Here is a 54500-nt window from a genome sequence, read left to right on the forward strand (position 1 = left end):
CGTTCCTTCATGCCGTTGGGATGGGTGACCGTGATGCCGGTGGCGTCGACCTCGACCTGGTCGCCGGTTGCAGAATTCACATGGCTGGCCTTGCCGGCGCCGGCAACAGTGGCGGCAACGGCAACAGCAGTGGAAACGGTAACAGCAACAGCGGCGGTAACGGCAAGGGCAATTCCGGCGCCGGCAAGGCCAGCCATGTGAATTCTGCAACCGGCGACCAGGTCGAGGTCGACGCCACCGGCATCACGGTCACCCATCCCAACGGCATGAAGGAACGGATCCAAAATGGTTGGTTCACGATGAAGGATGCACTCGACCGCACCATTATCGAGCGGGCGGCGACCCCCGCCGATGTGGCACGTTTGAAAAGTTTGTGAGGCTAGAGCAATTCCAGGAAAAGTGTGAGCGGTTTTCCCTAGGGAATTGCGTAAAAACAAAGAGATAGAGCGGTTCGCCGTTTCCGTGAAACGGTGAAGCGCTCTAGCCGCTTTCGCGCGGATGTGTTTTGCCTCAGTGCCTGGCGCGGATGGGCGTCGTCCGTGCGCCGCGCGTCAACCCGCGCGCTCCCGCGCCTCGCGCATCAGCAGCGCCGCCTCGGTGCGGTTGCGGACATTGAGCTTGGCCAGAACCCGCGTCATGTGATGCTTGACCGTCTTCTCCTGCAGCGAAAGCCGTGCGGCGACTTCCTTGTTGCTCAAGCCTTCCGCCACCAGGCGCAGAATATCGGTCTCGCGGCCGGTGAGCTGCTGGAGGGGTTCGGCCTTGCGGTTCGCCGGCTGCAACAGGTCCGACAGAAGCCGGGCCGACAGTGTCGGCGAGACATAGCTTTCGCCAGCCGCGACATTGCTGAGGATTTCAGCCAGCGCCTTCGAACCGACGCCTTTCAGCACATAGCCGCGCGCGCCGGCATTGAGCGCCTGGGCAACGTCGGCATTGGCTTCCGACACGGTCAGCATGACGATTTTCTGGCCGGGGTGCCCGCTCATGATGCTTGCCGCGGCGGCGAGCCCGCCGCCCGGCATGCTGATGTCGAGCAGCACGATGTCGGGCCGCATGGTCGCGACCAGCCTTTCGGCATCCTCGGCGCTGGCGCCTTCGCCGACCACTTCGAAACCACCGATCTCGCCGAGGCTGCGCGCTACGCCCTCGCGAAACAACGGATGGTCGTCGACAATGGCAATGCGGATGGCTTGGGTCACGATTGCTCCTCAATGGACAATGTTATCACCAGTCGTGTGCCTTGTGGGCCAGATACCGTTTCAAACTGGCCGCCGATGCTCTCGATACGCTCCCTGAGACCGGCAAGCCCAAGGCCCTCGCTTCTTGCCGGGTCGAATCCGGGACCGCCGTCGAGGACCTCGACGAACAGCTTGTCGCCTTTCATTGCCGCTTTCACCGCCTGATCCCTGCCTTTTCCGTGGCGATAGGCGTTGTTCAAGCCTTCCTGGACAAAACGATAGATGCTGATCTTCTCGGAAGGGCCGGGTTCGCGCAAGCGCTTTGGCAGCGTCAGCGAAACCGAGGTTCCGGTCCGCCGTTGGTGTTCGGCGACCGCCAGCCGCAATATGTCGAGCACCGCCGCCGTCTCGATCTGCGGCAGGACGAGACCGTTGCAGATGCCGCGTATCTCGTGGATCGCTTCATCAAGCGTTTTGTGAATGTCGGCGATCTCGGCTTCGCGCAGCGCGGTGGGGGCGCCGGGATCAAGCAAGATCGGGCTGTCCATCCTGAGTGCCGCCAGCGCCACGAGCTGGGCCGGCCCGTCGTGAAGATCGGCGCCGATGCGCCTGAGATAGCGTTCGTTGAGCGCGGTGGCGCGGCGCGAGGCGTGCTGCACGCGCTCGCGCAGCAATGAGTTCTGCGACAGCAGCGCCCGCAATTCGGCGATCTTGGCCTCGAGTGCCTCCCGCTGGGTTTGGATCGTGCGGCTGCCGCGAAAGACGATGCCCGACAGCAGCGCCAGTGCTGCCGCGGTGGCGCCGGCCACGACCAGCCAGCTTTGCCACAAAGCGACGGTCAGCGTCGACTCGAAGCCGTCGGCAACCTCGTAGAACTCCGAAACGGCGACGACTTCGCCCGACCAGGGTTCGCGTACCGGATTGTAGATTTCCAGCAACGGTCCAGCCTCAGTCTTTTTCTCGTGTTGGCTCTCGGCATCATCGTCGAGGTCGTTGTACTCGGCCACGACATTGCCGCTGAAGGCGGCGACCAGGTTGGCGTTGGGCTCGAACACCTTGCCGATCAGCGTCGTATCCTTGGCGTAGAGGATCGTGCCGTCGCGCCGCCACAGCTTGAACGACGCCAGCCGCTTGCCGAGTGCACCCTGGTCGAGCGTCTCGTCGAGCGCCCGCTTGACGGTATCGTCGAGCTCGCGGCTTTTGCGCATGTCTGGCAATAGCGGCGCGATCACGCTGTCGACATAGAGCGCCGTGGTCGCGGCGGAATTGCGCATGACGCCTTGCCGGATTTGCGAGGTCACCCACAGGCCGACCACCAGCATCACCACCAGCAGCCCGATACCGCCGGCAATGAGGAACTGCAGGGCCAGCGACAATCTGCCCCAACGCTGCAAGAACTCTCCCAGGAAAACCCCCCGCAATCGCACGATCCACCCTTCCCGCCCGTGCCCTGTTATAGAGGCCCCGCAGCGTTTGCGACATTGCCTGTGCCAGATTTTGGCCTGTGCGAGATTCTGGCCGCTGCGGTTCGGCATCGGCAGCACCGCAGCACCGGGGATCTTACAGGGCCGGCGAAGCCGGACAGGCAGGCTGTCGCACACATCTGAACGAGTTTCATTGCCGGGTTGTCGGGGCGTCGTGCGAGATTTGACCGGCCACCAGCTGAAAAAGCTCGCCTCGCGAGGAGACCTGCAATTTGCGGTAGATATTGTTCATGTGGATTTTCAGCGTGCCTTTCGAAATGCGGAGATCGAGCGCGATCTGCCCGTTCGGCCTGTTGGCGGCGGCGAGCCGGGCGATTTCCATCTCGCGGATGGTCAGCAGCGACGAAAGCTTCTGCCACCTGATCCGCCGGGAAGCCTCGCTTTCGAAAGCGTCACCGACGATCTCGGCGGGAAACCAGCGTTCGCCCGCGGCCACCTGATGGATACATTTGGCCAGCGTCTCGACCGTGGCTTCCTTGAACACGACACCGGCGACGCCCGCCATCACGGCGTCATAAAGCTCGGCGTTGGAAGCCGTTGCTGTCAGAAGCACGCAGCGCGTGGCGAGCCCCAGCCTGGCGAGTTCCGCGGCGATTTCGGGCCCGCTCAGCCCCGGCATGCGCAAGTCGAGCACCGCGACGTCCGGCAGCTCCTGCCGGATCATCGCCAGCGCGCTCTTGCCGTCGAGCGCCGATCCGACGACCAGGAAGTCGGCATCGCGGGCAATCAGGTCGGCCAACCCGTGCAGCAGCAGCGGATGGTCATCGGCGATGAACACCGTGGTGACCATATTCAGCCTGCCGAAAGCTGCCACGCGTGTCGAGTCATGACGTCTCCTCCCTGCGCTCCCAAACGCCGGAAGCGGATATGGCAACCGCGCTTGGTATGGAACGGAGCCATACTGACAGAGGCAGCGCGATTGTGCAAAACATTACCAGCTAAATAGTTAACCGCAGCGCGGGGATCATAGCAAGGTTGGTAGCGGCGGACTGAAAAAAGGCGTTAGACAGACGCATCAATTCTGCCTTTCATCTTCATGAAAGGGGCGGAATGACCAAACGAAATTCGTTGTGTTTGGAAAATTTATCAATTCAAGAAAACAATTCGATCCGGATCACAATGCTATATTTTAACTAAGAGGATTTTTGCTGTCGTTAATTTTACGAAAGCGCCTATAACCAAGGTTATATGGACAGGTTCATCACGGAAATGCAAGAATTCGTTAACAAAGGGTGAAGGGCGGCAACATTCCTTTGTGGGCAGAAAATTGGGGCGCGCCTCAGGGCGCAAAGGGCGCGTTTGTGTGTAAGCGCGCCATGTTGGGGAGTGAAAAAAATGGCAACCTATGAGTGGGATTTCGGCAGCGTGGCCGAAGGGCTACAATTCAAAGTCGTCTATGACTCGGTCGCGGGAACATTTACGACCACGGTTCTTTTCGGGTCGATGAATGTGAACGCGCTCTATTGGTCGGACGGCAATACCGTCGATTCTGCGTTGACCGGTTTGACTGGCTTTACCGGCGCCAAGTCGGAGAGCAGCTTGAATATGAACGGCACCGGCGAGGTCTGGGACGGTGGACTGAAGATCTCGGATGCAGGGCTGGGCAAGGTACCACCGAGCAGCTACATCACCGCCGATCCCAACGATCTTTATGGTTCGTCTTTCTCGATCGCCGCGCCGAGTGACTTCGATCCGACGACATTCGGCACTCTTGGTGTCCGCGCCACAAGCACGACGAGTGCCGGTGGCAGCATCAAATGGATTGACGAAACACCGGATACCCCGCCCACCAATCATCCGCCGGTTGCCGTCGACGACGATCCGGCGTGCGGCACCGAGCACACGCCTGTCACCGGCAACGTCCTTGCCAACGACAGCGATCTTGACGGCGACGCCCTGGCCGTTACGGCTGTGAATGGCGTGGCTCTTTCCACGCTGATCCCGGACGGGGACGGCTGGTACACGATCGTCCTCGCGCACGGCACGCTGATGATACAGACCGACGGCGACTTCCAGTATCAATACACTGGCGCCGATATTCCCGTGGGCGGACATGCCGATCCTGTCGATACGTTCAGCTACGCTATCTCCGACGGCAAGGGTGGCACTGATAGCGCCGATGTCGATCTCTGCATCTACGCCGATGCCGGTTCGCCCGGATATTGGTCGCAGCACGACGGAAGCGGTCCGCAAGCCAATGACTGGGACATTGCCCAGGATACGTCGTTCGAAACCTACTTCACCGTCAATGGCCCGTATGCGGGGGGGCAATGGGACGTTAGTCCTCCTGTCAACGGCAGCGGTGCTTTGGTCAATGACTTTACGTTCCACGACGCTCTTTCGCTCCCCAACGGCGACGGCGGCCAGAACCTGCTGGCGAAGGAGGCGGTCAACGCGGTTCTCAATCTTCTCGACGAAGATACAAACCCCGGCTTCATGGCGGCGTACATCTATCAACGTGAGCATCACGCGTCGGCTGACCCCGACGCTGCGAACAACCTGACCGGGCTCACGGCCGACCAAATCAAGGCCGATCTGATAGCGCAGGTGCAGGATGCGTACAGCGGGGCTCCGGACGCCTATTCCATAGCCGAGCTTACCGACCTTCTCATCCACACGCACGAATAACATAGCAAACTCAAGGGCCGTGCTTTGCGCGGCCCTTGACTGCAGCAAATATGTTCAAACCAATGCGCATTATGGTCAAGTTGCTTGGCATGGGTCTCGCGGCCTGCGCCTTCTTGTTCGCCGGTGCGATTCCGGTTCCAGCCAATTTGACGGGTTCGGTCGGGATGCTTATCGCATCGGCCGCGATCCTTCTCGGCATCGTGTTCCGGTTTGTCGATAGCAACCACCTCCGCACCGCGAAAAACCCAGCCCCTGCTGCCGTTGCGGGTCGCGCCTCTCGCAAGCGAGCAGGTGCTTCGCCCCCGCGTGCGGAGCTTGCCGTGGCGCTACGCTCCTGCCGTTCGGCCTTTGTTGCCATCGCGCTTTTCAGCGGCGTGATCAACATCCTGATGCTCTCAGGCTCAATCTACATGCTGGAAGTTTACGATCGGGTGTTGCCGAGCCGCAGCCTGCCGACCCTATTGGGCCTAAGCGTCCTCCTCGTCATTCTTTACGGCGGCCAGGGCCTGCTCGATTTCATTCGCGGTCGCATCCTCGTGCGGATCGGCGGCGCTCTCGACGAGTCCCTTGGCCCCCGCATCTATGCCAGCGTTCTCAGGCTGCCGTTGAAGATCGGTCATGCAGGTGACGGCAATCAGCCGCTCCGCGATCTCGATAACGTTCGCGGATTCCTCTCCGGCGCTGGCCCGACAGCCCTGTTCGATCTGCCGTGGATACCGCTTTACTTGATCGTCATCTTTGCCTTCCACGTCGTTCTCGGCGCGGTCGCCCTGCTGGGCGCCACGGTCTTGGTGTTGCTGACCATCGTTGCCGGACGCCTGACACGCGATCCGGTCCGCTCTGCAACCAGGATCGGCGTGGCCCGCAACGGCCTTGCCGATGCGGGCTACCGCAATGCAGAGGTCATCGCGGCCATGGGCATGGAGCGCGCACTTGCGGAAAAATGGCAGGATGCCAACCTCGATTATCTCGCAGAGCAGCGCAGGGTGAGCGACATTGCCGGCGGCTTTGGCGCGATGTCCAAGGTGCTGCGCATGCTCCTGCAGTCGGCAATGCTCGGCATCGGTGCCTGGCTGGTGATCGAGCAGCAGGCGACGGCCGGCATCATGATCACGGCCTCGATCCTCAGCGGCAGGGCGCTGGCCCCGGTCGATCTGGCCATCGGCAACTGGAAGGGTTTCGTATCGGCGCGCCAGGGCTGGCAACGCCTGAACAAGATCCTGATGCTGTTGCCCGCCCAGGCCGAGCGCATGCCACTGCCGCAACCCAACGCCCATGTCACGATGTTGAATGTCAGTGTTGCCGCACCCGGCACGCAGCGGCTCCTGGTGCAGGAGGCGAGCTTTGGCCTCGAAGCGGGCCACGCCGTCGGCATCATTGGATCGAGCGGCTCGGGCAAGTCCTCGCTGGTTCGTGCACTCGCGGGCGTTTGGCAACCTGTTGTTGGACGCGTCAAGCTCGATGGCGCCGACCTCGACCAGTGGTCTCCGCAGGATCGCGGCCGCTTCATCGGTTATCTGCCGCAGGATGTGGAGCTGTTTGCCGGCACGGTCGCCGAGAACATCGCGCGTTTCGAGCCCGATGCCGATCCCGCATCGATCATTGCCGCGGCCAATGCCGCCGGCGCGCATGATCTCATCGTCGGTTTCCGTGACGGTTACGAAACCCAGATCGGCGAGCTCGGCGAAGCCGTGTCGGCCGGCCAGCGCCAGCGCATCGCGCTGGCCCGCGCGCTCTATCGCGATCCTTTCCTGGTGGTGCTCGATGAGCCGAATTCAAACCTCGATGCCGAGGGTGAGAAGGCGCTGCTACAGGCGATCATGGGGGTGCGGGAGCGCGGCGGCATCGTCGTGCTGGTGGCGCACCGGCCGAGCGCGCTCGCCACGGTCGATTTCATCCTCGCCATGAACCAGGGCCGCGTCCAGGCTTTCGGCCTCAAGGAAGACGTTTTGGCCAAGCTGTTCCCGCGGCCGCAGCCAACGGTGGTCGCCGTGCCGCGTCTCAGGCTCGCCACCGAAGAGCCGACGCCCGGAACGGTGGCCGCAGGCGAATGAAGGCAGGTACGATGCTGAGCTCCTCCCACCAATCCATTCGACGCTATATGCGTTTCGGCGTCGTCGCGGTCGCGCTGCTGGTGGGCGGTGTCGGCGGCTGGGCATCGCTGACCCGCATTTCCGGAGCGGTCATCGCCACCGGGGTCCTCGTCGTCGATTCCCACGTCAAGGACGTGCAGCATTCGACCGGAGGCATCGTCGGCGAGATCGCCGTGCGCGACGGCGACCGCGTCAAGCGCGGTGCGCTGCTCGTGCGCCTCGATCCCACCATGCCGGCAGCCAACCTTGCCGTGGTGACCAAGGCGCTCGACCAGTTGTCGGCACGCGAGGCGCGCCTCGAAGCCGAGCGCCAGGGCGTCGACGCCATCGCCTTTCCAAAGGACCTGCTCGATCGCCGCGATGATCCGGCGATCGCCGAGATCATGGCCGGCGAGCTACAGGTTTTCGAGACAAGGCGTGCGGGCCGTTCCGGCCAGAAGAGCCAGTTGCAGGAGCGCATCCTCCAGCTGCAGAAGGAGATCGTGGGGAACACGGGCCAGGCAGAGGCCAAGTCGAAAGAAATCACGCTCGTCGAGGAGGAATTGGCCAGCATACGGGAGCTGTGGAAAAAGCGGCTGATTTCCATCGACCGCCTGACGGCCCTGGAGCGCGAGTCGGCACGGCTCGACGGCGAGCGCAGCCAGCTGATCGCGGCTCAGGCGCAGGCCCAGGGCAAGATTGCCGAGATCAATTTGCAGATCCTCCAGATCGATCTCGAACTCGGCACCGAGGTCAACAAGGATTTGCGCGAGATCGACGCCAAAGTCGGCGAACTGACGGAGCGCAAGATCGCCGCCGAGGACCAGCTCAGACGCATCGACATCCGAGCGCCGCAGGACGGCGTCGTGCAGCAGTCCATCGCCCACACGATCGGCGGCGTCATCACCCCTGGCCAGACGATCATGCAGATCGTGCCCGACAGCGACAGCCTGACCGTCGAGGCCAGAATCGCGCCAAGCGACATCGACCAGCTATGGATCGGCCAGCCGGCCGCACTGCGCTTCTCGGCCTTCAACCAGCGCACCACGCCGCAGATCAACGGCACGGTCGAGCGCACCTCGCCGGACACGACCACCGACCAGCGCACCGGCATCAGCTACTACACCGTGCGCATCGCGACCACGAGCGCGGAAGTGGCTCGCCTTGGCGAGATCAAGCTGGTTCCGGGCATGCCGGTCGAATCCTTCATCAAGACCGCCGACCGGACCGTGATTTCCTACCTCGTCAAGCCGCTGCAAGACCAGATCAACCGCGCCTTCAGGGAGTGAGGCCAAAGGGCGTGCCAAGGATGATGCTCCTGCCGTTCCTGCGTTGGCCAATGCATCGCCGCCACGGCAGGTCGGGCAGGTTGAGATGGCTGGCCATGCTGGCCCCGTTCATCCTATTGTTCGGCTACATCGTTTCCGGCTTCCTGGGCGTTCGGTTCGACTCGCCCTGGGCCGTGCTCAGGCACCTTGCGGCATTTCCGAACTGTAGCGTTGCCCGTGCCGTCGGCCTGGCCCCTGCGCATTTGGGAGAACCGGGCTACTGGCCGACGCACGACGCCGACCATGACGGCATAGGTTGCGAGCCCTGGAATGGGAGAAATGCAAGCGGCGTCATGGTGCATCGCTATTGGCGCACCGGCCGATAGTTTTCACAGCTCCTTTTCCGCCAGTTCGCGGAAGGCGTCGGGGACCGAGCGCCGGGCTTCCAGCGCCACCGCGCCATAGCCGACCGCCTCTCTGCCAAAGCGCTGGCGGATCTTGTCGATGGCACGGTCGGCGCCAAAGCGCGCCAGGCCCTTTTTGCTGCCGGGCCGCTGCTTCTCGTCATCGAGGCCGAGCGGCAGCTCGAGCTGCAGCTCGGCATTTTCTTCCAACTGCGACACCGAAATCGCCAGCAGCGAGATGGTCTTTTCCCGAGGGTTGGCGGCCAGCACGCCGCGCACCAGCTCCTCGGCGATTTCGGCCAGCATCGCGGTCGCCGAAATCGGCTGATCGAGCGTCACCGAGCGCGTGACCGCGTGCAGATCGGCGAAACGCACCCGCACCGTCACCGTGCGGCCGGGCCGCGATTTTGCCCTGAGCCGGCTGGCGACCCGGTCTGCCAGATGCAGAAGAACAGGTCCGAACACATGGGCCTCGGCCGGCCGCTTGCCGAGCGCCGATTGCGCGCCGGCCGAATGCGCCCGCCGGTGCGTCTCGAGTTTTCGCGGATCTCGGTTCCACGCCAGCGATGCCAGCTTCTCGCCGGCGGCGGGGCCGAGCAGCCGGCGCAACGCGCCGCTGTGGGTCTTGGCCAACTGGCCGATGGTCTCGATGCCGATCTCGGCCAGCCGCGCTTTGGTCGCCGGGCCGACGCCCCACATCAACCCGACCGGCAGGTCGTGCAGGAAGGCGAGCTCCGTTGCCGGTTCGACCACCACCACCCCGTCGGGTTTCGCCACTTGCGAGGCGATCTTGGCCAGGTGCTTGGTGCGCGCCACGCCGATCGATATCGGCAGGCCGAGTTCGGCCAATACACGCCGCCGCACCCTGGCGGCGATCTCGGCCGGCGACCCGAACAGATGCGTGCAGCCGGCGACATCGGCAAAGGCCTCGTCGATCGAGATGCGCTCGACCAGCGGCGTGAAATCGTCGAGCACTTTGATCGCGGCGTCGCCCAGCCTCTGGTACTCGCCGAAATTTCCGCCGACAAAGATCAACTGCGGGCAAAGCTCCCGCGCGCGCCGTCCCGGCATCCCGCCGCGGACGCCAAAAACCCTGGCCTCGTAGGATGCGGCCAGCACCACACCACCGCCAACGGCAATCGGCTTGCCCCTGAGCGACGGGTCAAGCAGCTGCTCGACCGAGGCATAGAAGGCATCGAGATCCGCATGCAGGATGGTGGGTTCCATCCCGGCCGTTCCTTTGGGCGTTGCAGCATTAGCCGCGTCTGTTGCTAGGGTGGTTTTGACGAACAAATAGAGAACAAACGGGGTCCGCTGTCAAGCGAGGCGCTTACCTCCGGTGAATTCGCTGGAGAACCGGCCGTCGATGGAGCCGCCTTGTCAGGGGCCGGGGGAACATTGTGTCTCGCCGCCGCGTTCATGGTCTCGTTGGGACATTGTTTCGTGGAGGCTGGTATGGGCCAGTTCGAGATGATCGACCTCGTCAGCGTCGTTGACGCCTGCACGAGCGATCGCGTTGCCGGACACTGCGTGTCGATGGCCAAGGCGGTGGAAGAATTGCGGGTGCTGACTGGCGATTTCGTGTCGCCGGACGAGGCGGTGGCCAATGCCCTGTCTGCGGTGGCGCTGAGGCGCGGCTGCGCCGTGCTGTTCCGATGAACAACCGGGCGCCGATATCCTGCTGATGCCATAGGGCCCAATGCCGCAAGCGCCTGAAAGGCGATGCCTTCGGGGCGACAATCGACCATCACCGATGCTCCGAACGCGTGGGTGCCGGCCCTCAATCCATCCGCGTCGAAAGCAGGCTCTGCAGGTGCTCGCTCATGTCGAATCCGTATTCGACACCTGTTCGGCAAATCACGCGACGGTCTTGGTTGCGACCTAAGTATCGCAGCAATTAGGCCTAAGGTCTGATCAGTATAGGGCGTCAGTCGCGCAAAGGGCCGATCCGCTCGGCGGTGTTCATATTTATCTTTATATATCAATTATTTACAAGATCTTGTCCAACCTTTTGCCGGTCGATTATCGCGTATCGCAACCACATTTATCTAAAGTTTACTCCATCGAATTAGCAAATTCTCATATGGCGCTGCTATAGCGAGTCGGCGGAGGTGGGCTATTCCCCCGAGGAGGTATTATGACATCCCGAAAAACCCTTTTGGCGGCGCTTGCCGCGTTTGCGCTCCTGGCCTCTCCGGCCCTGGCTGGTGCTGGTGGTAACGGTGGTGGCCACGGCCATGGTGGTGGCAACGGCGGCGGTAACGGCAATGGCGGCGGCAACGGCAATAGCGGCAGCGGCAAATCCGGCAACAGCGCTTCGCATGGCAAATCGGCATCGGCTCATGCCGGCAAGAAGGCCTCGACCGACGACCAGGCTGTCGATGACGTCGAAGTCGCCGCGACGCCCAAGGAAAAGAACATCCACGCCAAGCTTGGCCGGCTGAACTCGCTGCAACGCAACATCAACGCCTATATGAACTCCAAGAGCAAGAAGTTCGCCGGCGTGCAGGCTTATGTGACGGCGTCGGCAGTTGCCAAGAACGCCCAAGCCGCGGTTGACGAGGCAAATGCTGCGGTGACGGAAGCCCAGAACGCGGTGGCCGCCCAGCAGGCGGCCTTCGATGCGGCGCATGTGGATACGCCTCCAACGCCCGAGGAGCAGGCGGCCCAGGACGCAACGATGGCGGATCTGGAGGCCGCGGTCACGGATGCTGAAGCGGCGGCTGCCGCGGCGCAGACGGCTGCCGATACGGCTACCGCCAACATCCCATCGCTCGATGACGCACTCGCCGATATGGCCAACAAGCCGGTCGACCCCGAGGTCACCGACTGGGCCAACGGCGTGCTTGCCGACAAGATCGACCAGATGGCCGCCAAGCTGGCTCCGGCAACGCCGTAAGCCGATCGCGGCTGAAACGGCCCAATAGAACGACCATGCCGCCGGGTTCGCCCCGGCGGCTTTTTGACGGGCCGAGGGAACTGCCGGTCCCTGGGGGAAAAGCGTTACTAATCCAAAGGACGGTATGGAAAATCTTCACTCCTAAGTGTAGCCTTCGCGATGCTGGGGTAAACGGCATCGGGGGAGAACGACATGCCTAAGGTTTCAGAGCTCTTTTTCAAAACCGCCATCGTGTTCCTCATATTGGGAATTGCGGCCGGCCTGCAGATGGCCATCTCAGGCGATCACAGCGCCTTCCCGGCGCATGCGCATATCAACCTGCTGGGCTGGGTGACGAGCGCCATCTTCGGCGGTTATTACGCGCTCAATCCGCAAAAGGCGGCGCGCCGCATCGCCATGATCCACTACTGGCTCTATACGGCTGGCGTGGTGATCATGCTGCCGGCGCTCTACGTGATGTTGCAGGGAAACCCGGCGATTGAGCCTGTCGTTGCCGGCGGCTCGCTCATCGTCGCCGCTGCCGTTCTGATCTTTGCTTTCGTGGTTTTCTCACCCGAAACGGCACGTTCGGCCGTAGCCGTACCGTCGGCTTCTCGCTGACTGTCCGCGCAAGGTGATTGAAGTCTGACCCGCGTTGCGAATAGCGAGGCGGGTTGATTTGGCCTAATGGCCGCAGTCAGCGGTTGCGGCGCGTGCCGCCGCTTCGGCTGCCGGCCCCTCCCGTATTATTTAGTGACCATTTGGCGCTGGAACCTTCCCTGGTACCGCGCGTTGCCGCGACTGTATTCGTGCTGCCTTATAAATAGGCAGCACGAATACAGCTAAGCGGGCAAGGGGCAAAACAGGGTTGGGGGAGGAGCACGACCACCATGTCGAAAAGAGAAATCGGAACGTCCGCCTCACTGGGCCGACGCGTTGCCGATCTGAAGGCCAGGATGCGAAACGCCAGGATTACCGAATACGAGATGCAGGCCTTCCAGAAGGTCGCTGCCATCATGGGGGGTAGCGAAGGGTCCCTACGCATCGATGCCGACGACCTGATCGCGGCGTCCTTCGTCACCGAGGCGCTGGGCGATTCCGCATCGAATTGAAGGGTCCGGTCGGGCAACCGTCGGCACTCAAGCGGGATCGATCTCAATGGCGCTTGAAATACTGGACTTCGCGTTCGTGTTTTTCGGCCGCCTCGCGGCTGTCGAAGGTGCCGAGGTTGCGTCGTCGTCCGGTCTTTTCATCGACCTTGCGCGAATAGAGGCGGTATTTTCCTGATTTGAGTTTTCTGATCATCGGTCTCTCTCCCTGATCACCAGAGCGCCGCTGAAGCCAAACCGCCAGCACCTGGCGTGCCGAACGAAGGGCCCGGCGGCAGCCGGACCCTTCGAAAAATATCAGTCGCGATGCTCCGGCATCGCCTTGAGCTGGTCCTTGGTCCAACTGGTGACGGCGTGGACGTCGCCATCCTCGTCGCGCATGAAATCCAGCTGGTTGGTGGTGACCGCCACCGGCTTGGCGCCGATGCCAAGAAAGCCGCCGACGTCGATGACGACCTGACTGCCATGCAGATGATCGACAGAACCGATCTTCTCATCGTCAGGGCCATAGATGGTCGCGCCTTCGAGTATGTCAGGCGTCAGTTCCGTGCTGGCAAGTCGTGTGTGATGGGTGTGATCCATGACCGGTCTCCTCTGGGGTTGGACAATTTCCTAACCAGCGAACAGACGAAGAGTTCCGGTAAAACGCCACGGAAGTCCGGCGCAGACTGCTTCGAGCCTCACACTTCGTCGAAAGGACCACCGCGCCGCGCGGGGTCGCGACCAATGGCGGCTTCCTCGGCATCGTCAGGCAAGGCATCGTCACTATCCTGATAGGGGTTGTCGTCGTCTTCCTCGGGCAGGTCGCCTTCCTTCTCGACACCGGTGGTGTCCGGCAGGCTTTCTTCATCTGCGCCGTCGGGCAGGATCCTTGCGCCACGCAACGCATCCCAGTCCTGCTGGCGCGGCGTCGGGGTTTCCACTTCGTCGCTTGGTTTTCTACGCGGGTCCATAATTTCCTCCCTGGTCAGTGCTTGCATCGAGTAGGTGGAACTCGGCGCCGGCAAGCAGGTTCCCGAAACCGGTCCACCTTGCTTGGAACCACTTAGGAACCACGTGGGGGAACCACTTGGGGAACCAATTGCCGCTGGGCTGCATTTGCCAAAAGAACACGATTCCAGACGGAGACCGGACAATGAAGATTTTTGTTTTCTTGCCGTGCGCGCTGCTGGCACTTGCCGGGCCTGCCGCCGCGCAAGACGACGGCGAGGGTGCTCCTCCCGTGCCTTGCCAGGCGCAGCCCCAGGATGGCGGCCAGCAACCGCCTCCCGCCGATGCCGGCAATGGCAATTCGACCGCCGATCTTGGTTCTTGCGGCGGCGTGCTGCGGCCGCCGCCCAGCGGTGACCAGGGCATGACGCAGCCGCCGCCGGACGAGGGCAAAACACCGGTGATCAAGCCCGGCGAGGTGCCTGTGCAGCCACCGAAGCAATGATCCCGCTTGAGGTCTCTACAGTGTGGACCGGGGGCCAGCCAGTTCCAGCCTTGGCCAGGCGCAGCGCCGTCACCGGATCAATGCCGGTCCAGGCAATGCCGGCCGTCTCCGTAAAGGCTGTGAAAGCCCGCAGCGCCTGGTCCTTGGTCACGTGTCCAGCCCTGGCCATTTCGCAGGCCCTCAGCGCCGTTTCGTAAATCTTGCCGTTCCTGGCGTGCGGCCATTCCTGAAGGAAATTCTGCATCTCGGCCAGCGTCGTGATGTCGCGTCGGAACCCGGCGCCGACGGCAATTGCCACGGGATTTTGCAGCCGCATATCGTCCATTTTGAAAGTCTCCTGAGGATCATCCTCCAATGCGAATCATGCCCGTGCGGTTCCAGCCGCAATGGCGGATGGGACCGATCAATTAGTCTCCACTTACGGAACTAGACCGTACCCGAGGCGTTTGCCTCCTGGAGCCCGCCAATTTGATCCGTGATGTTTTCGCCTCGTGCGGGAGCTCGGCGGAGCTCGCCAACAACGATAGGAGACGAAGATGAAAACCGTCCTTATTCCAGCAGTCGCCGGGCTCGCCATGATCGCAGGTCTCGGTGTTGCCGCGGGCGACGAGGTCATTGTCACGCAGCCGGCGCGGCAGCAGGTGATCATCACCCCCGAGCAGCGCACGGTCGTGCACCAATACGTTAAAAAACATCCGCTGGCCTCGGTCAGTCTTCTCGGCGTCGAGTTGAATGTCGGCTCAGCCTTGCCCGACACTGTCGAGCTGCAGGAGGTTCCTGACGTTCAGTATAGATACGCTGTTGTCGACAACCATACAGTGTTGGTCGATCCCAGCACCCGCAGGATCGTCGAGGTGGTCGAATAGGCCACCTGACCGAACCACCAATATGGCCTTGTCGTTCATCCCAATGAGGGGCGGCAGGGCCGAATGATGAAAGGAGCATCGCCCATGTTGCCGCATGTCCAGACAAACGTGGCGGCGTGTTGCGACAAGCTGTTGGCTGAGCGCAGCACCGCGCTGTTGTCGATGAAGGAAGCGATTGCGCTCTTGCGGGAGCGCACCGGCACGGATCGGTCGGATGCCGACCTCGCCGGGTTGATCACCAAGAAAGCGGCGCTGCTCGGCGTTGCGGTCGTTTCCGATCCGCATTGAAAGCAGCTCGTCACTCAAGACGCCGGCTCAAATTTCGGCTAATGTTTTCGTGGAATCTGGACCTAACCATCGGACCCAACCACGGAGGCTTAAGTGACGGACGACAGACAGGACCGCATTCGCCAGCGCGCACATGAGATTTGGGAACAGGCCGGCCGCCCAGAAGGCGCGCATCAGGAGCACTGGGAACAGGCCACGGCCGAAATAGATGGTGCGGCCGCCAAACCGAAGAAGACGGCGAAGAAGGCCGCTGCGAAGCCCGTCAAGGCCGCCGCCAAGCCCAAGGCTGCAAAGCCGGCCGCCGCAATGTCCGGCAAGGCCAAGTTGAAATAGGCAAGGGCAGAATTCGCCTGGGCGGCCCCGTTCTGGACGTCGCCGTTCGGCCCGCCAGGGTCTCTTAACCCGACGAATTGCGCCTCCACGGGGAGCGCAACGCATTGTGCATGAAGATCGCGTGATGCCCTATGCCTCCCAGGCATAACTCGACAGGGCAAAGCGGATACCGGCAGCTGTCATGACCAGTTCGCATTCGGTGATCTGGCGCAGGTGGCGCAGATAGCGCGCCACCGTCTGCGGCAGCCAGCCGGCGCAGGCTTCGACATAGGCGCGGCTGTGAACGAGCGTGCCGGTCGACAGCCTCTCGTCCTTCTCGGCAATCACTTTCAAATATTGCCGGATGAAACGAATATCGTCGGCGATGTCCTGGCTGGCCATTCGCCATGCTCCGGCAACGCGTTCGCGCTGGTCGAGCGACAAGGGCGGCAGCAGCGGCAGTGACAACAGCGGGCGGGAGAGGTCGGCGAAGGCGCCATGGTTCGCTGTGCTCACGGAATTCCCCTTGTTGAAAGGAAATATCGTACTTTATGTACGATATTTCGTCAAGGATGACGCGTACAATTTGAACGAATTCAAATGATGCGGATTTTCCTGAAGCCAAGAAACCTGGCCCAACACACTTCGCGATGACAGTCGAAAAATACTCTTCCCCAATGCCTCGAACAGTGCTTTAACCCGCCCATCCACAGGGGTGCTCCGTACGGTCGGGGCTGAGATGAGGGCGGCAAGCCTTCGGACCCTAAAGCTGATCTGGATAATACCAGCGGAGCGAGGCGGGCGATGTTTTCCGGTGCACAGATTTCCCTTTATCCCATGACCGACGATTTCGTCGGCGTCATCCTTGGCGCGCTCGGCGCGCTCGATCCCTGGCGCGACCGGCTGCGGATCGAGACCGACGACATCTCGACGCTTCTGGTCGGGCCGCCCGAGGTGTTGTTTCCAGCCATGCGCGACCTGTTCGTGGCGGCGGCCAAAGGCGGCAAGCACTGCGTGCTTTCGGCTGCGGTTTCGCGTGGCTGTCCAGGTGAGCCCGACGATCCGATCTGCCGCTCGCAGGAAATCGCCGGACCCGCCATTCCGCTGGAGGAGCGCAAGATCGCCGCGATCCGCGCCGTCCAGGCCACGCCATTGACCGACCAGCCGGTTGCGGCGCAGTTCTCGCTCGATGTGATGGGCACGGGCGACCATATGGACGAGATCTATGGCTGCGTCGATTTCCTGAAGCAGTCCGGCGTCTTTGAACGCTCGAAGAACTTCTGCACCAAACTGCGTGGCGATGCCGGCGCGGTGTTTGCGACGCTGGGTGAAGCCTTCTGCCGCTTCGGCCCCGGCGCCGGCCACGTCACCCTCGACATCACGATTTCGGCGAACAGCCCGAGCGCCGTCTGAGCCGCGGCTCAAGCGTCGTTCATCGAGGATATTGCCGTGGCTGTTTCGTTCAACCCATCGCGTGGGGGAGATGCCCCCGACCCCTCGGTACAAAGAGGAGGGGAGCCATTGGCGATTGGCGAAGACCGCGATGCAAGTGAATCTCCCCCCTTGAGGGGGAGATGGCCGGCAGGCCAGAGGGGGTTCCAGCGCGTGGAGCGCCGACGCTCTTTTCGCATCGGCAAGTCGTGGGCGCTCTATGGCCGGCGACCCCCTCTGTCGCCTTCGGCGACATCTCCCCCTCGAGGGGGGAGATCAGCCCCCGCCATCGCCAAGGCCATCCCCGCCGCCATCTCCTTCACCCTGCTCCTCGCGGCCTGGGAGATCTACGCCGGCTACGGTGGCGCAGCGCCCACCATGCTGCCGGCGCCGTCGCGCGTGTTGCTGCAGGCCTGGGAGAATCGCGCCGCCCTTGCCGAAAACACGCTGCCGACCATCCGCGCCACGCTTGCCGGCTTTGCCTGCTCGTTGGTGGCTGCTTTCCTGCTTTCGGCGCTGGTCGATTTTCTGGCCCCGCTGCGCCGCGCGCTCTTCCCGCTGCTGATCGTCAGCCAGACCTTGCCGCTGGTCGCCATCGCGCCGCTCATCGTGCTGTGGTTCGGCTTCGGGCTGATGCCGAAAATCCTGCTCGTCGCACTGGTCACTTTCTTCCCGATGATGGTGGCGTTGGTCGAAGGCTACGCTGCCACGAGCAAGGAGATTGCCCAGATGCTCGCCGCCATGGGGGCAGGGCGCTGGCGCATCTTCTGGCTGGCGCGGTTGCCTTCGGCGCTGCCCTATTTCTTCGCCGGTTTGAGGATCTCGATTACTTACGCCGTGGTCGGCGCGATCTTCGCTGAATATGCGGGGGCGGCGAAGGGATTGGGCATCTACATGCTCAACGCCAAGAACAATTTCCGCCCCGATCTGGTGCTCGCCGCGGTCGCCGTCAGCGCGGCGCTCACGCTTGCTTTGTTCGGCCTTGCGGTGCTCATCCAACGCCTCGCCATGCCCTGGGAAGATGCGGGGAGCGAGAGCCGCGACGGCAAGCCTTCGGGAGTGAGCCGATGACCCGGCTCGAACTCCGCGATATCAGCAAAAGCTTCGGCGCGCTGGAGGTGCTCGCGGGCATTTCGCTTCATGTCGCGGCCGGCGAGTTCGTGTCCATCCTCGGCCCCTCCGGCGCCGGCAAGTCGACGCTGTTTCAACTGCTCACCGGTGCGCTGAAAGGCGAGGGCGACATGCGCTTCGACGGTGCGCCACTCGATGACCATGGTCGCCATTTCGCCTTCATGCCGCAGCGCGACGCGCTGATGCCATGGCGGCGCGTCATCGACAATGTGACGCTGGGGCTCGAAGTGCAGGGCATGCCGCGACGGGCGGCACGCGAGCAAGTCGCGCCGCTGTTCGCCGAATTCGGCCTTGCCGGCTTCGAGCACGCCTGGCCGGCGGAACTCTCCGGCGGTATGCGTCAGCGCGCCGCGCTTTTGCGCACAGTGGTGCAGCAACGCGACATGCTGCTGCTCGACGAGCCCTTTGGCGCGCTGGATGCGCTGACACGCGCGGCCATGCAGCGCTGGCTGGAAGGCACGTGGCAGCGCCACCGCTGCTGGACGGCGCTGCTGATCACCCATGATGTGCGCGAAGCGGTGTACCTCTCGGACCGCATCTATCTCCTGTCGGCGCGGCCAGCCCGCATCATCAGCGAGATCGCCGTGCCGCTGCCGCGACCGCGCGCCGCCGGCAGCGATGCCGCGCGCCAGGCCGCTGTGCTCGAAGCCGAAATCCTCGACACGCTGCTCAATCCCGGGACTGACCCAGCCTCGCTCCCCCAGACCGCTCAAAGGAGATCATCATGACCGAATTCACCCGCCGGCAAGCGCTGCTTTTGACGCTGGCTGCCGGACTGCCGCTGGCCTCGCGCGCTCATGCGGCTGCGCAAAAAGTCACCGTCGCGCTCGACTGGACGGTCAACACCAACCATATCGGCCTGTTTGTGGCCCGCGACAAAGGCTTTTACGACGAGGCCGGGCTCGCCGTCGACATCCTGCCTTATGGCGATACCGGCGCCGGCACGCTGGTTGCCAACCGCATCGCCGATTTCGGCATTGCCGGCGTCGGCCTGTTCACCCAGCGTGCCGCCGGCGCCGACCTCAAGGCGGTCTACGCCGTGGTGCAGCAGGAGACCGGCCGGCTGGTCTTCAACGCGGATCGCAGCGAGATCAAGAGCCCGAAGAATCTCGACGGCCTGACCTATGGCGGCTTCGGCAGCGCCTGGGAAAACACGCTAATCTCGACCATCATCCGCCACGATGGCGGCAAGGGCAGTTTCGAGACGGTGACGCTCGGCACCTCGGCCTATGAGGCGCTGGCCAATGGTTCGGTCGATTTCACGCTGGAGGTCTCGACCTGGGAAGGCGTCGATGCCGAACTGAAAGGCATCAGGCAACGCGGCTTCCGCTACGCCGACTACGGCGTGCCTGACGAGCACACCACCGTCATCGCCTCCAGTGATGCCTATCTCCAGGCAAACCCGAAAGCGGTGTCGGCCTTCGTCGAGGCAACGCGGCGCGGCTATCAGTTTGCCGTCGATCATCCGCAAGAAGCCGGCGACCTGCTGATTGCGTCCAACAAGGACGCGCTGACCGACCCGGCGCTGATCCACGCCTCGCTGAAGATGCTGGTCGACGGGCACTTTTTGCGCAGCCAGGACGGCGTCATCGGCACCATCGACAAGGCCAAGGTCGAGGCGATGGGAACCTACCTCTTCAACGCCGGAATATTGCTCGATGGTGATGGCAAGGTGCTGAAGGAAAGGCCGGATTTTGGAGTGTATTTCAGCAATGAGTTTTTAGGGTAGGGGTTCGAACTGCTGATCTCCCCCCTTGCGGGGGAGATGCCCGGCAGGGCAGAGGGGGGTGTGAAGGATCGCCAGCCTCGTTGCGAAGACCCTCGACTCGGTCGGCGAAAGCGACGGTGATCTGCAGAGAGGCTGGCGGGACAGCACCCCCTCTGGCCTGCCGGCCATCTCCCCCGCAAGGAGGGAGATTAGCTGTATGGCCGCCGGCGCCATCCCCTCACATATCGATCATCGAGCGCTTCACCCGGCCGATGATGGTGATGGCGCCTTCGAGCGCTGGCGGCGGGATGTCCATGTAGGAGGCCGGCTGGAAGGGCGGGTTCTCGTTGGGGCGATAGCGCTTGTAGGTGGCCTGGCCGCTTTCGTCGGAAATGACGTAGCAGCCATTGGTCACCAGCCGCTTGTCGCGCAGGTTGACGAAGATGATCGAATCCGGCGGCGAGATCTTGTTCATCGACGGACCGTCGACGCGCAGCGCAATCCACTGGCCCTGCTCGAGATCGGTGGTGGGGATGGTCGGATAGTCGCTGAGATTGACCACCATGTCCTGGCTGCCGAGTTCGCCGGCGCTGATCCACGAGACGATGGGCACGTCGACCGTGGCCAGCGACGGCATCGGGATCTGCCGGCCCGCCTCGTCAAAGCCGAAATGGCCGCCCGCAAGGCTGCCGCCCTCACCGTTGAACAGCAGCCAGCCGGGGTCGACGCCGAACAGGCGACCGTATTTCTCCGCCGCCTTGCGCGACAGCGGCCGGTTGCCGTTCTCGTGGCTGATCAGCGTGTTCTTGTTGATGTCGCGCAATGCCCGCGCGGCGTCGCTCGGCGAGGCATAACCCGCCTCCGCCCGTGCCTGCTGCAATCTGTGCCTCGGTTCCTGCATCGTACAAATTGCCTGAAATTTATCGTCCAATACGTACGATTTCGCTTGCGTACGTTTCGTACATATCGTACGCTTAGCGCATGATCGAACAAACCGCAAGCGTTTCCGCAGGCATCGTCAGCTTTCTCCAATCGTCCGGGCCGTCCTCCTCCCCGGTCCGGACGCCAACCGGGGCTTTTGCCCCGGATCCGGTCGGCCTCCCCCTGTCGATCGGAACGGCCGGAGCCGCTCCTCTCCCGGCTCCGGCCACCTTTTTGCCCGATGGCGCCGCCGGTGCGCTAAGGGCTGCTTCCGGCGGGCAGGACATCTCCTGTATCCGCACGGAAGACGGCACTGTCATCCTGTTTGACCGGCTGACGGGGAGGGCGGTTTCCGCCCTCACCAAAGCGGCAGCGGAAGCTGCACTGCGGCATCTCGCAGGCTCCCTGCCGGCCGCCAGCACCGCCTGACAATACCAACCCGACGTTCTGAACCTTTGCCTTGGCCCCCAGGCCGAGCGCCTGCCTTTGCGCGCAAATCAATGGATCCGACATGACTGCCTATACCGAGACCGAATTGCAGGAGATTGCCGTCTGGCTCAGGGATGGCCTGTCGGCGGCCAGGATCGCCATCCGCTTCACGGCACTGCGCGGCAGCCCGGTCTCGCGCAACGCCATCATCGGCATCGTCCACCGCAACAGCGCGCTGAAGACCATCGGCTTTGCCAATCCCAAGGGCGGCCGGTCCGGCGGGGGACCGAGGAAGAATGCGGTAAGGGCGAGTGCGGCCAGCGAGAACACCGCGGGGAAGAATCCGCCGGTGCAGCCGAACAAGCCCGCAAGGAAGCCAGACGTTTCGAAGCAGGCAGCGCCAACCGCGCCGGTCGCCAAACCGGCCCGTCAGCCACCGGCCAAGCCACTGTCGCCGCCTCAGCCGGCACGCTCGATCCCGGGCGAGGGGCGACTGGTGGTCGACGGCGAAATCTACCGCTTCAAGATGCCGGCGCCGCGCCCCGCCGCCATCGGTCGCCAGCCGCATGTCGCCGCCATGCGCTTCATCGATTGCCTGTTCGACCGCTGCCGCGCGCCGCTCGACCTGACGCTGGAGGAAGACCCCGATAATGATGAGCCAGGCAGCCGGCCGGGACCGGACATGCTGTGCTGCGGCCTGCGCACAAGGGCGCTGAAAAGCTACTGCGCCTACCACCAGGCGCGCTTCAACCGGCCTGTGGTGGAGGTGGTGTAGGCACCAGTTTCGGCGAGGGCTGATCGCCAGGCATCGGCTCCGGTGCGCTGGCGAAGCGATGAGCAGTGACAGGTCGGCAGGACAGAGGGGGGCGCGAAGGAACGCCAACCTTTCCAGCTCAACAATCCACCCCACAAGGATCACCCAATGAGCAAAAAAACCGCGCAGAAAGCAAAGCCGCCAAAACTGCCCAAAGACGAAGCCGAGCAGGTGCGCATCCGCCGCGAGATCGGCCATGATTTCGCGCTGAAGGATGATCGCTTCGGCCGCAAGCGGCTCAGCGTCGGCACCGAAGAGGCGCGGCGCGTCTACGAGGTTTCCAATGGCGGTTACACCGCGACCGGTGGCGTCGTGCGGCTGCGCAATGTCGATCCGCTCGTCGGCATCACCTCGCTGACGCGCCAGCAGCGCGAGGCCGGCCAGCGCTTTCGCGATGATTTCGAGCGCGCCTCGCGCGAGGGGCTGAAGCCAATGCCGTGGGAAGAGCGCGTCGACGGCGGGCGCATAAATGGCGGCATTCCCGACCGCGTGCTCAACGCCGGCCGCGCCCATGCCGGCGCCAGTGCCGCATTGGTGCATTGGGAACTGGCCGACGCCGTGCGCCAGATCTGTCTGGAAGGCCAGTCGGTGAAGGCGCTTGCCGAGCGTACCGGCGAGGGACGCGATGTGGTGGTGAAGCTGCTGAAGGTCGGACTGGATCTGCTGGCGGTGCATTACGGGATGATGCTGATGCGCAAGCCGCGATAAGGCCGGCGGTCCGCGAAGAGGCAAAAGCGGCCGGCCGGCAGATGCCGGCCGAACCGGTTCACGCTACCAGGGTCACCGTTCGCAAACGCGAATTTCCTCAACGATCCTGTGATGATGGCGCCAATGCTTGACCAGCTCTATGTGGCAGCGGCGATGATGCCTGTGGTACCTGTGATACCTGTAGCTGTTATCGTAGGCGTCATACTGATAATAGGGGCGAGGAGCGTAGTAGCGATCGCCGTAATAGTCGCGATATCCGTCATTGTAATAATCGTCATAGTAGCCGTTACCGATGCCGATCACGACGCGCCCGCCGGCATTCGCCGGGGCAATCATCGCTGCCGCTGCGGAGATGGCGATAATCGAAGCAAGCAGGAGCTTTCTCATGGCTGCCTCCTGTTCAAGGTTGATCTAATATAACCCCCGGAGCGCGACCTCGTTCCATAGTTTTTGCGAGATGTGAGAACCCCTTGTGCGAGCATTGCGGGATGAGGGTAAGCCAGCGTCACCGCTTGTCAGCCATCATCCTCCCTTTTTTGATCCGTTCGCCACGCGCAGCGTGAAGGGTGGACCAATTCAGTGAATCAAGTCCTGAGCCGGAAGGTGCCTACCGAAGCATTTACACAAGGGTAGCGCCGCCCCTCATCCGCCTGCCGGCACCTTCTCCCCGTATAGTTAACGGGGAGAAGGGAACAGCCGCGACCTCGGCGCCCTTTCTGCGACGTTGGCGATTGGCGAAAGCGGCGAGGACAGCATCTTTCTCCCCGTCACTATGGGGAGTTGAGGAATGGTCCGCGAAGCGGACGAAAAGCCAACTGCTTGGCTTTTCGAATGACGAACGTCCGGCAGGACAATGAGGGGCGGCGCTGACAGACGATCCTTATCAATGCGTCAGGCCGATTCAGCGTGCGTGCTAGGCACCCTTCTTCAGCGGCTTCCGCACTTCACCATCCTCCGGCGCCTTCTCCCACCCGAACACACTGCGCCCGCCAAGCAGATGCGACTGGTCGAACTCGCCGGCGACGATCTCTTTCAGGCTCGGCCCGGTGACGTAGCGCTCCAGCCGCCGCGCTTCACCGTCCAGCCGCTGCAGCGCGTCGAGCTCTTCCTCGCGGCCGAGCTTGGCCTTGCCGACGGCCGATTTCAGCACCGCGATCGTCTCGTCATAGACCTTCAGCGGCACCGGGAAGGGGTGCCGGTCCTTGCCGCCATGGGCGAGCGAGAAGCGCGCCGGATCGGAGAAGCGGCAAGGCGCGCCGTGCACCACTTCCGCCACCATGGCCAGCGCCCGCACGGTGCGCGCGCCGACGCCTGGCACCAGCAGCAGTTCGGGAAAATCGGCCGGCCCGCTTTCGATGGCGGCGGAAATGTTGCCGTGCAGCCGGTGCATGACGATGTCGCTCTCGCGCACGTCATGATGCGCCGGCATCACCAGATTGGGCAGCATCGGCTGCGCCGCTGGTTTCGCAGGCAGCGCTTTCGGCGACGGCGGCTCCAGCACGGCAAGCTCGTCCAGGATCCGCTCCGGGCTCATGGTCTTCAACAGGTCGAGCTGGACGGCCCGCGACGGCTCGGCGCGGTGGTCGGTCAGGTTGACGATCTCGCCCTGGGCCTCGCCCTCGATCGCCGCATGCGGCTGGTCGACGAAGCTGGTCAGCCCTTCGGACAACCAGTGGTAGCGGCGGGCCTGCCGGCTGTCGCCATTCATGCCTTGCTGCACCACCACCCAGCGGCTGTCGTCGGTGACGATGAAGCCGTGCAGATAGAGGTCGAAGCCGTCCTGCACGGCGGCGCTGTCCACCTTGGCGACCAGGCGGCTGGCGGTGGCGAGCGCCGCGCCATCGATGCCGACGCGCTCGCCGATCGCCGTCAGCTCCTGCGGCGTCTTGCGTGAATGCGCGCCGCGCCCGCCGCAGACATGGATGCCGAGCTCGCGCGACATCGGGTTCAGCCCGCGCTTCAGCGCGCCGACGACCGAGGTGGTGATGCCCGAGGAGTGCCAGTCCATGCCCATGACGGCGCCGAAGGACTGGAACCAGAACGGATGCGCCAGCCGCCGCAACAGCTCGTCGCGGCCATAGTGATGGATGATCGCCTCGCACAGCACGGCACCCAGCCGCGTCATGCGATCGCCCAGCCATTTCGGAACCCGCCCGCCATGCAGCGGCAGGTCCGCACTGCCGCTTCGCTGCGTCAAAGTTTTGTTCTCCGTGTCTAGGTGCCGCACCGGCTGCGCGCCTGAGATCTAGATGGCATCTGGGTGGAGATTTGCAAGTGTGGTGGGCGCAGCGCCCGTCGCCGCTCGGCTAAGCGCAAGCCTGGGTGAGAACTCGGCTTCGACTACGGCAAGTTTGACTTCGTCATCCACCAGGGCCAGCCAGTGCTGCTCGACGCCAACCCGACGCCAGGCCGGCCGAAAAGCGTGCGCTCGATGCTGGTGGGGGCGGCGGCGAATTTGGCAGATGGGTTTGAGGGGATGATGGGCCGTTGTGTTGTCCCATGGCGCGGATGAGACGACCCGCCATTTACCGCAGCACTCGAGACGGCTTGCGAAACGGGCGACCCGCAGATGCTTTTTCGTGTTATAATGCGCTTGCAGTGCACGCAATCTCGACCTCGGCAAAATGGCAGAGGTCGAAAGCTATTTTTGTCTTGGCGCCCCGGCACGGGCTCAACTCCGAAACGCTGGTGTGCTTATCCGGGGCGAGGAGGTTGTCCATGTCCACGAGTAGTGTCGACCGCCCACTGCAGCCGGGCGACCGGGCGCCGAATATTGTGCTCGATGCGATCTCCCGCGAAGGCAAAATCGCGCTGGACGATTTTCGAGGCCGAAGCCCGTTGTTGATCGGTTTGTTTCGAGGCCTGCACTGTGCCTTCTGTCGGCGCAATGTCGCGGCAATGGCGCAACTCGAGCCGGCCCTGCGTGAGAGAGGCGTCGAATGCCTGGCGGTGGTCAATACGCCGGTCGAGCGGGCGCGGCTCTATTTCCGTTACCATCCGGCACCCGACCTTCTCGCCGCATCCGACCCGGAGCGGGCCTCACACCGTGCTTTCGGATTGCGCGAGGTCGGAATGGACAAGGTCATGGGGCTCCGGATCCATCTCCCAGGCGAGTTGCCCAAGCCTATGGACCCCATGGCAATGGATGAGTTTCTCAACAAGAAGGAGGGGTATGAGATTACGGAAGCCGATCAGCAAATGATGGCTTCCGCTAAGGAGCTGCTTGTCGGTCAGTTCCTAATCGACCGAGGGGGCATTGTACGCTGGAGCTTCACTGAAGGTCTGGAGGATGGCCCCGATATTACGTTCAAGACACCGAACCCCGAGGAACTGATGTCGGCGGCTTCCCAAGTTGCACATTAACAGGCTGTCAGAGGCTGACGTTCGCGCCTTAGGAACGGCGCCTGCGCCATCCGATCGCGCGAGGGTCGCCTGCGCGAAAACACTCCGCGCATGCCCCCAAACATGCCCCATCGGATGCACATCGAAAACACTATATGATCGCGCCGCAGGTGAATTTTCCGACGGACGCCGATGCCGATTTTTTCAGTCAAGCACACGACCGTCTATCGCTATCGCCAGCCTGTGAGCTTTGGCGAGCACCGGCTGATGTTCAGGCCGCGCGACAGTTTCGATCAGCGGCTGCTGGACCATGCTTTGTCCATTGACCCCGAGCCGAAGGCGGTCGGCTGGATCCATGACGTTTTTGGCAATTGCGTTGCGGTGATCGATTTCGAGGGTTCGGCCAAGGAACTCCGTTTCGCCACAGACATCCGGCTCGATCATACGCCGCAGAATGCGCCGGATTTCCGCATCGATGAGACCGCGCTGAATTATCCGTTCTCCTACGATCCCGACGAGGCGGCCGACCTCGCTCAGACCATGGAGCGCCATCATCTCGACGATGGCGACGAGGTCGGCAAATGGGCGCGACAGTTCGTCAGTGCCACGGGACACACCGAGACCGGCAAATTGCTGATGACGCTCTGCTACGCCATCCACGAGAGCTTCGTCTATTCCCGGCGGGTCGAAACCGGGACGCAGCCGCCGCTGATGACCTTGCACCTGCGCAAAGGCACATGCCGGGACTTTGCGCTTTTCATGATGGAGGCAGTTCGCTCGCTGGGCTTCGCTGCCCGCTTTGTGACCGGCTACGTCTATGTGCCGAGCCGCGACAGTGCGGATGTGCGCGGCGGAGGCTCGACGCATGCCTGGTGCCAAGTCTACCTGCCTGGCGCCGGTTGGGTCGAGTTCGATCCCACCAATGGCATTGTCGGCAACCGGGATCTGATCAGGGTGGCCGTGGCCAGGCATCCCAGGCAAGCCATACCGCTTGCTGGAAGCTACTCCGGCAGTGCCTCGAGTTTCCTGGGGATGACCGTTGAGGTGAAGGTGACGAAGGAAACCGGCGCATAGGCTCCCTCGGCGTGGCAGTGGCCGCCGACAGGGGCTGGAGCCGGGTGAGAGGTGCTCCGCCTGGAGAGCATCTCTCACCTCGCATTTGCCCCGATCCGGGAGGGGACAGATCCGAGCAATGTGACCTCTCCCTCGAGGAGAAAGGTCAGGCCGCCAGCGCCCCCGCTGTTCTCATCTCACTCCTTAAAGCCCGCCGCACTGAACGGTTTCAGTCGACGCGCTTTAAGTCTTTGTTTCCATGCATGTCGTTGTCCCAAAACCGCTGTACACTTTTGGGCGACATGCATCAAAACAGCGCCTTCTCCACCACCGGCTCCAGCGATTCCGCAAACGGCGTCGCCAGGTGGTGGCGGTCGCGGTAGGCGAGTTTGCCGTTGATGAAGGCGTGGCAGGTGTTCTGGTCGCAGAACTGGTTGGTCAGGTCGATGTAGCTGGCGCCGGGCACGGCGCGCACAATGTCGCGCTCCATCGCCGCGCCGGCGTCGTTGGCGGCCTCGGTCCGTTTCTGGTCGCACAGCGACGGCGTTTGCCCGCGCCACAGCGCACGCGCCACGCAGGTGTCGACATGGTCGTCGTTGAACGGCACGTCGCGGATGAAGGCGACCTTCAGTCCGGCCCGGCTGAATGCGGTGAGCGTCGCGCGCAGGCCGGCGCGCGCATCGGCATCCCGGCTTTCGGGCATCTGCATGCCGACCGACATCTTGCGCAAACTCGACTGCGCGATCTCCGAAATCACCACCAGGCTCGGCCGCGCGGCGATGATCTGCCTGATCGATCGCTCGCGCCACTGATCGCATTCGGTGTAGTCGCGTTTCAGCTTGCTCACCCAGACCGTCATCCGAGAGGCCCGGCAGGAGGATTTGAGCCAGGTGACGACCTTGGTGTTGTTCTTCTCAGCCGCCTCGATCAGCGGCGTCGACCAGTGGTCGGCATGCGAGTCGCCAAACAGTGCAATCGTGTGCCCGGCGTTTCTGGTTCCGAACACGCAGGCTTTTGGCGTCACCGTCTCATAGCTGAGAACGCAGCCGGCCTCGCGGGCAGTGGAGGGGCGCGCAGCGCTGGCGGCGATGCTGCGCTGCTGCGGATCGAGATCGTGGACGACCAGCCTGGCATTGGCGTAGGCGGCTGCGACGCCGGTGCCGGTGAGGAGGACAGCCGGCACCAGCGCCCGCGCCGCATTGGCCATCAGCCAGGCGTTGCGGCGGATCGGGTTTTCGATGACATGGTAGGTAAACAGCGACAGCGCCAGCGTCAGCGCCATGCAGCCGAGCCGCTGCAGCGGCGAAAGCTCTGGCACCAGCGTCGCGGCATAGACGATCACCGGCCAATGCCAGAGATAGAGCGAGTAGGAGAGCTTGCCGACCCACTGCAGGGGCGGCAGCGCCAGGACGGCACTGGGGCCATTCCTGACCTCATTGTTCACGCCCTTGCCCGCTCCCGCCAGCAGCAACAGCACGGTGCCGGCCACCGGCATCAGCGCCATGAAGCCGGGGAAGGGGGCGTCCTCGGTAAAGGAGAGATAGGCGCCGGCGATGAGCGCCAGGCCGAGCCATGCCAGCGGCGCGGCGAGAAGCGGGCGGTCCTGCCAGAATTTTTGCGGCACCATGGTCGCCAGCCCGCCGGCGGCGAATTCCCAGGCGCGTAGCGGCGAGAAATAGAAGGCCCAGGGCTGCGCCATGGTGGTGAGCCATGCACAGACGGCGAACGAGATGAGGCCGGCAATGCCGATCACCAGGATCGCGCCGCGCTTGCCGGGGCGCAGCCATGCCGCCAGCACAAGCAGCGCCGGCCAGGCGAGATAGAATTGTTCCTCCACCGACAGCGACCAGAAATGGATGAACGGGTTGCTGGTCGCATCCGCCGCGAAATAGTCGAACGACCAGCGGATCAGCCAAAGATTGATCATGTAGGCCGAGGCGTACATGGCGCCCTTGGAATAGAGCGACTGTTCCTCCGGCGCCAGGATGAAGGCGCCGGCCACCAGCGTGGCAAGGATGACGAACAGCGACGCCGGCAACAGCCGCCTGGCGCGCCTGGCGTAGAAGCGCCACAGGTCCAGCCGTCCGGTCACGACGATTTCGGCGAGCAGATGGCGGGTGATCAGATAGCCCGAGATGACGAAGAAGATGTCGACGCCGGCAAAGCCGCCGGGCAGGCCGGTAAGGCCGAAATGGAAGGCGATGACACCGGCAACCGCCAGTGCGCGCAATCCTTCGATATCGGGCCGGAACGATGCTGGCACGGTGAAACCTCGTCCTGTCGCATGATCCCGGAGCAAAGTCCGCCTGGCCGAGATGCCGGTAACATCTCGCCGGGGATCACACGTGCTGCAGCGTCCCTTCGCGCCGGGATGGACGCGTGGGGCCGTAGCCGTTGACAGCCCGCCCGATGCTAAGACTCGACCCTGCAGGCCGATATCGCAATGCAACAAATCTAACGCAGTGCAACATAAGTCGAGATTCTTCCTTCTCCCCGTTCACGGGGAGAAGGTGCCGGCAGGCGGATGAGGGGCCGCGCCGCCGCTGTTCCAGTATGGCCTGCGCCCTATTTATCTGGTGCGGAATTGGCAGAATGACGAGCGTTCGCGCCGCCCCTCATCTGGCTGCCGCCATCCTCTCCCCGTGAACGGGGAGAAGGACGCTATCCCCGCCACCTTCGCCGATCTCCGACATCGTGGGTCGGCCCCCCGCGTTGCCCCTGTCATGCGCATCGGCTATTTCACCGCCAGCCAATGCAGGCGCAAACGGAGCCCGACCATGACCAACACCACCATCCTCAAATTCGGCGCTGTCGAGCATGCCGATGGCGAAGACCTGCCGGGCTGGATCGCGGTTGAGGGCAGGCCGACCATGCAGACCGCCGTCCAGCACACCACCGCCGACGGCAAGGTAATGTCGGGCACCTGGCGGGCCTCGCCCGGCACCTACCACGCCACCTATACCGACTACGAGTTCGTGCACATGATCGCCGGCCGCATCATCATCACGCCGGATGGCGGCACGCCGGTCGAGGTCGGTCCGGGCGATGCGTTGTGGTCGAAGCCGATTTCAAGGGCACCTGGCAGATCCTCGAGCCGGTGACCAAGCACTTCGTCGTCAAGCTTGCTTGATCGACCGTCGTCAGGGCTTCCTGATCGACGCCAATATCACAGATAGGCGCGCTTCATCGCGCCTGTTTGTCGCGCGTCCTCTGCGGAATACATTGCGGCGCCGATCTGCCGATAATCCTGTTGATTATGGCTTCATCGGCGTCTTCATGGCCGGTGAGTTCGCGCAGCAGATCCCTGGCATGCTGGATCCAATGCCGCTCGCCAATCAGCCCTTCGGCGACCGAAAGCCTGAATGCACTTCTGACAATGTCGAAGTCGTGCGCGGATATGAAGGGTGTGGTGTCGTCTTCCATCGTATGGCTCCCGCCGGGCGGGAGTACGATGTACACTCTCAAGCACCGGTGCCCGTGACATGGCCGGCGACACCGGCATTATATGCTCTGACAAAACATTAGCGAGTCATTCCGGTCGCGGTGGAACCGATCGCCATCCCCGACTGTTGTGTCGCAGGAAGGCGGCCCCATGCCCCTCACGGTTCGAGCCACACTCTGCGAAATCCGCGACGACCTCCATGCCTTGCGCAAGACGGTGGCCGCGCGCGGCCAGATCGAGACGATCCAGGCCATCGATGCGCTGATCGGCGTTGCCGAGTCGGAGGCGGTCCGCGCCATTCGGCGCATCGATCTCGCGCCTGATTTTCAACGCAAACGCTTCAACGAGTATCGACGGGAAGAACAATGGACATCAGGGAGATGACGCAGCAGGAATGCACCGCCATGCTGAAGTCGGCCAGGCTCGGCCGGCTGGCCTGCGTCCACGACAACAGGCCTTACGTGGTGCCGATCCACTTTGCCTTCGGCGACAATTTCATCTTCAGCTTCTCGCTGCCGGGCAAGAAGGTCGAATGGATGCGAGAGAACCCGAATGTCTGCCTGCAGGTCGACGATGTCGGCACCGTTCATGGCTGGAAGAGCGTTGTCGTCGACGGCCTGTTCGAGGATCTGCCCAAACCGCCCGCGCTCGATGCCACGATTCCGGCCAGGGATCAGCAGATCCCTGCGTCCAATCATGACCGGGAATTTGCCTGGTCGCTGCTGCAGAAGCACGCCAATTGGTGGGAGCCGGGAGCGTTGAAACCCGGCCAGGCCGGTTCGGGCAGCCATCTGTTCTACCAGATCAGGATCGAGACGATGTCGGGGCGGCAGGCGTATCGCTAGGCGCGCGGCCCGACAGGTCGACGGGGGCACCGCTCGTCGGTGGAGGCCATCGCAGGATTGGAACGTCTTGGCGCTCGAACGCGTTTATGTCCATCAAGGAGTATCAAAAACAAATGGCCATTCAAACGGATTACCGAACGAATAGAGCCGACTATGCGATTGCAGCAAAGCCGAAGCCGACTGGCGCTGCTGTTGCCGCCGAAGCAAAAAAGAAGGCGGTGCGGCTTGATGATCAGCTTAACGATCAGCGTTCCGCCAGGCTGTCAGCAAATCCGTCGGATACGTCGGACAAGCCAAAACCCAGATCGCGCGGGTAGGTTTGGTCGCCAACGCTAAGCCGCGCGCGGTATCCGCGATGTAAACGTCGCCCTGGTCACCGACACGGTGGTGCCGTTAGAGTCGCTGATGACATCCACCCGGGCTTCCAACTGCTTGACCAGCGCGTCGACGATGGCTGTTCCCAGGCCAGCACTCGGCACGTCGCTGGCGAGTTTGCCGATGCCGTTGTCCGAGACTGTCAGCTTCCAGTCGCTGTCATTGGTCTCGTAGGACACGTGGATCAGGGCTGCAGCCTTCTCCCGGGGGAAGGCATATTTGATAGCGTTGAGCACCAGTTCGGTGACGATCAGCCCGAGGCTGACTGCCTTTTGCGAGTCCATCCTGCCGCCTTGAGCGGTGACCTTGACGGCAATCGGCTGGGCATCGCCGACCATCGACGAGGCCAGGCTGCTGCACAGTTTCGGCAGATAGGAGCCGACGTCGATCTCGTCGATGCCGGCCGAGGTGTGGAGATGGCGCTGTACTTCGGCCACCGACAGCACGCGCTGATGGGCGTCCTTGAGGTGCTGGCGGGTTTCCTCGGAGGTGACGGATCGCGCCTTCAGCAACAGGATGCTGGCGATGATCTGCAGGCTGTTGGCAACCCGGTGCTCCATCTCGCGCAGCAGCACGTCCTTCTGTCGCAGCAATTCTTCGGTGCGGCCAAGAAGCTCTTCCTTCTCACGCTCGATGACGCGGCGCGCCGTTATGTCGTTGAAGGCGAGCAGGATGGTGACGGCCGAACTGTGGTCATAGAGGACCTTTCGCGCGTTGAGCAGCATTGTGCGCTGGCCGATATTGGGGAAATCATAATCGACCTCGAAACCGTCCATGGCGGTCTTCTCGGGGATGATCGTCTCCAGCAACAGACGTAGGGCGGGAATATCCCATTGGCCGTCGCCGAGCGCATAAAGCAAGGCGCCGTGCGTCTGTTCTGGGTCGACCTTGAAGGTCTTGTAGAACGAGCGGCTGGCTGCCAGCACATGAAACTTTTCGTCGAGCACGAGGAAGGGCTCGGCAATCGTATTGACGATCGCCTGCGCCAGCGTTTGCGCGTCCTCGATATTCGCGATGGGGTGGAACAAGGCGCAAAGCCGATCTGGAGGCGCAACGCCTCCGCTCAACTTCATCTTCTACATCATTGCCGGCCTGGAGTCGCGAACTGAATCGATGTGGCTCCCGCTGCCTTGCGCGGTCGCCAGCGTCCCCCTCATCCCGTCGGGAAGAGGAGGACGTAGCAAAGCGAATATCGGTTAAGGGGGCGTCACCCCGTTCGCTTCGAACCGATGCGGATCGAAAAGCTGAGACGATGGCGTTCGGCGGTGCCTTGTCGATGAGGTCGCCCATCAAGATCGCCGCGCCGCTGCCGGGCGACCTTGCCGATGGTTAGCCAAGAGCGAGCGGCGCACTCCGAGAGTGCATGCCGCCCGTCCGGCGCCGGGCCGTCAATGCTGTTGTAACGAAACCCCCCAGCCCCGTCTCAACCGCCACGGCCATGGCGTGACCCATGGCTTGGTATACGCATGCACCCCCGCGGTCTGTCAACGCCCGCCCAGAGGGATGCCGGGAGGTCGATTTTGTGCCTCCCGGCTGGCTTTCCGGGCAACTGCCCGCAGGCCATCTGTCACGACAAAAATCGTTGTAAGTGGCGGTTTTCCGGGCTTTCCCCCGGCTCGGGAGCGGCGACGCCGGCGTCACTTCCGTCGCGATCTAGGCGCTTGAATCGATTTGCCTTTCCGGGCTGAAACGTTTCAGGAGGCTGGTTTTCAACCTGACTTTTTTTGGGTGTAATTCCCTTGCGTCCGTTTTGAACCCGCGAGTTGTTCAGGGCGGCCCGTCATGCCGGCATTGCAATCAGGGATTGCCGTCGGCCAATCGCGCCTCCGGTGCGGCCGTCGAGCGCCGCGCCATGCCGCTGATGACATAGGCGGCAGCGCCCAGCGCCGTGATCCAGAAGCTGGTCGGCCAGTCGGTCAGGAAGGCGAGCGACAGGCTGATCCACGCGATGACGACGGCAAGCGCGATCGAGGCCAGCACGCCGGCGGCGACGCCGCTGGTCAGCCTGAGCGCGGTGGCGGCGGGCGCCACCATCAGCGCGAAGACCAGCAGCACGCCGACGATCTGCACCGCCTCGGAGGTGGCGACGGCGACCAGCACCATGAACAGGGTCGAGACCAGGGTGATCGGCACGCCGCGCGCTTCGGCGAGTTCCGGCTGCAGGCTGGCGAACAGCAGCGGCCGGGCGATCAGCACCAAAGCGGCGAGGATTGCCACCGCCAGCACCGCCAGCACGATGACGGTGCGCAGGCTGATGCCCAGCACATTGCCGAACAGCACGTTGGTCGCCTGCGAGGCGAAGGCGGTGTAGAAGTGCAGAAACAGCAAGCCGAGACCCAGCGACAGCGTCAAAACGATGCCGATGGCGACGTCGCGATGCGCGCGTTCGCCGAGCAGTCCGATACCGATGCCGGCAGCGATCGTGAACACGGTGAGACCCAGAAACGGCGACAGCCCGATCAGGCCGGCACCGGTGGCGCCGGGAAAGCCGACATGGGAGAGCGCATGGCCGGCGAAGGTCTGGCCCCTGAGCACGAGGAAATAGCCGACTGCGCCCGAAACTATGCCGACAATGGTGCAGGCATAGAAGGCGTTGCGCATGAATTCATAGTCAAAGATCGTGGACATGCGCCCCGCTCTCCAGTTCGACATCGTCGGCCATGACGAAGATGCGGCCGGCGACGCGCACCACATTGATGTGCGTGCCATAAAGTTTCGACAGGACCGGGCCGCTGATGACCTCGTCGACGGAGCCGATCGCGGCCTTGCCATTGCCGAGATAGAGCACGCGGTCGACGGCGCGCAGCAGCGGGTTGATCTCGTGCGAGCAGAACAGCACCGCTATGCCCAGCCGCTCGCCGATCTCGTGCACCAGCTCGATGATCGCGCGCTGATGCGCCGCGTCGAGGCTGATCAGCGGTTCGTCGAGCAGAAGCAGTTGCGGATCGCCGATCAGCGATTGCGCGATCAGGATGCGCTGGCGCTCGCCGCCGGAAAGTTCGCCCAGCGGCCGCCGCGCGAGATCGGTGGCGCCGATTGCTTCCAGCGCCTTCCAGGCGGCTTCCTTCTCGGCGCTGGACGGGACCGGCCAGCCCCAGCGATGCCCGCCGACAGCACTCAGCACGAAGTCGAGGCCGCTGATGCCGACATCGCCAAGCGCGCGCCGCGCCTGCGGCATATAGCCGATGGCGGCATTGCCGCGCGTCGGCGGTTTGCCGAGCACGGAGATCGTACCGCCGGCCGGCTTTATCAGGCCGAGTATGGCGCGCAGCATCGTTGTCTTGCCGGCACCATTGGCGCCGAGCAGGCCGATAAAAGCCCCTTGCGGAATCGAAAAGGAGACGTCGGATAAAACCCGGCGTCCCCCATAGGTCAGCGTGACCTTGTCGAATTCAATTGCGTTCATTCAGTCACGTTTATTGGCAGTCACGTTCATTGACAGTTCATTGTGTACGGGCTGCGAGCGCCTTCTGGACCGCATCGATCTGGCCGCCGAACCAGGTCTGGATCGTCTGGCCCGCCGGTTCGGTCTCGGTGACGCCGATGACGGTGACCTTGTTCTGTTTTGCAATGTCGAGCAACCTTGTCGTGGCCTCGTCGGTCACCTGCGAATTGTAGAACAGGATCTTGGCCGAGCCGTCCTTCAGGCTGTTCTCGAATGCCGCCACCTGGGTGGCGCTCGGCTCCGCATCGTTCATCAAGGCCACCTGGAAATCATAGTTCAGCATCTTGAGGCCGAGCGCCTCCGCCATGTAGCCGAAGACAGGCTCGGTGGCGGTCACCTCGGTGCCAGCGTAGGTCTTCTTGACGTCGGCGATTTCCTTGTCAATAGCCTCGAGCGAGGTCTGGAAGGCCTTCAGGTTCGCCTCGTAATGCACGGCATTGGTCGGATCGCGCTTGGCAAGATCGGCGCTCAGCGCCTTGGCGATGGCCGGCAGCGTCGCCGGGTCGTACCACAGATGCGGATTGTCGCCCGACTTCTTGCCGATCAGGTCGGCGGCAACGATGGTCGTGCGGTCTTTGCTGGTCGAGGCTGACAGCAGCTTGTCCATCCACGGATCGTAGTCGGCGCCGTTGTAGATGATGATCTTGGCGTCGGCGATGATGCGCGCCGTCGACGGGCTGGTCTCGAACAGATGCGGATCGTCATCGGGACTGGCCAAGATGCTGGTGACCGTGACATTGCTGCCGCCGATCTGCCGGGCGAGGTCGCCATAGAAATTCTCGGCCGCCACGATGGTCAGCTTGTCTTCAGCGCGGGCGGCCGTGCCGGTCAAAAGCGGCACCGCAACCAGCAGCGCAGCGAGAAAGGGAATGGGGCGCATCCTTGGTCTCCTCTTGCAATCCGGGAAGGCACGTCGCCGGAGAGCTGTCCGTGCCATGTAATTGTATAACGGTAACAATATAACGTTTGCGTCAAAAATACGTCCGATGTCAATGTGCTTTTTCAGCGGCGCACTTTTTCGCGCGCACAAAAGCGTGAGCGGCCCGCGCCGATCTGGCGGGGCCGCTCATGCTTGTCTGCTTGTCGGCGAAATGCGAAAGGGCAGGGGATCGCCGGCACCGCGAGGCCGCCGGCAAGCAAGCCGGTCGCGGCGGTATTCCTGATGAATTCGCGGCTGGTAAGTTCCTTGCGTGTTGCCGTCAGCTTTGCGGACGCCTCCCCTCCCACGCGTCCTGCAACAGGGCGCGGATTGCGGCGCGGTCGAAAGGCCGCGGATTCCAGTATCGGTTCTTATTAGCGATCTCGGCGGCGCGGTCGAGATCTGTCTGCTTGAGGCCGAGTTCTTTCAATGTCAGCGGCGCGCCGACCGCCTTGGCGAAATCGTGGAGACCGCCGCCGGCGCTGCTGCCAAAAATGTCGGCGACCGGCTTCAGCAAGTCGGGCACAGCGCCGGCGTTGAAGCCGATCGTGTGCGGGAGCATCACCGCATGGGTCTCGGCATGCGGCATGTCGAAAGAGCCGCCCAGCGTATGGCAGATCTTGTGATGCAGCGCCATGCCGACGATGCCAAGCACCGTGCCGCACAGCCAGGCGCCGTAGAGCGCATCGCCGCGTGCATCGAGATTTCTAGGCTCCTTGATCAAGACCGGCAGCGCCGTCTTCAGCGCGCGCAATCCTTCGGTCGCCATCAGCGTCGAGATCGGATTACGGTCCTGCGCGTAGAGCGCCTCCGCCGCATGGGCCATGGCGTTGAGGCCGGAGGTGACGCTCATCGCCACCGGCAGGCCGACCGTCAGCTCCGGATCGTAGATCACCACTTCCGGCAAGATCTTTGCGTCACGCATTGTGGTCTTTTCGCCATTCTCGGTCTGGCCGAGGATCGGTGTCACCTCTGAGCCGGCATAGGTGGTCGGGATGACGATCTGCGGCAGGTCGGTGCGGCAGGCGATCGCCTTGCCGAGCCCGGTTGTCGAACCGCCGCCAAGCGCGACAACGCAGTCGGCGTTGATCTCCGTTGCCTTGGCCATTGCCGCCTCGGTTACCTCGATCGGCGTGTGCATGGCAGCGTCCGAAAAGGTGCCCGCCGCCAGCGCGCCGAGCGACTTGGCAAGCGCCTCGCCATCGGCAGCCCGATGCGGCGTCGACAGCACCAGCGCACGCTTGCAGCCTAGTTTCTCGATCCATGTCCCGACCTGCGAGGAGGCGCCGTTGCCGAAGACGATACGCGCCGGACTGCCGGAATAGGTGAACGTCCTTGCCATGCCGCTCCGCTCCCTTTTGCACACCATCAGTATGACCGAGCCGAAATCGAGCGACCAGCCCTCGCTGTCGGCGACACGTTTGAAATCGCCGACCAGTTCCGGCTTGACGCCTAACAGCGCGTCTTCATCGAGGCGCGGATCGCCGCGCTCGAGTCGTCAGCGTCTCGAAATTGTCGGCGCGGATGAGGAAGTGGATATGTGCCGGGCGGTTGAGCGGATAGTTCAACTGCGAGGCGCTCGGCCTCCAATCAGTGTTCGCGGCGAAGTCGGCGGTCTTCCACCACCCGCGCCAGCACCTCCGTCGGGTCGCGGTCGACGGGCAAGGCGAGGGCGTTCTCGACATCGCAGCCGGTGAGGCCGATATCGCGGCGCTCGCACTCGCTCATGGCAGCCAGAAATGCGAGCTGGCTACGCGCCTTCCAGAAGCGCGGTAGCCACAGCAGCGTCCATTTCGCCGCCGCGTACAGCCGGAAAAACAGGGAGAAGGAAGGGCGCCGCCCGTAGCCGGTTTCGGCACCGATGAAATGATCGGTCGTCGTCATGGGGTTTGTCTCCGTGCTGGACATGGTTGCCTCCTGTTGTGATCTCCGGCATTCGGCGCAGCCTTGGCCTGTGCGTCGGTTGCAGTGATCTCGCCCACGCGTCGCGGTTTCGGTTTTCTTGCCACCTTCATCGTTGAGTGCGAGATTGCGCTCGTCCGAGATGCATGTCCGGAAAGCGGTCTGAAAGAACGCTGACGAAGCCCTGAAAATTGCGAGGAGCAGACAGTCGCGATGAACGCCGAGCCGCAGCCGATCTATCGCTTCGCCGGCTTCAGCCTCGACACGCGCGCCGGAGTGTTGCGCGACGGTTCGGGCGAGATCGCGCTGCGCCCGAAATCGCTCGACCTGCTGATTTATCTTATCCGCAACGCCGGCCGGCTGGTGTCGAAGGACGAGCTGCTGCATGCGGTGTGGAGCGACGTGATCGTCACCGAGGATTCGCTCACCCAATGCATCAGCGACATCCGCCGCGCCCTGGGCGACAGAGCGCAGACGCTGGTCCGCACCATGCCACGCCGTGGCTACATGTTCCCCGGCGAAGTGCTGGAGCGACCGCCAGCTGTCGATGTGCGTCCGTCACCTCAGCTCCCCGACAAGCCGTCGCTCGTCGTGCTTCCGTTCGAGAACCTGTCGTCGGACCCGGAGCAATCCTACCTCGCCGACGGCACGGTAGAGGAGATCACGGCGGCGCTGGCGCGCATTCGCGGCCTGTTCGTCATGTCGCGCAACTCGGCCTTTGCCTACCGCGGCCAGGCGCTCGACCTGCCGCGCATCGGTCGCGAGCTCGGTGTCCGCTACGTGCTGGAAGGAAGCGTGCGTCGGCATCTCGATCAGCTCCGCATCTCGGCCAGGCTGATCGAGGCCGAGACCGGCAGCCTGATCTGGGCGGAAGGCTTCAAGGGTGACATCGCGGATACGTTTGCGCTGCAGGATAATGTGACGGCGGGTGTCGCAGGCGCCATCCTGCCGTCGATCCAGATGGCGGAGATCGAGCGTGCGCGCCGCAAGCGGCCGGGCGACCTGCAAACCTACGATCTGGTGATGCGCAGTCTGCCGCATGTCTGGGCGCTCGGCCGCCAGGACAATGCGATCGCCATCGAGACGCTGGAGAAGGCTTTGCTGGGCGATCCCGACTATCCGCTGGCCCTGTCGCTGCTGTCCTGGTGCCATGCGCAGCGCAGCGTCTACAATTGGTCGACCTCGCCTGAGGCCGACCGGCGCCGTGCGCTGGGGCTGGCGGAGCGATCTGCCGAACTCAACGGGGACGATCCATTTTCCCTGGCCGTGCTCGGCGCTGCCCACACCGTGTCGAGCAATTTCGTCACTGCAGCCGCGTTGCTTGAAAAGGCGTGTTCAATCGATCCCAATTCGGCCTTCGCCTGGAACAGGAGCGGCTGGGTTGCAGCCTACAGAGACGAGGTCGAGCGGGCGGTCGAATGCTTCGAGCGGTCGTTGCGACTGGGGCCGTTCGATCCCATGGTTTATACCTGTCATTTGGGTCTGGCTGTCGTGCATTTCAGCGCAGGGCGGCCCGGCCAGGCGGCGGATCTGTATCTGCGTGTCCTGGCGGAGCATCCGAACGCCTTGTGGATCCTGCGTACGCTGATCCCGGCCCTGGTCGAAGCGGGACGCATCGACGAAGCCCGGCAGCATATGGCCCGTTGTCAGCGCGAATATCCGGAGCTCACCTTGCGGGCGGTTCGCGACTCGATGCCCTTTAGAGTTGAAATTCTCGACCGACACGAAAACGCGCTGAGAAGCCTTGGAGTGCCGGAGTAGAGACCACTTGGCTGGGCGGAGTGCGATGCGAGAGACGCCGCCCTGTCGCAAACGCGTCACCTCGACCGCAAAAATGTCAAAAAAGTATCAGTCAGGTGGACACACCGTGGTGGCGGCGGCAAGGATTGCCGCCTAAGCTTTGATCACTGCAGAGAGCGGCAAACGCGGCCTGCGGGAGAGGGCACTGCAACTGGTCGCATGACCGGACCGGCGCCGGGAGGAACTTACATGAATCCGGACTTGGAAGTCGTCCAGATCAGACGTGGCGAGTCGTTCAAGGCCTGGGCCCACGGCTACCCCTTCCACACCGTGCGCTGGCACTTCCATCCCGAATACGAAATCCATCATGTCGTCGCGACGTCAGGCCGCTATTTCGTCGGCGATTTCATCGGCGAGTTCGAGCCCGGCAACCTCGTGCTCACCGGCCCGAACCTGCCGCACAATTGGGTCAGCGACGTTCCGCCGGGCACCAGCGTGCCGCTGCGCGGCCGCGTCGTGCAATTCTCGCAGGAGTTCATTGCCGATGCCACGACGGCGCTGCCGGAGCTTGCCGGCTGCGCGCCCATCCTCGAGCTCAGCCGCCGCGGCGCTTTGTTCTCCACTGCCACCGCTAAGCTTGCCGCACCTGTGCTGGCCGAACTGGTCGAAGCGCAAGGCGTGCGCCGCATCGCTTTGTTCATGGAGCTCATCGACATCTTGAGCCGTGCCGCCGATGTGCGGACGCTGACCAGCGCCAGCTACCTGCCCGATCCCTCCGGCTTCATGTCGGCCGGCGTCAACAAGGCGCTTGCCTATATCAACGCCAATCTGACCGAGCCGTTCAGCGAGAGCGATCTGGCGGCGATTGCCGGGCGCAGCCCGAGCGCGTTTTCGCGCAGCTTCCGCCGCCACACCGGCATGGCGCTGGTGCAATATGTCAACCGGCTGCGCATCAACCTCGCCTGTCAGTTACTGATGAGCGAGGCCGACATGCCGATCACCGAGATCTGCTACGCCGCCGGTTACAACAACATCTCGAATTTCAACCGCCAGTTCCTGACGCAGAAAGGCATGTCGCCTTCGCGCTTCAGGGCCTTGCTGGCGGAAAACATCAGTGCGGAGATTGCCGCCTAACAGGGAGGACCGGGAGGAGCTTTAGACATTTTGGGAAGAAAGGACGCGGGGCGTGCGTTGGAGGTGCCCCGTGCTGGAGATCGCTTGTCCTGAAATCCAGCGATATCAAGAGGATGCGCAGCACGGATCAAGTGCGTCGTCATTCCTCGCAACAGTTCGACTTGCAGTCAAGGCCCGGCGCGCCATGTGGTGACAGGGCTTCGTGAAACAATTGAAACGGAGATATCAGAATGACCAGATTTGCTTCGACGGGAGCCATCGCGCTCACGCTTTCTCTCCTCAGCGGCACCGCCGCCTTTGCAGCCCCTGTCACCGATGCCACGGTCGCCTTCCTGATGCCCGACCAGGCCTCGACGCGCTACGAGCAGCACGACTATCCCGGCTTTGCCGCCGAGATGAAAAAGCTCTGCCCCGGCTGCAAGGTGATCTACCAGAACGCCGATGCCGACGCCTCGCGCCAGCAGCAGCAGTTCAACTCGGTGATCTCGCAAGGCGCCAAGGCGATCGTGCTCGACCCGGTCGACTCGACCGCCGCCGCCTCGCTGGTCAAGCTGGCGCAGAGCCAGGGCGTCAAGGTCATCGCCTATGACCGGCCGATCCCGACAGCACCGGCCGACTTCTATGTCTCGTTCAACAATGAAGGCATCGGCAAGGCCATCGCCGACTCGCTGGTCGAACACCTCAAGGCGCTGAAGGTCGATCCGGCCAGCGGCGGCCTGCTGCAGATCAACGGTTCGCCGACCGACGCGGCCGCCGGCCTGATCAAGAAGGGCATTCACTCGAGCCTCGACAACAGCGGCTACAAGATCCTGGCCGAATACGACACGCCGGAATGGGCGCCGCCGAAGGCGCAGCAATGGGCAAGCGGCCAGATCACCCGCTTCTCCACCCAGATCGTAGGCGTCGTCGCCGCCAATGACGGCACCGGTGGCGGCGCCATCGCCGCCTTCAAGGCGGCCGGCGTCGATCCGGTGCCGCCGGTCACCGGCAATGACGCGACCATCGCCGCATTGCAACTGATCATCGCCGGCGACCAGTACAACACCATCTCCAAGCCGAGCGAGATCGTCGCCGCTGCTGCCGCCAATGTCGCCGTCCAGCTCCTGTCGGGCGAGACGCCGAAGGCCGAAATGACCCTCTACGACACCCCTTCGCAGCTGTTCACGCCGGCGGTGGTGACGCAGGAAAACCTCAAGGCCGAGATCATCGACAAGAAGATCAACACTGCCGAAGAGCTCTGCGTCGACCGTTACGCCGAAGGCTGCAAGAAGCTCGGCATCACCAACTGATCGGATTATCCTGATCCTGGCTTCCGGCTGCCTTTGCGGCGGCCGGAAGTCCGCAGCCACTCTTGACCGGTCATCCGGAAAGGTTTGCCACTATGTCTGACATCTCTGACGGACCGGTTCCGGCGGGTGAGCTGGTGCTCAGCCTGCGCGGCATTTCGAAGAATTTCGGCGCCGTTTCGGCGCTCACTGACATCGATCTCGATGTCCACGCCGGCGAGGTGGTGGCGCTGGTCGGCGACAATGGCGCCGGCAAGTCGACGCTGGTCAAGATCCTCGCCGGCGTCCACCAGCCGACCTCGGGCACCATCAATTTCCGCGGCAAGCAAGTGACCATGCCCGACCCGAGCGCTGCCTTGACGCTCGGCATCGCTACCGTCTTCCAGGATCTGGCGCTGTGCGAAAACCTCGATGTCGTCGCCAACATTTTTCTCGGCAAGGAGCTCAGCCCGCTGCGGCTGGACGAGGTGGCGATGGAAATCCGCGCCTGGACGCTGCTCAACGAATTGTCGGCGCGCATTCCAAGCGTGCGCGAGGCGGTCGCCTCGCTGTCCGGCGGCCAGCGCCAGACCGTGGCGATCGCCCGCTCGCTGCTGCTCGACCCCAAGGTCATCCTGCTCGATGAGCCGACCGCAGCCCTCGGCGTCGCCCAGACGGCAGAGGTGCTGAACCTCATCGACCGGGTGCGTGAGCGCGGCCTCGGCGTGCTTATGATCAGCCACAACATGGAAGATGTGCGCGCCGTCGCCGACCGCATCGTCGTGCTCAGGCTTGGCCGCAACAATGGTGTCTTCGAACCCGACGCCTCCAACCAGGAACTGGTCAGCGCCATCACAGGCGCCGCCAACAATGCAGTGTCGCGCCGCGCCGAACGGCGCAAGGCAGCCGAACAGGCGCACAATCAGGAGCAGCGGCCATGAGCGCGGAGCCCAAGCAGGACATCTCCTCGTCAACGGCGCTCGACCGCAGCGACGTGCGCGTCAAGCACCAGGCCGGCGTCGGTGGCGCGATCAGCGCCTTCTTCGACCGCGTCCGCTCCGGCGACCTCGGCTCGCTGCCGGTGATCGTCGGCCTGGTCATCATCTGGAGCGTGTTCACCGCTCTCAATCCGGTCTTCGTTTCGTCAAGCAACCTGGTCAATCTGCTGTTCGACTGTTCGACCGTCGGCGTCATCGCGCTCGGCATCGTCTGCGTACTGATGGTCGGCGAGATCGACCTGTCGGTCGGCTCGATCAGCGGCTTTGCTTCGGCCATGGTCGGCACGCTGTGGGTCAACCAGGGCTGGCCGGTGGCGCTCGCGATTGTCGCTGCACTCGCTGTCGGCGGCTTCATCGGCGCGCTCTACGCTTTGCTGTTCAACCGGCTCGGCATGCCCAGCTTCGTCTCGACGCTCGCCGGCCTGCTCGCCGTGCTCGGCCTGCAGCTCTACATCCTGGGCTCCACCGGCTCGATCAATCTGCCCTATGGCTCGAACCTGGTGAATTTCGGCCAGTTGCTGGTCATGCCGGACTGGCTGTCCTATGCGCTGGCCGCAGTTCCCGGCATCGTCATGCTCATCACCGGCCTGCGCACGGTCAGCCGCCGTCGCGCCGTGAATTTGTCGGCGCCGTCGGTCGGCGGCCTCATCGTGCGGGTCGCCGCCTTGACCATCCTGCTCGAGCTGATTGTCGGCTATCTCAACCAGGCGCGCGGCATACCGTGGATGTTCGGCCTGTTCGTCGGCCTGGTGGTGGCGATGAACTATGCGCTGACCCGCACCCAATGGGGCCGCTCGATGACCGCCGTCGGCGGCAACCGAGAAGCGGCGCGCCGCGCCGGCATCAAGGTGCGCTCGATCTATCTCAGCGCTTTCGTCATGTGTTCGATGTTCGCCGCTCTCGGCGGCGTGCTGTCGGCGGCGCGGCTGGCCTCGGCCAGCCAGCAGGCCGGCACCGGCGACGTCAACCTCAACGCCATCGCGGCGGCGGTCATCGGCGGCACCAGCCTGTTCGGCGGCCGCGGCAGTGCCTACTCCGCGCTGCTCGGCATCATCGTCATCCAGTCGATCGCCAGCGGGCTGACCTTGCTCGATCTGTCGTCGTCGCTTCGCTACATGATCACCGGCGCCGTTCTGGCGATCGCGGTCATCGTCGACTCCCTGGCACGCCGCTCGCGGGTTTCCCACGGCCGCGCCTGAACGCAATCATAACTCGAGGATAAAATGGCTCAGGATTTGAGTGGAAAAGTCGCGGCGATCACCGGCGCCGCCTCGGGCATCGGGCTGGAATGCGCCAGGGCGCTGATTGCCGCCGGTGTGCGCGTCGTGCTCGTCGACCGCGCCGAGGACGCCTTGAAGAACGTCTGCGCCGAACTCGGCCCCAACGCGATCCCGCTGGTGATCGATCTGATGAAGCCGGCCAGCGTCGCGACGATGATGCGGCAGATCCTGGAGAAGGCGGGCCAGCTCGACATCTTCCACGCCAATGCCGGCGCCTATGTCGGCGGCCCGGTGCTCGACGGTGATCCCGATACATGGGACCGGGTGCTGAACCTCAACATCAACGCGGTGTTCCGTTCCATCCACGCCGTGCTGCCGCACATGGTCGAACGCAAGACCGGCGACATCATCGTTACCTCTTCGATCGCCGGACTGGTGCCGGTCGTCTGGGAGCCGATCTATACCGCCTCCAAGCATGCCGTGCAGGCCTTCGTCCACACCGTGCGCCGGCAGGTCGCCCCGCATGGCCTGCGCGTCGGCGCGGTACAGCCGGGCCCAGTGGTGACGGCGCTGATCAGCGATTGGCCGAAGGATAAGCTTGATGATGAACTGGCCAAGGGCGGCCTGATTCAGCCCGTCGAGGTGGCCGAAGCCGTGCTGTTCATGCTGACGCGGCCAAGGAACGTCACCATTCGCGATCTGGTGATCCTGCCGCAGAGCAATGATTTGTGAGGCAGTAGGGGTTAGGCAGTAGGAAATAGGCGAAAGACACCCTTGCAGCCCACTGCCAGCGCCCGATCCTCTCCTACTGCCTACTGCCTACTGCCTACTGCCTACTGCCTACTGCCTACTGCCTACTGCCTAACTTTCGAGGTCTCCCCATGTCCCACTTCCTCGGTATCGACGTCGGCACCGGCAGCGCCAGGGCAGGGGTGTTCGATAGCAAGGGCACCATGCTCGCCTCGGCCAAGCGCGACATTGCTCTGTTCCTTGAGCCCGGCGAAGTCGCCGAGCAGTCGAGCGAGGACATCTGGCGCGCGGTCTGTGCCAGCGTGCGCGAGGCGGTGACGAAGTCGGGGCTCGCCGGGCGCGACATTGCCGGCATCGGCTTCGACGCCACCTGCTCGCTGGTTGTGGTCGGCAAGGGCGGCGCGTCGTTGCCGGTCGGCCGGTCCGGCGATAACGAACGCAACATCATTGTCTGGATGGATCACCGTGCGCTCGACCAGGCGCAGCGCATCAATGCCGGCAAGCACGCCGTGCTCGACTATGTCGGCGGCACCATCTCGCCGGAGATGGAAACGCCGAAGCTGTTGTGGCTGCGCGAAAACCTGCCCGCGACCTTCGATGCAGCCGAGCATTTCTTCGACCTGACCGACTATCTGACCTGGCGATCGACCGGCAGCCTGGCGCGTTCGATCTGCACGCTGACCTGCAAATGGACCTATCTCGGCCATGAGCGCCGCTGGGACGACGCGTATTTCCGTGCCATCGGCCTCGGCGCGCTGGCCGACGAAGGCTTTGCCCGGATCGGCACCGAAGTGGTCGAGGGCGGCACCGCGCTGGCGAAGGGCTTGACCGACGCTGCCGCCGTCGATCTCGGCCTGCTACCGGGAACGCCGGTCGCGGCCGGCCTGATCGACGCGCATGCCGGCGGTGTCGGCACGGTTGGCGGCACCGGTTCGGTCGGCACGCTGCAGTCGCGCATGGCCTATGTTTTCGGCACGTCGGCCTGCACCATGGCCAGCACCAGCGAGCCGGCCTTCGTGCCGGGCGTCTGGGGGCCGTATTTCTCCTCGATGGTGCCGGGCCTGTGGCTCAACGAAGGCGGACAGTCGGCGGCGGGTGCGGCGATCGATCATCTCGTCGCTTTCCACCCGGCCTCGGCGGAAGCATCCGCAAAAGCCAGGGCGGAAGGTCTCGGCCTGACGGCCTGGCTTGGCCGGCGGGCGACGACGAAGTCCGCTGATCTGTCCGCAGTGGCGCGCCTTGCCGAAGGGCTGCATGTCGTGCCGGAATTCCTCGGCAACCGCTCACCCTTCGCCGATCCTGAATCCAAGGCGCTGATCGCCGGGCTCGGGATGGATACGTCTCTCGACAGCCTGGTCGCGCTCTATGTCGCCGGCCTGCTGGGTATCGGCTATGGCGTGCGCCAGATCGTGGCGGCGATGGCCAACAAGGGCATCGCCATCGACACCATCGTCGTCAGCGGCGGCGCCGCGCAAAGCGACCTGGTGCGCCAGCTGCTGGCCGATACGACAGGGCTGACCGTCGCCGGATCGACCTCGCCGGAGCCCGTGCTGCTCGGCTCGGCCATACTGGCTGCGGTGGCGGCGCAAAAATATCCCGACGTGATTGCAGCGATGACCGGCATGTCGCGCATCGGCGAGATCTATCGCCCGACCGGCGGCGATCTCGTGCCTTGGCACGACAAGCGCTTCGCCGCTTTCGAACTGCTGCAGCAGGCGGGCCGCGCGATCCGCGAGTGAAGGAGCGCGCTTCCGCTCACACCGTCCAGAAATAGCGGACGATGTGAAAGAACACCGGAGCGGCGAAGACCAGGCTGTCGGCACGGTCCATCATGCCGCCATGGCCTTCGATGAGGTGGCCCCAGTCCTTGACGCCCTGGTCGCGCTTGATGGCCGACGCGACCAGACCGCCGAGAAATCCCATCAGGCAGGCGATGAAGGCGACGCCTGCCGCCGCCAGCGGCGAGAACGGCGTGAGGAACGACAACAGCGCGCCGAGCAGGCTTGACGCCACCAGCCCACCGACCAGCCCTTCCCAGGTCTTTGACGGCGAGACGGAGGGCGACAGCAGATGCCGACCGAACAGCTTGCCGAAAATATACTGGAAGACGTCGCTGCCTTGCACGGTGATGATCAGGAAGGCGATGAGCAACAGGTTGCGGCCCTCGAGACCGGGCACGTCGAGCGTCAGCAGCGCCGGCACGTGGCTGACGCAGTAGACCGAAATCATGACCGCCCATTGCTGCGCGGACACGCGCTCGAGGAAGCGCTCGGTGTCGCCGTTGAGCGCGGTGATCGCCGGCATCAAGAGGAAGCAGTAGACCGGGATGAAGATGGTGAAGAGCCCGTACCAGGCGGTCCACACCAACCAGTACTGGTAGGGGATGATGATGCCGAACATGCCGAGCAGCACCCAGTGATCGCTGCGCCGGCTGTGGGTCAGCGTCACGAATTCGCGCAGCGCCGCAAATGAGATCAGCGCAAACAGGATGGTCATGCCGGTGCGGCCGAAGAAGAAGGCGACCGTGATCGCCAGCACCATCACCCACCAGGCATTGATGCGCTGGTTGAGGTTGACGAGCGTCGACGGCAGCGGCTTCGGCGCCCGCCACGACAGGATGCCGGCAACGATGCTGGCTGTTGTCAGCACGCAGACCAGGCCGACCAGCAGGATGACGGTTTCATGCATTGGCGGCAGTGTCATGCGACGTCTCTGATCATGGCTAGTCGTCCCGATCGGGACGCGGGTCGAGCGATAGCAGCGTCTGGCGCGCGCGCTCGAGGAAGGCGCGGCGTTCCTCGCCGGGTTGGATCGCCACCGGCGGACCGAAGACGACGCGGCACAGAAGCGGCACCGGCAGGAACTGGCCCTTGGGCAGCACGCGCGACATGTTCTCGATCCAGCACGGGATGAGTTCGACGTCGGGCCGCGCCATCGACAGATTGTACAGGCCGGAGCGGAACGGCAGCAGATCTTCTTCCGACGTGTTGCGGGTGCCCTCGGGAAACAGGATCAGGGAATGTCCCTGGTCGAGCACCGACAGCATGATCGAGATCGGATGCTGCGTTTCGTCGGTCCAGTGCCGGTGGATGAGCACGGACGACAGCATGTCCTCGGCAATGAAGCGGCGCAGCCGCGACTTGCCCCAATATTCGGCCGCCGCCACCGCATGCGTGCGGGCGCGCACCTTTTCGCTGAGGCAGGCCGACAAAAGGATGAAGTCGCCATGGCTGGCATGGTTGGCGAAGTAGATGCGCTGCCGCTCCGACGGCTGGCTGCCGTTCCAGATTGGCCGCACGCCAGTCACCACCCAGGCCAGCGCCGACAGGCCGACCGAGGTCACCGTCTGCAGCAAGGTGAAAGTGTTGGCGCGAAGGTGAAGCTTGGTCATGGCTCAAACAAACGCCGCGACGAGGCATGCCGCCGCAAACACCGCGAGCGCCATGCGCTGTCTTGTCAGCAGGCGTTGCGTGCCTGCCATGCGATGATCGAGCGAGCGGCCGCCGGCAGCGGCGGGTTTCAGGCGCATGCGCGCCAGCACATCGTCGACCACGGCGCCGCCGGCGGCCTCGGTGGCGTGGCTCGCCATCAGCCGGAACAGCAGCGCGTCGAACAAAAGCAAGGCCGAAAGAGCCAGCGTGGCCACGGCACTCGCCGCCGCGGTCAGCCAGGCGGCCGCAGACAGCGCTGTCGTCTGCGGTCCGGCCACCAGGCCGATGATCGGCGCGGCCATCAAGGCGGCCACCACCAGCAGGATCGGCCATGCGGCCTGCACCATCAACCGGGCGGCGAAGACCTCGGCCTTCTCGGGAAAATTCTCGCCATTCATGCCGCTTCGTCCGCCTTGCTGTGGAGATGCACGGGCCGGCCCGAGGCGGCGAGTCTCCTGCGCGCCTGTGCGGCTGTGTGCGCACGCCCGGTCACCACCAGCCAGTCGGCGACGATCGCCGCACTGCGCTGGAAGCCGAGCGCGCAGCAGACCAGCACGGTTCCACGCCGGCGCGCCAGCTCGATCGCCGCCACCGCCCGCTCCAGCCTGTCATGCGGCGGCGCCACGAGGTCGAGCATGGCATAGCTGATCCAGCGGCAGGTCACCCCACGCGGCCGTTCCAGTTCGCCGGCTAGGTCGATCACCGTGCCGAAGCGATTGGCCTCGTCGGCGGTCGGAAAGCGGCCGAAGAAAACGCTATCGGTGATCTCGGACTGCGGCGCCAGCTCGCGGGTCCATGCCCAGACATTGACCCGGGCGCCAAGCCGGTAGGGCAGGAGCAGGAGGCGGCTGGCCAGCGAGACGCTGCCGTCGGCCGCCTTCTGGAACGCCTTCGCGCCGGCCCCGGCATAGCCGAAGGCGACGATGGCCAGCGCCAGTGCAGGCCACAGCAGGATGAGCGAGACGGCTGAGACAAAGGCGCCCCCGGCAGCGCCGGCAAAGGCAAGGACCGCGCCCAGCGCATAGTAGCTCGCCAGTCGCCGCGCCTTCGGGTCGGCGGTCGGTCGGAAGCCCCAGAAAGGCAATTCGCCTTTGGCAGGAAACAGCCACAGCGCAAAGAGGCCGAGCAGCGCGCCGGTCGGAATGTCGATGAAATGATGCTGCCAGGTCGTCAGCACCGAAGCGCCGATCAGAAAGCACCAGACATGCCAGACCGGTCTCAGAATGACGCCGAGACGGTGACGTGCCAGAACGTGACGCCAGTGATCCCAGATGATCACCAGGAGTGCGATGTGCAGGGATGGCGCCTGGTTGAACGGTTTATCGAAACCGCCGAGCACCGCAAACAGGAAGCCCGGCAAGCCGCTGGTTGCCGGCCTAACGAAGGTCGCCGTCAGCGGAAACAGGATGAAGCAGGCGACGGCAACGACCTGCGCCGTCAGATAGCGGCCTGCGAGCCGGTCGACGCCGCGTCTGGTCGTGTTGAGCAGCAGCGACAGGCCATAGAACAGATTGATCGACCAGTAGGGCACGATCGTCCAGGCGACGAACGGGATGGCGTGTTCCCAGGCAAAGACGATACTGCCGACATGGTCGCGTCGCGACGCCAGCCAGTTGGCGAAGCCATAGGTCGAGTAGAAGATCGGCGCCAGCAGGGCCAGCCAAAGCGCGGCCCGCAGCACGATGCCGAAATAGGGTTCCCGCGCCGGGGCGGGAGCAGGGTCGGTCACAGGCACGGCCATGGTCTCAGACGCGCCGAGCGACTGAAACGGTGAAGATGCCCCATTGGTCGATGCGCTGGTCGATCTTCTCGAAACCGGCCGCCGTCACCAGCTGGTCCATCTCGCCTTGCGTGCGCCGCCGCATCACCCAGGCCTGGCCGCCGCGATGCGAGGTCAAGCTGCGCGCGATCATTTCCAGCTGTGGGTGCCAGGGCTGATTGGTGTAGATCAGCAGGCCGCCGGGCTGCATGGTGCTGGCCAGCCCAGCGAGCGAGCGGGAAATCATCTGGTTGTCGGCGAACAATTCGTAGAGGCCGGAGACGATGGCGAGGTCCGGCGCCGGATTGAGCCGGGCCAGCATTTCGGCATCGAAGGCGTCGGCCTTGCGGAAAGAGACGCTGGTCGGCAAATCCCGGTCGGCGATCAGTTTCGAGCCCAGCCCGACATTAATGTCGGAATAATCCTGCAGCCGCACACTGGCCGGCGGCTCGGCGCATTTGGCGACGGCATCGAGCACGTAGCGGCCATGGCCGGCGGCAATGTCGACAATGTCGACGGGACGCCCGGCTGCCTTGAGCGCAGCGACAGCGTTGCCGATCAATTCTTCCAGATGCAGCTTGCGCTGGCGGATGCCGCGCCAGCCGATGGCGTCGAGGAAGGTGCGGTCGATCATGCGGCCGATGAAGCCGGTGCCGCGCGCCTCGTTCTCGTAGACATAGTCCAGCGTCGAGCCGGAATCGAAGCCGGTGGCGATGCCCGTTTTCATGCCGGGTGACAGCCAGGCGCCCATGCGGATCGAGGCGCGGCTCATGGCCCAGTAAAGGCCTTTCGGCGACAGCAGTGCCAGCGGCGAGGCCAGTTTCTCGGCCTCATCGCGGGTGTAGCCGACGCGGTCGGCTGAGGTCAGGTCGATGGTCTTTTCCGGTGCGGCGAACTGCTTTTCGAGGAACGGCCGGATAAGGTCCAGCGCCTGGCGGCGATCGCGTTCGCCCAGCGTATCGTGGAAAAAGCCGGGCAGCACATGCCGCTCCTTGGCGCTGCTGCCGAGATTGACGAAGAATTCGTGCTGCGGTGCATGCCGCACCACCCAGTCGCTGCCCGAGATCAACAGCTGCGTCGGCACGGTGATGGCACGGGCGTCCGAGACGATGCGGGCGGCGTGGCCGTAAAGTTCGACCAGGATGTTGGAAGCGATCGGCCGCGTGATCAGCGGGTCGGCATCGAAGGAAGCGATGCGCTCGGCATCATGCGTCAGGAACTTCGCCTTGACGTAGGAATTGACGAAGAAGCGGCCCTTGAGCTTCTGCCACAGCGCAATGCCCTCCTTGGCGAAGGGCACGTAGAGTTTTACCGAAAAGGCCGGCGAGGCCACCACCAGCGCGCGGATGTCGGGTGCATAGTCGTGCACCCAGGCGGCGGCAAGGACGGCGCCGAAGGATTGCGCGATCAGCGCGACATCGCGCTGGCCAAAACCATCGCGGCCGATCTCGCGCACCAGGCAGTCGATGTCGCGCACCAGCGCGGCAAAGGACGGCGCATAGCCGCGCTCGCCGGCCGAACGGCCATTGCCGCGCGCGTCCCAGGCATAGAAGGCATGGTCGGGCATCGCGAGTTCGTCGACCAGATGCGCCATGCGGCCGCCATGCTCATGGCCGCGATGGAACAAAAGGATCGCGCCTTTGGGCGTCTGCCCGACCGCCGGCCAGTAGCGGTAAAAAATCTCGGTGCCGTCATGGCTTTTGAAGGTGCGCTCCTGCGCCACGCGCTCGAGTCTTGCCGGTGCTGCAGCAGCGATGGTCTGGTGGATCATGGTTTCCCTCTGGCGGCCGGGTCCCTGACGCTTCGGCATCAGGCGTCGCCCGCTCTAAGGCCGCTGCGTATCCGGTTGATGGCGGTTACGAGAGACAGTGTAGCCATGACCGGAAACACAAAGGGCGCGATCGCCCCGACCCACAGGCCGCAGGCGATGAGGAAGCCGATGACGCCAAGCGCCAGCGCCCGGTCGCTCTTGCCGAATGGCCCGGCATAGTTGCGCCCGCTGCCGGCAGCGACGCCGAGCACGCCGGCGAACTCGACAAGCACGGCGGCGATGGCGAAGGCCACGACGCCCCAGGCCGGGAACAAAGTGGCGAAGGCCAGGATCAGCGCCAGGTCGGAGACGACGTCGCAGAGTTCATTGAGATACATGCCGAGTTTCGAGGCCTGCCCATGTTCCCTGGCCAGCATCCCATCAATGGCGTTGAGCGCCATGCGCACGAACAGCACCACCGGCATCAAAAGGAAAAGCAAGGGATAGAAGGCAAGGGCGGCAACCACCAGGCCCGTGGCGATGGACAGCGCCGCAGCGAGAAGCGTGATCTGGTTGGCGGTGACGCCGGCGTCGGCCAGCCGGTCGGCCAGCGGCCGCAACCTGGCCTGAAAAGCCGGTTTCAGTGCATAGAGCGTAGGCATATGCGATCCCCCCGACCGCGGCTCATGACAGTGTCGGCGAGATTGGTCAATCGGCGGGCAAGACGCAAGGGGAGTTCTGCCAGGCATAGCCGGCAAAAAAGAATGGCAGGCGGAACCGTTACTCGTACCCTGTCACCGGCGTTGACAAGCAACCCGCTGTTCCGCTTCATCCCCGCCATGACCTACAACCGTTCGTGGCTCGAAGCAGCCTTCCGCGCAAAATCCCGGGCGAAGCTGCTCTTCTTCTGGGGACACCAGCCGTCGAAGGACGGACGCATAACCACGTCCTGTCTCAGCCAGTGGTGGCCGGCGCCGTTCAGTGTCGGTGGACTGACCTATCCGACAGCCGAGCACTGGATGATGGCCGGCAAGGCGCGCCTGTTCGGCGATGAGCCGGTGGCTAGGCAGATCCTCAGCGCGGGCAGCCCCAGGCAGGCCAAGCAGCTCGGACGGCAGGTCAGCCGCTTCGACGCGGCGGAGTGGGACACGGAGAAATACCGCATCGTCACCGACGGGAGTTTTGAGAAATTCCGGCAGCACCCGGCGCTCGGCGCGTTTCTGCTTTCGACCGGCGATCAGGTGTTGGTCGAGGCGAGTCCGGTCGACCGGATCTGGGGCATTGGCTTGGCTGCCGATGACGAGCGTGCCGGCAACCCGCTGTTGTGGCGCGGCGAAAACCTGCTTGGCTTTGCCCTGATGGAGGCGCGTGACCGGCTGCGCGGTCGAAAGTAGGGAGCCTCAGTCTGCCCCGCCGGAAGAGCTTTTTCCGCATTGCGCCAGCACCTTGCCGATGGCGGCACTCGACTTCGTCAGCGGAAAGCTGTTCTCGCCATATTTATCGGCCGTAACCGTGACGTCGCCCTTGCCGCGCAACAGGGCGAGCAACGGGTCGGCCTTGCCCGACAATTCCAGCGTGAAATAATTGTACATCGCCTCGAGCTGGAGCGTCTTCGTCACGCTCTTGTCGCCGGCCTTGAAGGTGAAGGAGCCGCTGATGCCAGGCTCCAGCTGCTGGCCCGAGGCGCCGAGATCGTAGCTCAGCACCGGCTTGTCGAAACAGACCAGCATCAGATGCGCATCGGCCTTCGGTCCGCCGCACACCGAGGCCGTCAGCACGCTGCCGCCCTCGTCTTCCTCCATGTTCGCGGTCCAGCCGCACGGTGCCGCAAACACCGGCTGCGCGGCCTGGAGTGTGGCCGCGACGGCCACGATGAATTTCACCAATCCCCTTCTCATGGTCTCCCCCAGGCCACTCAGGCATCCGCAGCCTGGACCACAGAGAACAACTGAAGCCGGGCGTTACGCCGATAGTTGGCGAAAACGGCTGCGGGCGCAATCCCCCGCTGAGATTGCGCGCTCAGCCGCGTTCGCCAATCATCGGCACCACTCCCCATGGACTTCGCC

Annotated in this window: 60 protein-coding genes, 1 pseudogene and 1 riboswitch; of the genes and pseudogenes, 34 read left to right on the forward strand and 27 right to left on the reverse strand. The window is 63.7% G+C overall.

From position 1 onward, the window contains the following. Positions 1 to 377, forward strand: a 377-nt coding sequence (locus AC04SG_RS18100; RefSeq protein WP_488552143.1) for a hypothetical protein, incomplete at its 5' end; no start/stop codon positions are given. A 174-nt stretch (positions 378 to 551) separates the two neighbouring features. Here the strand turns inward: AC04SG_RS18100 and AC04SG_RS18105 are convergent. The 3 genes from AC04SG_RS18105 to AC04SG_RS18115 form a co-directional block, all read right to left on the reverse strand. Then, positions 552 to 1199: a response regulator gene (locus tag AC04SG_RS18105; RefSeq protein ID WP_488552144.1), complete on the reverse strand. Its 648-nt coding sequence runs from the start codon at positions 1197 to 1199 to the stop codon at positions 552 to 554. Next, the gene (locus tag AC04SG_RS18110; protein ID WP_488552257.1) at positions 1196 to 2500 is read right to left on the reverse strand and encodes a sensor histidine kinase; all 1305 of its coding nucleotides are present in this window, start codon (positions 2498 to 2500) and stop codon (positions 1196 to 1198) included. Before AC04SG_RS18110 ends, AC04SG_RS18105 begins: the two co-directional genes overlap by 4 nt. Positions 2501 to 2792: 292 nt before the next feature. Next, positions 2793 to 3476: a response regulator gene (locus AC04SG_RS18115; protein ID WP_488552145.1), complete on the reverse strand. Its 684-nt coding sequence runs from the start codon at positions 3474 to 3476 to the stop codon at positions 2793 to 2795. 521 nt (positions 3477 to 3997) lie between these two features. On the opposite strand from AC04SG_RS18115, the gene AC04SG_RS18120 reads away from it, so the two are divergent. The 4 genes from AC04SG_RS18120 (at position 3998) to AC04SG_RS18135 (ending at position 9016) form a co-directional block, all read left to right on the forward strand. Continuing rightward, positions 3998 to 5290, forward strand: a complete 1293-nt coding sequence (locus AC04SG_RS18120) for a cadherin-like domain-containing protein (RefSeq protein ID WP_488552146.1) — start codon at positions 3998 to 4000, stop codon at positions 5288 to 5290. Positions 5291 to 5610: 320 nt separating this feature from the next. Beyond that, positions 5611 to 7344 (forward strand): type I secretion system permease/ATPase, encoded by a 1734-nt coding sequence (locus tag AC04SG_RS18125; RefSeq protein WP_488552147.1) that lies wholly within the window; start codon positions 5611 to 5613, stop codon positions 7342 to 7344. An 11-nt stretch (positions 7345 to 7355) separates the two neighbouring features. Continuing rightward, positions 7356 to 8651, forward strand: a complete 1296-nt coding sequence (locus AC04SG_RS18130) for an HlyD family type I secretion periplasmic adaptor subunit (RefSeq protein WP_488552148.1) — start codon at positions 7356 to 7358, stop codon at positions 8649 to 8651. A 95-nt stretch (positions 8652 to 8746) separates the two neighbouring features. Beyond that, positions 8747 to 9016: an excalibur calcium-binding domain-containing protein gene (locus tag AC04SG_RS18135; protein WP_488552149.1), complete on the forward strand. Its 270-nt coding sequence runs from the start codon at positions 8747 to 8749 to the stop codon at positions 9014 to 9016. Positions 9017 to 9019: 3 nt separating this feature from the next. On the opposite strand, the gene dinB is transcribed toward AC04SG_RS18135, so the two are convergent. After that, a complete protein-coding gene (gene dinB / locus AC04SG_RS18140; RefSeq protein ID WP_488552150.1) occupies positions 9020 to 10261 on the reverse strand; it encodes a DNA polymerase IV in 1242 nt (413 codons plus the stop codon). Between the two features lie 228 nt (positions 10262 to 10489). On the opposite strand from dinB, the gene AC04SG_RS18145 reads away from it, so the two are divergent. The 4 genes from AC04SG_RS18145 to AC04SG_RS18160 all read left to right on the forward strand — a co-directional run bounded on the left by AC04SG_RS18145 (position 10490) and on the right by AC04SG_RS18160 (position 13024). Then, on the forward strand, positions 10490 to 10693 hold the full coding sequence (locus AC04SG_RS18145) for a hypothetical protein (protein ID WP_488552151.1): 204 nt from the start codon (positions 10490 to 10492) through the stop codon (positions 10691 to 10693). A 478-nt stretch (positions 10694 to 11171) separates the two neighbouring features. Further along, positions 11172 to 11933, forward strand: a complete 762-nt coding sequence (locus AC04SG_RS18150) for a hypothetical protein (protein ID WP_488552152.1) — start codon at positions 11172 to 11174, stop codon at positions 11931 to 11933. A 192-nt stretch (positions 11934 to 12125) separates the two neighbouring features. After that, complete coding sequence (locus AC04SG_RS18155) at positions 12126 to 12533, forward strand: hypothetical protein (RefSeq protein ID WP_488552153.1); 408 nt, start codon at positions 12126 to 12128, stop codon at positions 12531 to 12533. A 269-nt stretch (positions 12534 to 12802) separates the two neighbouring features. Beyond that, positions 12803 to 13024 (forward strand): hypothetical protein, encoded by a 222-nt coding sequence (locus AC04SG_RS18160; RefSeq protein WP_192248759.1) that lies wholly within the window; start codon positions 12803 to 12805, stop codon positions 13022 to 13024. Between the two features lie 43 nt (positions 13025 to 13067). Here the strand turns inward: AC04SG_RS18160 and AC04SG_RS18165 are convergent, their stop codons facing one another. The 3 genes from AC04SG_RS18165 to AC04SG_RS18175 form a co-directional block, all read right to left on the reverse strand. Further along, positions 13068 to 13217, reverse strand: coding sequence for a hypothetical protein (locus AC04SG_RS18165; RefSeq protein ID WP_142870100.1), 150 nt, complete (start codon positions 13215 to 13217; stop codon positions 13068 to 13070). Positions 13218 to 13318: 101 nt separating this feature from the next. Further along, complete coding sequence (locus AC04SG_RS18170; protein WP_488552154.1) at positions 13319 to 13603, reverse strand: PRC-barrel domain containing protein; 285 nt, start codon at positions 13601 to 13603, stop codon at positions 13319 to 13321. 98 nt (positions 13604 to 13701) lie between these two features. Further along, positions 13702 to 13974 carry a hypothetical protein gene (locus AC04SG_RS18175; protein WP_488552155.1) on the reverse strand — a complete coding sequence of 91 codons (273 nt, stop codon included), beginning with the start codon at positions 13972 to 13974 and terminating at the stop codon, positions 13702 to 13704. A gap of 182 nt (positions 13975 to 14156) precedes the next feature. Here AC04SG_RS18175 and AC04SG_RS18180 point away from each other — a divergent pair, with 182 nt between their 5' ends. Further along, positions 14157 to 14456 (forward strand): hypothetical protein, encoded by a 300-nt coding sequence (locus AC04SG_RS18180; protein WP_488552156.1) that lies wholly within the window; start codon positions 14157 to 14159, stop codon positions 14454 to 14456. Here the strand turns inward: AC04SG_RS18180 and AC04SG_RS18185 are convergent. Then, a complete protein-coding gene (locus AC04SG_RS18185) occupies positions 14416 to 14781 on the reverse strand; it encodes a DUF982 domain-containing protein (protein ID WP_488552157.1) in 366 nt (121 codons plus the stop codon). The two genes, AC04SG_RS18180 and AC04SG_RS18185, sit on opposite strands and share 41 nt — an antisense overlap. 211 nt (positions 14782 to 14992) lie before the next feature. Between AC04SG_RS18185 and AC04SG_RS18190 the strand changes: the two genes are divergently transcribed. The 3 genes from AC04SG_RS18190 to AC04SG_RS18200 all read left to right on the forward strand — a co-directional run bounded on the left by AC04SG_RS18190 (position 14993) and on the right by AC04SG_RS18200 (position 15943). Further along, positions 14993 to 15322, forward strand: coding sequence for a DUF1236 domain-containing protein (locus AC04SG_RS18190; protein WP_488552158.1), 330 nt, complete (start codon positions 14993 to 14995; stop codon positions 15320 to 15322). A gap of 84 nt (positions 15323 to 15406) precedes the next feature. Further along, the gene (locus tag AC04SG_RS18195; RefSeq protein ID WP_488552159.1) at positions 15407 to 15610 is read left to right on the forward strand and encodes a hypothetical protein; all 204 of its coding nucleotides are present in this window, start codon (positions 15407 to 15409) and stop codon (positions 15608 to 15610) included. A 93-nt stretch (positions 15611 to 15703) separates the two neighbouring features. Continuing rightward, complete coding sequence (locus AC04SG_RS18200; protein ID WP_488552160.1) at positions 15704 to 15943, forward strand: DUF2934 domain-containing protein; 240 nt, start codon at positions 15704 to 15706, stop codon at positions 15941 to 15943. Between the two features lie 129 nt (positions 15944 to 16072). Here AC04SG_RS18200 and AC04SG_RS18205 read toward each other — a convergent pair whose 3' ends face one another. Next, complete coding sequence (locus AC04SG_RS18205; protein ID WP_192248771.1) at positions 16073 to 16438, reverse strand: hypothetical protein; 366 nt, start codon at positions 16436 to 16438, stop codon at positions 16073 to 16075. Between the two features lie 185 nt (positions 16439 to 16623). Continuing rightward, a riboswitch (TPP riboswitch) is annotated at positions 16624 to 16736 on the forward strand. Between AC04SG_RS18205 and AC04SG_RS18210 the strand changes: the two genes are divergently transcribed. From AC04SG_RS18210 to AC04SG_RS18225, 4 genes are all read left to right on the forward strand, one after another. Next, the gene (locus tag AC04SG_RS18210; protein ID WP_488552161.1) at positions 16727 to 17335 is read left to right on the forward strand and encodes a YkoF family thiamine/hydroxymethylpyrimidine-binding protein; all 609 of its coding nucleotides are present in this window, start codon (positions 16727 to 16729) and stop codon (positions 17333 to 17335) included. (Overlaps the previous riboswitch by 10 nt.) 255 nt (positions 17336 to 17590) lie before the next feature. Next, positions 17591 to 18424, forward strand: coding sequence for an ABC transporter permease (locus AC04SG_RS18215; protein WP_488552258.1), 834 nt, complete (start codon positions 17591 to 17593; stop codon positions 18422 to 18424). After that, complete coding sequence (locus tag AC04SG_RS18220) at positions 18421 to 19212, forward strand: ABC transporter ATP-binding protein (RefSeq protein ID WP_488552162.1); 792 nt, start codon at positions 18421 to 18423, stop codon at positions 19210 to 19212. Before AC04SG_RS18215 ends, AC04SG_RS18220 begins: the two co-directional genes overlap by 4 nt. After that, complete coding sequence (locus tag AC04SG_RS18225) at positions 19209 to 20213, forward strand: ABC transporter substrate-binding protein (RefSeq protein ID WP_488552163.1); 1005 nt, start codon at positions 19209 to 19211, stop codon at positions 20211 to 20213. Before AC04SG_RS18220 ends, AC04SG_RS18225 begins: the two co-directional genes overlap by 4 nt. Positions 20214 to 20430: 217 nt before the next feature. On the opposite strand, the gene AC04SG_RS18230 is transcribed toward AC04SG_RS18225, so the two are convergent. Then, entirely contained in the window at positions 20431 to 21093 is a 663-nt protein-coding gene (locus AC04SG_RS18230; protein WP_352560757.1) for a LexA family transcriptional regulator, read from the reverse strand. Positions 21094 to 21173: 80 nt separating this feature from the next. On the opposite strand from AC04SG_RS18230, the gene AC04SG_RS18235 reads away from it, so the two are divergent. The 3 genes from AC04SG_RS18235 to AC04SG_RS18245 all read left to right on the forward strand — a co-directional run bounded on the left by AC04SG_RS18235 (position 21174) and on the right by AC04SG_RS18245 (position 23064). After that, entirely contained in the window at positions 21174 to 21542 is a 369-nt protein-coding gene (locus AC04SG_RS18235; RefSeq protein WP_488552164.1) for a hypothetical protein, read from the forward strand. A gap of 82 nt (positions 21543 to 21624) precedes the next feature. Further along, positions 21625 to 22317 carry a GcrA cell cycle regulator gene (locus AC04SG_RS18240; protein ID WP_488552165.1) on the forward strand — a complete coding sequence of 231 codons (693 nt, stop codon included), beginning with the start codon at positions 21625 to 21627 and terminating at the stop codon, positions 22315 to 22317. A 147-nt stretch (positions 22318 to 22464) separates the two neighbouring features. Next, a complete protein-coding gene (locus AC04SG_RS18245) occupies positions 22465 to 23064 on the forward strand; it encodes a DUF6456 domain-containing protein (protein ID WP_488552166.1) in 600 nt (199 codons plus the stop codon). A gap of 72 nt (positions 23065 to 23136) precedes the next feature. Here the strand turns inward: AC04SG_RS18245 and AC04SG_RS18250 are convergent, their stop codons facing one another. Both AC04SG_RS18250 and AC04SG_RS18255 read right to left on the reverse strand, forming a co-directional pair. Continuing rightward, positions 23137 to 23451 (reverse strand): hypothetical protein, encoded by a 315-nt coding sequence (locus AC04SG_RS18250; protein WP_488552167.1) that lies wholly within the window; start codon positions 23449 to 23451, stop codon positions 23137 to 23139. 526 nt (positions 23452 to 23977) lie between these two features. Beyond that, the gene (locus AC04SG_RS18255; RefSeq protein ID WP_488552168.1) at positions 23978 to 25261 is read right to left on the reverse strand and encodes a DUF763 domain-containing protein; all 1284 of its coding nucleotides are present in this window, start codon (positions 25259 to 25261) and stop codon (positions 23978 to 23980) included. A gap of 521 nt (positions 25262 to 25782) precedes the next feature. Between AC04SG_RS18255 and AC04SG_RS18260 the strand changes: the two genes are divergently transcribed. After that, positions 25783 to 26427, forward strand: a complete 645-nt coding sequence (locus tag AC04SG_RS18260; RefSeq protein ID WP_488552169.1) for a peroxiredoxin-like family protein — start codon at positions 25783 to 25785, stop codon at positions 26425 to 26427. A 171-nt stretch (positions 26428 to 26598) separates the two neighbouring features. Beyond that, positions 26599 to 27480 (forward strand): transglutaminase family protein, encoded by an 882-nt coding sequence (locus tag AC04SG_RS18265; protein WP_488552170.1) that lies wholly within the window; start codon positions 26599 to 26601, stop codon positions 27478 to 27480. Positions 27481 to 27766: 286 nt separating this feature from the next. Here AC04SG_RS18265 and AC04SG_RS18270 read toward each other — a convergent pair whose 3' ends face one another. Beyond that, positions 27767 to 29722 carry an acyltransferase family protein gene (locus AC04SG_RS18270; protein ID WP_488552171.1) on the reverse strand — a complete coding sequence of 652 codons (1956 nt, stop codon included), beginning with the start codon at positions 29720 to 29722 and terminating at the stop codon, positions 27767 to 27769. A 514-nt stretch (positions 29723 to 30236) separates the two neighbouring features. On the opposite strand from AC04SG_RS18270, the pseudogene AC04SG_RS18275 reads away from it, so the two are divergent. Then, positions 30237 to 30589 (forward strand): annotated as a pseudogene (locus AC04SG_RS18275) (cupin domain-containing protein). Between the two features lie 53 nt (positions 30590 to 30642). Here the strand turns inward: AC04SG_RS18275 and AC04SG_RS18280 are convergent. Continuing rightward, positions 30643 to 30882 carry a hypothetical protein gene (locus AC04SG_RS18280; RefSeq protein ID WP_488552172.1) on the reverse strand — a complete coding sequence of 80 codons (240 nt, stop codon included), beginning with the start codon at positions 30880 to 30882 and terminating at the stop codon, positions 30643 to 30645. A 169-nt stretch (positions 30883 to 31051) separates the two neighbouring features. On the opposite strand from AC04SG_RS18280, the gene AC04SG_RS18285 reads away from it, so the two are divergent. The 3 genes from AC04SG_RS18285 to AC04SG_RS18295 all read left to right on the forward strand — a co-directional run bounded on the left by AC04SG_RS18285 (position 31052) and on the right by AC04SG_RS18295 (position 32063). Next, entirely contained in the window at positions 31052 to 31285 is a 234-nt protein-coding gene (locus tag AC04SG_RS18285; protein ID WP_488552173.1) for a hypothetical protein, read from the forward strand. Continuing rightward, positions 31267 to 31746, forward strand: a complete 480-nt coding sequence (locus AC04SG_RS18290; RefSeq protein ID WP_488552174.1) for a pyridoxamine 5'-phosphate oxidase family protein — start codon at positions 31267 to 31269, stop codon at positions 31744 to 31746. Before AC04SG_RS18285 ends, AC04SG_RS18290 begins: the two co-directional genes overlap by 19 nt. Positions 31747 to 31832: 86 nt before the next feature. Then, the gene (locus tag AC04SG_RS18295; protein ID WP_488552175.1) at positions 31833 to 32063 is read left to right on the forward strand and encodes a hypothetical protein; all 231 of its coding nucleotides are present in this window, start codon (positions 31833 to 31835) and stop codon (positions 32061 to 32063) included. Between the two features lie 15 nt (positions 32064 to 32078). Here AC04SG_RS18295 and AC04SG_RS18300 read toward each other — a convergent pair whose 3' ends face one another. From AC04SG_RS18300 to AC04SG_RS18325, 6 genes are all read right to left on the reverse strand, one after another. After that, complete coding sequence (locus AC04SG_RS18300; RefSeq protein WP_488552259.1) at positions 32079 to 33149, reverse strand: sensor histidine kinase; 1071 nt, start codon at positions 33147 to 33149, stop codon at positions 32079 to 32081. Positions 33150 to 33918: 769 nt separating this feature from the next. Continuing rightward, positions 33919 to 34749, reverse strand: coding sequence for a metal ABC transporter permease (locus AC04SG_RS18305; protein WP_352560725.1), 831 nt, complete (start codon positions 34747 to 34749; stop codon positions 33919 to 33921). Continuing rightward, positions 34733 to 35527 carry a metal ABC transporter ATP-binding protein gene (locus tag AC04SG_RS18310; RefSeq protein ID WP_488552176.1) on the reverse strand — a complete coding sequence of 265 codons (795 nt, stop codon included), beginning with the start codon at positions 35525 to 35527 and terminating at the stop codon, positions 34733 to 34735. The genes AC04SG_RS18305 and AC04SG_RS18310 overlap by 17 nt, the downstream gene beginning before the upstream one ends. Positions 35528 to 35564: 37 nt before the next feature. Next, positions 35565 to 36446 carry a metal ABC transporter solute-binding protein, Zn/Mn family gene (locus tag AC04SG_RS18315; protein ID WP_488552177.1) on the reverse strand — a complete coding sequence of 294 codons (882 nt, stop codon included), beginning with the start codon at positions 36444 to 36446 and terminating at the stop codon, positions 35565 to 35567. A gap of 319 nt (positions 36447 to 36765) precedes the next feature. Next, positions 36766 to 37827: a maleylacetate reductase gene (locus AC04SG_RS18320; protein ID WP_488552178.1), complete on the reverse strand. Its 1062-nt coding sequence runs from the start codon at positions 37825 to 37827 to the stop codon at positions 36766 to 36768. Positions 37828 to 38075: 248 nt separating this feature from the next. Continuing rightward, positions 38076 to 38369, reverse strand: a complete 294-nt coding sequence (locus AC04SG_RS18325) for a hypothetical protein (protein WP_488552179.1) — start codon at positions 38367 to 38369, stop codon at positions 38076 to 38078. A gap of 231 nt (positions 38370 to 38600) precedes the next feature. Here AC04SG_RS18325 and AC04SG_RS18330 point away from each other — a divergent pair, with 231 nt between their 5' ends. The 7 genes from AC04SG_RS18330 to AC04SG_RS18360 all read left to right on the forward strand — a co-directional run bounded on the left by AC04SG_RS18330 (position 38601) and on the right by AC04SG_RS18360 (position 47233). Beyond that, positions 38601 to 40148 carry a winged helix-turn-helix domain-containing tetratricopeptide repeat protein gene (locus AC04SG_RS18330; RefSeq protein ID WP_488552180.1) on the forward strand — a complete coding sequence of 516 codons (1548 nt, stop codon included), beginning with the start codon at positions 38601 to 38603 and terminating at the stop codon, positions 40146 to 40148. 228 nt (positions 40149 to 40376) lie between these two features. Continuing rightward, positions 40377 to 41261: an AraC family transcriptional regulator gene (locus AC04SG_RS18335; RefSeq protein WP_192248846.1), complete on the forward strand. Its 885-nt coding sequence runs from the start codon at positions 40377 to 40379 to the stop codon at positions 41259 to 41261. A 230-nt stretch (positions 41262 to 41491) separates the two neighbouring features. Then, positions 41492 to 42550: an ABC transporter substrate-binding protein gene (locus AC04SG_RS18340; RefSeq protein ID WP_192248849.1), complete on the forward strand. Its 1059-nt coding sequence runs from the start codon at positions 41492 to 41494 to the stop codon at positions 42548 to 42550. Between the two features lie 92 nt (positions 42551 to 42642). After that, on the forward strand, positions 42643 to 43467 hold the full coding sequence (locus tag AC04SG_RS18345) for an ATP-binding cassette domain-containing protein (RefSeq protein ID WP_488552181.1): 825 nt from the start codon (positions 42643 to 42645) through the stop codon (positions 43465 to 43467). Further along, positions 43464 to 44723 (forward strand): sugar ABC transporter permease, encoded by a 1260-nt coding sequence (locus tag AC04SG_RS18350; RefSeq protein ID WP_192248854.1) that lies wholly within the window; start codon positions 43464 to 43466, stop codon positions 44721 to 44723. Before AC04SG_RS18345 ends, AC04SG_RS18350 begins: the two co-directional genes overlap by 4 nt. A gap of 24 nt (positions 44724 to 44747) precedes the next feature. After that, positions 44748 to 45476 carry an SDR family oxidoreductase gene (locus tag AC04SG_RS18355; protein ID WP_488552182.1) on the forward strand — a complete coding sequence of 243 codons (729 nt, stop codon included), beginning with the start codon at positions 44748 to 44750 and terminating at the stop codon, positions 45474 to 45476. A 149-nt stretch (positions 45477 to 45625) separates the two neighbouring features. Then, the gene (locus AC04SG_RS18360) at positions 45626 to 47233 is read left to right on the forward strand and encodes an FGGY-family carbohydrate kinase (RefSeq protein ID WP_488552183.1); all 1608 of its coding nucleotides are present in this window, start codon (positions 45626 to 45628) and stop codon (positions 47231 to 47233) included. Positions 47234 to 47249: 16 nt separating this feature from the next. Here the strand turns inward: AC04SG_RS18360 and AC04SG_RS18365 are convergent, their stop codons facing one another. Genes AC04SG_RS18365 through AC04SG_RS18390 form a run of 6 tightly spaced genes read right to left on the reverse strand, consistent with a single transcriptional unit; the run spans position 47250 to position 53096 of the window. Further along, positions 47250 to 48182: a phosphatidate cytidylyltransferase gene (locus AC04SG_RS18365; protein ID WP_488552260.1), complete on the reverse strand. Its 933-nt coding sequence runs from the start codon at positions 48180 to 48182 to the stop codon at positions 47250 to 47252. Between the two features lie 34 nt (positions 48183 to 48216). Continuing rightward, the gene (locus tag AC04SG_RS18370) at positions 48217 to 48885 is read right to left on the reverse strand and encodes a lysophospholipid acyltransferase family protein (protein WP_192248863.1); all 669 of its coding nucleotides are present in this window, start codon (positions 48883 to 48885) and stop codon (positions 48217 to 48219) included. 3 nt (positions 48886 to 48888) lie between these two features. Then, the gene (locus AC04SG_RS18375; protein ID WP_488552184.1) at positions 48889 to 49323 is read right to left on the reverse strand and encodes a hypothetical protein; all 435 of its coding nucleotides are present in this window, start codon (positions 49321 to 49323) and stop codon (positions 48889 to 48891) included. Continuing rightward, complete coding sequence (locus AC04SG_RS18380) at positions 49320 to 50666, reverse strand: phosphatase PAP2/dual specificity phosphatase family protein (RefSeq protein ID WP_488552185.1); 1347 nt, start codon at positions 50664 to 50666, stop codon at positions 49320 to 49322. The genes AC04SG_RS18375 and AC04SG_RS18380 overlap by 4 nt, the downstream gene beginning before the upstream one ends. A gap of 4 nt (positions 50667 to 50670) precedes the next feature. Beyond that, complete coding sequence (locus AC04SG_RS18385; protein ID WP_488552261.1) at positions 50671 to 52452, reverse strand: bifunctional alpha/beta hydrolase/class I SAM-dependent methyltransferase; 1782 nt, start codon at positions 52450 to 52452, stop codon at positions 50671 to 50673. A 41-nt stretch (positions 52453 to 52493) separates the two neighbouring features. Then, positions 52494 to 53096, reverse strand: a complete 603-nt coding sequence (locus AC04SG_RS18390; protein WP_488552186.1) for a CDP-alcohol phosphatidyltransferase family protein — start codon at positions 53094 to 53096, stop codon at positions 52494 to 52496. Between the two features lie 102 nt (positions 53097 to 53198). Between AC04SG_RS18390 and ybiA the strand changes: the two genes are divergently transcribed. Then, on the forward strand, positions 53199 to 53828 hold the full coding sequence (gene ybiA / locus AC04SG_RS18395) for a riboflavin biosynthesis intermediates N-glycosidase (RefSeq protein WP_488552187.1): 630 nt from the start codon (positions 53199 to 53201) through the stop codon (positions 53826 to 53828). A 6-nt stretch (positions 53829 to 53834) separates the two neighbouring features. Here the strand turns inward: ybiA and AC04SG_RS18400 are convergent, their stop codons facing one another. Then, entirely contained in the window at positions 53835 to 54317 is a 483-nt protein-coding gene (locus AC04SG_RS18400) for a hypothetical protein (protein ID WP_488552188.1), read from the reverse strand. Between the last annotated feature and the right edge of the window lie 183 nt (positions 54318 to 54500).

This window comes from Mesorhizobium sp. CNPSo 4684, from assembly GCF_057784315.1.

Bases quoted from the DNA above. Each gene is read 5' to 3' on its own strand.
- AC04SG_RS18390 (WP_488552186.1), bottom strand. From the start codon at position 53,096: ATGCCTACGCTCTATGCACTGAAACCGGCTTTTCAGGCCAGGTTGCGG.
- AC04SG_RS18210 (WP_488552161.1), top strand. From the start codon at position 16,727: ATGTTTTCCGGTGCACAGATTTCCCTTTATCCCATGACCGACGATTTC.
- AC04SG_RS18335 (WP_192248846.1), top strand. From the start codon at position 40,377: ATGAATCCGGACTTGGAAGTCGTCCAGATCAGACGTGGCGAGTCGTTC.
- AC04SG_RS18185 (WP_488552157.1), bottom strand. From the start codon at position 14,781: ATGGACGATATGCGGCTGCAAAATCCCGTGGCAATTGCCGTCGGCGCC.
- AC04SG_RS18365 (WP_488552260.1), bottom strand. From the start codon at position 48,182: ATGCATGAAACCGTCATCCTGCTGGTCGGCCTGGTCTGCGTGCTGACA.
- AC04SG_RS18175 (WP_488552155.1), bottom strand. From the start codon at position 13,974: ATGGACCCGCGTAGAAAACCAAGCGACGAAGTGGAAACCCCGACGCCG.
- AC04SG_RS18280 (WP_488552172.1), bottom strand. From the start codon at position 30,882: ATGGAAGACGACACCACACCCTTCATATCCGCGCACGACTTCGACATT.
- AC04SG_RS18245 (WP_488552166.1), top strand. From the start codon at position 22,465: ATGAGCAAAAAAACCGCGCAGAAAGCAAAGCCGCCAAAACTGCCCAAA.
- AC04SG_RS18240 (WP_488552165.1), top strand. From the start codon at position 21,625: ATGACTGCCTATACCGAGACCGAATTGCAGGAGATTGCCGTCTGGCTC.
- AC04SG_RS18145 (WP_488552151.1), top strand. From the start codon at position 10,490: ATGGGCCAGTTCGAGATGATCGACCTCGTCAGCGTCGTTGACGCCTGC.
- AC04SG_RS18260 (WP_488552169.1), top strand. From the start codon at position 25,783: ATGTCCACGAGTAGTGTCGACCGCCCACTGCAGCCGGGCGACCGGGCG.
- AC04SG_RS18155 (WP_488552153.1), top strand. From the start codon at position 12,126: ATGCCTAAGGTTTCAGAGCTCTTTTTCAAAACCGCCATCGTGTTCCTC.
- ybiA (WP_488552187.1), top strand. From the start codon at position 53,199: ATGGCAGGCGGAACCGTTACTCGTACCCTGTCACCGGCGTTGACAAGC.
- dinB (WP_488552150.1), bottom strand. From the start codon at position 10,261: ATGGAACCCACCATCCTGCATGCGGATCTCGATGCCTTCTATGCCTCG.
- AC04SG_RS18295 (WP_488552175.1), top strand. From the start codon at position 31,833: ATGTCCATCAAGGAGTATCAAAAACAAATGGCCATTCAAACGGATTAC.
- AC04SG_RS18230 (WP_352560757.1), bottom strand. From the start codon at position 21,093: ATGCAGGAACCGAGGCACAGATTGCAGCAGGCACGGGCGGAGGCGGGT.
- AC04SG_RS18345 (WP_488552181.1), top strand. From the start codon at position 42,643: ATGTCTGACATCTCTGACGGACCGGTTCCGGCGGGTGAGCTGGTGCTC.
- AC04SG_RS18195 (WP_488552159.1), top strand. From the start codon at position 15,407: ATGTTGCCGCATGTCCAGACAAACGTGGCGGCGTGTTGCGACAAGCTG.
- AC04SG_RS18120 (WP_488552146.1), top strand. From the start codon at position 3,998: ATGGCAACCTATGAGTGGGATTTCGGCAGCGTGGCCGAAGGGCTACAA.
- AC04SG_RS18190 (WP_488552158.1), top strand. From the start codon at position 14,993: ATGAAAACCGTCCTTATTCCAGCAGTCGCCGGGCTCGCCATGATCGCA.
- AC04SG_RS18360 (WP_488552183.1), top strand. From the start codon at position 45,626: ATGTCCCACTTCCTCGGTATCGACGTCGGCACCGGCAGCGCCAGGGCA.
- AC04SG_RS18340 (WP_192248849.1), top strand. From the start codon at position 41,492: ATGACCAGATTTGCTTCGACGGGAGCCATCGCGCTCACGCTTTCTCTC.
- AC04SG_RS18180 (WP_488552156.1), top strand. From the start codon at position 14,157: ATGAAGATTTTTGTTTTCTTGCCGTGCGCGCTGCTGGCACTTGCCGGG.
- AC04SG_RS18320 (WP_488552178.1), bottom strand. From the start codon at position 37,827: ATGGCAAGGACGTTCACCTATTCCGGCAGTCCGGCGCGTATCGTCTTC.
- AC04SG_RS18350 (WP_192248854.1), top strand. From the start codon at position 43,464: ATGAGCGCGGAGCCCAAGCAGGACATCTCCTCGTCAACGGCGCTCGAC.
- AC04SG_RS18130 (WP_488552148.1), top strand. From the start codon at position 7,356: ATGCTGAGCTCCTCCCACCAATCCATTCGACGCTATATGCGTTTCGGC.
- AC04SG_RS18330 (WP_488552180.1), top strand. From the start codon at position 38,601: ATGAACGCCGAGCCGCAGCCGATCTATCGCTTCGCCGGCTTCAGCCTC.
- AC04SG_RS18315 (WP_488552177.1), bottom strand. From the start codon at position 36,446: ATGCGCCCCATTCCCTTTCTCGCTGCGCTGCTGGTTGCGGTGCCGCTT.
- AC04SG_RS18305 (WP_352560725.1), bottom strand. From the start codon at position 34,749: ATGTCCACGATCTTTGACTATGAATTCATGCGCAACGCCTTCTATGCC.
- AC04SG_RS18150 (WP_488552152.1), top strand. From the start codon at position 11,172: ATGACATCCCGAAAAACCCTTTTGGCGGCGCTTGCCGCGTTTGCGCTC.
- AC04SG_RS18325 (WP_488552179.1), bottom strand. From the start codon at position 38,369: ATGACGACGACCGATCATTTCATCGGTGCCGAAACCGGCTACGGGCGG.
- AC04SG_RS18285 (WP_488552173.1), top strand. From the start codon at position 31,052: ATGCCCCTCACGGTTCGAGCCACACTCTGCGAAATCCGCGACGACCTC.
- AC04SG_RS18165 (WP_142870100.1), bottom strand. From the start codon at position 13,217: ATGATCAGAAAACTCAAATCAGGAAAATACCGCCTCTATTCGCGCAAG.
- AC04SG_RS18220 (WP_488552162.1), top strand. From the start codon at position 18,421: ATGACCCGGCTCGAACTCCGCGATATCAGCAAAAGCTTCGGCGCGCTG.
- AC04SG_RS18370 (WP_192248863.1), bottom strand. From the start codon at position 48,885: ATGACCAAGCTTCACCTTCGCGCCAACACTTTCACCTTGCTGCAGACG.
- AC04SG_RS18355 (WP_488552182.1), top strand. From the start codon at position 44,748: ATGGCTCAGGATTTGAGTGGAAAAGTCGCGGCGATCACCGGCGCCGCC.
- AC04SG_RS18135 (WP_488552149.1), top strand. From the start codon at position 8,747: ATGCTGGCCCCGTTCATCCTATTGTTCGGCTACATCGTTTCCGGCTTC.
- AC04SG_RS18225 (WP_488552163.1), top strand. From the start codon at position 19,209: ATGACCGAATTCACCCGCCGGCAAGCGCTGCTTTTGACGCTGGCTGCC.
- AC04SG_RS18250 (WP_488552167.1), bottom strand. From the start codon at position 23,451: ATGAGAAAGCTCCTGCTTGCTTCGATTATCGCCATCTCCGCAGCGGCA.
- AC04SG_RS18375 (WP_488552184.1), bottom strand. From the start codon at position 49,323: ATGAATGGCGAGAATTTTCCCGAGAAGGCCGAGGTCTTCGCCGCCCGG.
- AC04SG_RS18265 (WP_488552170.1), top strand. From the start codon at position 26,599: ATGCCGATTTTTTCAGTCAAGCACACGACCGTCTATCGCTATCGCCAG.
- AC04SG_RS18310 (WP_488552176.1), bottom strand. From the start codon at position 35,527: ATGAACGCAATTGAATTCGACAAGGTCACGCTGACCTATGGGGGACGC.
- AC04SG_RS18290 (WP_488552174.1), top strand. From the start codon at position 31,267: ATGGACATCAGGGAGATGACGCAGCAGGAATGCACCGCCATGCTGAAG.
- AC04SG_RS18170 (WP_488552154.1), bottom strand. From the start codon at position 13,603: ATGGATCACACCCATCACACACGACTTGCCAGCACGGAACTGACGCCT.
- AC04SG_RS18235 (WP_488552164.1), top strand. From the start codon at position 21,174: ATGATCGAACAAACCGCAAGCGTTTCCGCAGGCATCGTCAGCTTTCTC.
- AC04SG_RS18380 (WP_488552185.1), bottom strand. From the start codon at position 50,666: ATGGCCGTGCCTGTGACCGACCCTGCTCCCGCCCCGGCGCGGGAACCC.
- AC04SG_RS18160 (WP_192248759.1), top strand. From the start codon at position 12,803: ATGTCGAAAAGAGAAATCGGAACGTCCGCCTCACTGGGCCGACGCGTT.
- AC04SG_RS18110 (WP_488552257.1), bottom strand. From the start codon at position 2,500: ATGCTGGTGGTCGGCCTGTGGGTGACCTCGCAAATCCGGCAAGGCGTC.